This window comes from Corynebacterium rouxii (assembly GCF_902702935.1).
Lineage (GTDB): Bacteria > Actinomycetota > Actinomycetes > Mycobacteriales > Mycobacteriaceae > Corynebacterium > Corynebacterium rouxii.
Genome location: NZ_LR738855.1, coordinates 1,263,623 through 1,318,685, shown reverse-complemented (window position 1 = coordinate 1,318,685; position 55,063 = coordinate 1,263,623). Strand labels below are relative to the sequence as shown.

The 55,063-nt window shown below is 53.2% G+C and carries 66 protein-coding genes and 1 tRNA gene; 56 read left to right on the top strand and 11 right to left on the bottom strand.

The features are described 5' to 3' along the window. Positions 1-473: 473 nt before the first annotated feature. From CIP100161_RS06605 to CIP100161_RS06570, 8 genes are all read left to right on the top strand, one after another. Positions 474-1,199: a helix-turn-helix transcriptional regulator gene (locus CIP100161_RS06605; RefSeq protein ID WP_269472946.1), complete on the top strand. Its 726-nt coding sequence runs from the start codon at positions 474-476 to the stop codon at positions 1,197-1,199. Then, entirely contained in the window at positions 1,196-2,650 is a 1,455-nt protein-coding gene (gene sufB / locus CIP100161_RS06600) for a Fe-S cluster assembly protein SufB (RefSeq protein WP_155872962.1), read from the top strand. The genes CIP100161_RS06605 and sufB overlap by 4 nt, the downstream gene beginning before the upstream one ends. A gap of 2 nt (positions 2,651-2,652) precedes the next feature. After that, positions 2,653-3,828, top strand: a complete 1,176-nt coding sequence (gene sufD / locus CIP100161_RS06595) for a Fe-S cluster assembly protein SufD (RefSeq protein WP_155872960.1) — start codon at positions 2,653-2,655, stop codon at positions 3,826-3,828. 28 nt (positions 3,829-3,856) lie between these two features. After that, entirely contained in the window at positions 3,857-4,615 is a 759-nt protein-coding gene (gene sufC, locus CIP100161_RS06590; RefSeq protein WP_003851563.1) for a Fe-S cluster assembly ATPase SufC, read from the top strand. Continuing rightward, positions 4,615-5,895, top strand: coding sequence for a cysteine desulfurase (locus CIP100161_RS06585; RefSeq protein WP_155872958.1), 1,281 nt, complete (start codon positions 4,615-4,617; stop codon positions 5,893-5,895). Before sufC ends, CIP100161_RS06585 begins: the two co-directional genes overlap by 1 nt. A 3-nt stretch (positions 5,896-5,898) precedes the next feature. Next, positions 5,899-6,348 (top strand): Fe-S cluster assembly sulfur transfer protein SufU, encoded by a 450-nt coding sequence (gene sufU / locus CIP100161_RS06580; protein ID WP_155872956.1) that lies wholly within the window; start codon positions 5,899-5,901, stop codon positions 6,346-6,348. Then, positions 6,345-6,773, top strand: a complete 429-nt coding sequence (locus CIP100161_RS06575) for a metal-sulfur cluster assembly factor (RefSeq protein WP_155872954.1) — start codon at positions 6,345-6,347, stop codon at positions 6,771-6,773. Before sufU ends, CIP100161_RS06575 begins: the two co-directional genes overlap by 4 nt. A gap of 97 nt (positions 6,774-6,870) precedes the next feature. Further along, the gene (locus CIP100161_RS06570; protein ID WP_155872952.1) at positions 6,871-8,502 is read left to right on the top strand and encodes an ABC-F family ATP-binding cassette domain-containing protein; all 1,632 of its coding nucleotides are present in this window, start codon (positions 6,871-6,873) and stop codon (positions 8,500-8,502) included. Between the two features lie 20 nt (positions 8,503-8,522). On the opposite strand, the gene CIP100161_RS06565 is transcribed toward CIP100161_RS06570, so the two are convergent. The 8 genes from CIP100161_RS06565 to CIP100161_RS06530 all read right to left on the bottom strand — a co-directional run bounded on the left by CIP100161_RS06565 (position 8,523) and on the right by CIP100161_RS06530 (position 14,017). Then, entirely contained in the window at positions 8,523-9,716 is a 1,194-nt protein-coding gene (locus tag CIP100161_RS06565) for a tyrosine-type recombinase/integrase (protein WP_155872950.1), read from the bottom strand. Between the two features lie 147 nt (positions 9,717-9,863). Beyond that, a complete protein-coding gene (locus tag CIP100161_RS06560; RefSeq protein ID WP_155872948.1) occupies positions 9,864-10,121 on the bottom strand; it encodes a hypothetical protein in 258 nt (85 codons plus the stop codon). A gap of 2 nt (positions 10,122-10,123) precedes the next feature. Next, positions 10,124-10,270: a hypothetical protein gene (locus tag CIP100161_RS06555; protein WP_155872946.1), complete on the bottom strand. Its 147-nt coding sequence runs from the start codon at positions 10,268-10,270 to the stop codon at positions 10,124-10,126. A 259-nt stretch (positions 10,271-10,529) separates the two neighbouring features. After that, entirely contained in the window at positions 10,530-10,913 is a 384-nt protein-coding gene (locus CIP100161_RS06550) for an ImmA/IrrE family metallo-endopeptidase (protein WP_232053116.1), read from the bottom strand. After that, positions 10,894-11,913, bottom strand: coding sequence for a RhuM family protein (gene rhuM, locus CIP100161_RS06545; RefSeq protein ID WP_155872944.1), 1,020 nt, complete (start codon positions 11,911-11,913; stop codon positions 10,894-10,896). Before rhuM ends, CIP100161_RS06550 begins: the two co-directional genes overlap by 20 nt. A gap of 248 nt (positions 11,914-12,161) precedes the next feature. Beyond that, positions 12,162-13,262: a type I restriction endonuclease gene (locus tag CIP100161_RS06540; protein ID WP_155872942.1), complete on the bottom strand. Its 1,101-nt coding sequence runs from the start codon at positions 13,260-13,262 to the stop codon at positions 12,162-12,164. Next, the gene (locus CIP100161_RS06535) at positions 13,259-13,636 is read right to left on the bottom strand and encodes an ImmA/IrrE family metallo-endopeptidase (protein WP_155872940.1); all 378 of its coding nucleotides are present in this window, start codon (positions 13,634-13,636) and stop codon (positions 13,259-13,261) included. Before CIP100161_RS06535 ends, CIP100161_RS06540 begins: the two co-directional genes overlap by 4 nt. 12 nt (positions 13,637-13,648) lie before the next feature. Continuing rightward, positions 13,649-14,017, bottom strand: a complete 369-nt coding sequence (locus CIP100161_RS06530) for a hypothetical protein (protein WP_155872938.1) — start codon at positions 14,015-14,017, stop codon at positions 13,649-13,651. Positions 14,018-14,566: 549 nt separating this feature from the next. On the opposite strand from CIP100161_RS06530, the gene CIP100161_RS06525 reads away from it, so the two are divergent. The 3 genes from CIP100161_RS06525 (at position 14,567) to CIP100161_RS06515 (ending at position 15,826) form a co-directional block, all read left to right on the top strand. Next, positions 14,567-15,397: an antA/AntB antirepressor family protein gene (locus CIP100161_RS06525; protein ID WP_155872936.1), complete on the top strand. Its 831-nt coding sequence runs from the start codon at positions 14,567-14,569 to the stop codon at positions 15,395-15,397. 63 nt (positions 15,398-15,460) lie between these two features. Next, positions 15,461-15,625: a hypothetical protein gene (locus tag CIP100161_RS06520; RefSeq protein ID WP_155872934.1), complete on the top strand. Its 165-nt coding sequence runs from the start codon at positions 15,461-15,463 to the stop codon at positions 15,623-15,625. 24 nt (positions 15,626-15,649) lie between these two features. Then, a complete protein-coding gene (locus CIP100161_RS06515) occupies positions 15,650-15,826 on the top strand; it encodes a hypothetical protein (RefSeq protein ID WP_155872932.1) in 177 nt (58 codons plus the stop codon). Here the strand turns inward: CIP100161_RS06515 and CIP100161_RS06510 are convergent. Beyond that, positions 15,823-16,053 (bottom strand): hypothetical protein, encoded by a 231-nt coding sequence (locus tag CIP100161_RS06510; protein ID WP_155872930.1) that lies wholly within the window; start codon positions 16,051-16,053, stop codon positions 15,823-15,825. The genes CIP100161_RS06515 and CIP100161_RS06510 overlap by 4 nt on opposite strands. A 135-nt stretch (positions 16,054-16,188) precedes the next feature. Between CIP100161_RS06510 and CIP100161_RS06505 the strand changes: the two genes are divergently transcribed. The 4 genes from CIP100161_RS06505 (at position 16,189) to CIP100161_RS06490 (ending at position 17,473) form a co-directional block, all read left to right on the top strand. Next, positions 16,189-16,359 carry a hypothetical protein gene (locus CIP100161_RS06505; protein ID WP_155872928.1) on the top strand — a complete coding sequence of 57 codons (171 nt, stop codon included), beginning with the start codon at positions 16,189-16,191 and terminating at the stop codon, positions 16,357-16,359. Further along, on the top strand, positions 16,356-16,547 hold the full coding sequence (locus CIP100161_RS06500) for a helix-turn-helix domain-containing protein (protein WP_016830383.1): 192 nt from the start codon (positions 16,356-16,358) through the stop codon (positions 16,545-16,547). Before CIP100161_RS06505 ends, CIP100161_RS06500 begins: the two co-directional genes overlap by 4 nt. A 19-nt stretch (positions 16,548-16,566) precedes the next feature. After that, on the top strand, positions 16,567-16,854 hold the full coding sequence (locus tag CIP100161_RS06495; RefSeq protein ID WP_155872926.1) for a hypothetical protein: 288 nt from the start codon (positions 16,567-16,569) through the stop codon (positions 16,852-16,854). A gap of 448 nt (positions 16,855-17,302) precedes the next feature. Beyond that, the gene (locus CIP100161_RS06490; RefSeq protein ID WP_155872924.1) at positions 17,303-17,473 is read left to right on the top strand and encodes a hypothetical protein; all 171 of its coding nucleotides are present in this window, start codon (positions 17,303-17,305) and stop codon (positions 17,471-17,473) included. Positions 17,474-17,497: 24 nt separating this feature from the next. Here the strand turns inward: CIP100161_RS06490 and CIP100161_RS06485 are convergent, their stop codons facing one another. Then, entirely contained in the window at positions 17,498-18,127 is a 630-nt protein-coding gene (locus CIP100161_RS06485) for a hypothetical protein (protein WP_155872922.1), read from the bottom strand. 95 nt (positions 18,128-18,222) lie between these two features. On the opposite strand from CIP100161_RS06485, the gene CIP100161_RS06480 reads away from it, so the two are divergent. The 41 genes from CIP100161_RS06480 (at position 18,223) to CIP100161_RS06280 (ending at position 53,057) form a co-directional block, all read left to right on the top strand. Further along, positions 18,223-18,456: a hypothetical protein gene (locus CIP100161_RS06480; RefSeq protein WP_155872920.1), complete on the top strand. Its 234-nt coding sequence runs from the start codon at positions 18,223-18,225 to the stop codon at positions 18,454-18,456. A 441-nt stretch (positions 18,457-18,897) separates the two neighbouring features. Further along, positions 18,898-19,104: a hypothetical protein gene (locus CIP100161_RS06475; RefSeq protein ID WP_155872918.1), complete on the top strand. Its 207-nt coding sequence runs from the start codon at positions 18,898-18,900 to the stop codon at positions 19,102-19,104. Continuing rightward, positions 19,094-19,273, top strand: a complete 180-nt coding sequence (locus CIP100161_RS06470; protein ID WP_110217555.1) for a hypothetical protein — start codon at positions 19,094-19,096, stop codon at positions 19,271-19,273. The genes CIP100161_RS06475 and CIP100161_RS06470 overlap by 11 nt, the downstream gene beginning before the upstream one ends. Next, on the top strand, positions 19,270-19,479 hold the full coding sequence (locus tag CIP100161_RS06465; RefSeq protein WP_155872915.1) for a hypothetical protein: 210 nt from the start codon (positions 19,270-19,272) through the stop codon (positions 19,477-19,479). Before CIP100161_RS06470 ends, CIP100161_RS06465 begins: the two co-directional genes overlap by 4 nt. Then, positions 19,479-19,661 (top strand): hypothetical protein, encoded by a 183-nt coding sequence (locus CIP100161_RS06460; RefSeq protein ID WP_155872913.1) that lies wholly within the window; start codon positions 19,479-19,481, stop codon positions 19,659-19,661. The genes CIP100161_RS06465 and CIP100161_RS06460 overlap by 1 nt, the downstream gene beginning before the upstream one ends. Next, on the top strand, positions 19,658-20,038 hold the full coding sequence (locus CIP100161_RS06455; protein WP_088246191.1) for a hypothetical protein: 381 nt from the start codon (positions 19,658-19,660) through the stop codon (positions 20,036-20,038). Before CIP100161_RS06460 ends, CIP100161_RS06455 begins: the two co-directional genes overlap by 4 nt. Next, positions 20,038-21,585, top strand: a complete 1,548-nt coding sequence (locus CIP100161_RS06450) for a DUF2800 domain-containing protein (RefSeq protein WP_155872911.1) — start codon at positions 20,038-20,040, stop codon at positions 21,583-21,585. The genes CIP100161_RS06455 and CIP100161_RS06450 overlap by 1 nt, the downstream gene beginning before the upstream one ends. 130 nt (positions 21,586-21,715) lie before the next feature. Then, positions 21,716-22,333 carry a DUF2815 family protein gene (locus CIP100161_RS06445; protein ID WP_088246193.1) on the top strand — a complete coding sequence of 206 codons (618 nt, stop codon included), beginning with the start codon at positions 21,716-21,718 and terminating at the stop codon, positions 22,331-22,333. A gap of 90 nt (positions 22,334-22,423) precedes the next feature. Then, a complete protein-coding gene (locus CIP100161_RS06440; RefSeq protein WP_155872909.1) occupies positions 22,424-24,409 on the top strand; it encodes a DNA polymerase in 1,986 nt (661 codons plus the stop codon). Positions 24,410-24,427: 18 nt separating this feature from the next. Further along, positions 24,428-26,884, top strand: coding sequence for a VapE domain-containing protein (locus CIP100161_RS06435; protein WP_155872907.1), 2,457 nt, complete (start codon positions 24,428-24,430; stop codon positions 26,882-26,884). A 98-nt stretch (positions 26,885-26,982) separates the two neighbouring features. Further along, on the top strand, positions 26,983-27,165 hold the full coding sequence (locus CIP100161_RS06430; RefSeq protein WP_155872905.1) for a hypothetical protein: 183 nt from the start codon (positions 26,983-26,985) through the stop codon (positions 27,163-27,165). Positions 27,166-27,210: 45 nt separating this feature from the next. Then, positions 27,211-27,492, top strand: a complete 282-nt coding sequence (locus CIP100161_RS06425; RefSeq protein WP_088246196.1) for a VRR-NUC domain-containing protein — start codon at positions 27,211-27,213, stop codon at positions 27,490-27,492. Then, the gene (locus tag CIP100161_RS06420; RefSeq protein WP_155872903.1) at positions 27,473-28,828 is read left to right on the top strand and encodes an SNF2-related protein; all 1,356 of its coding nucleotides are present in this window, start codon (positions 27,473-27,475) and stop codon (positions 28,826-28,828) included. The genes CIP100161_RS06425 and CIP100161_RS06420 overlap by 20 nt, the downstream gene beginning before the upstream one ends. Then, a complete protein-coding gene (locus tag CIP100161_RS06415) occupies positions 28,825-29,457 on the top strand; it encodes a hypothetical protein (RefSeq protein ID WP_232053115.1) in 633 nt (210 codons plus the stop codon). The genes CIP100161_RS06420 and CIP100161_RS06415 overlap by 4 nt, the downstream gene beginning before the upstream one ends. 89 nt (positions 29,458-29,546) lie before the next feature. Beyond that, positions 29,547-29,619 (top strand) — tRNA-Trp (locus CIP100161_RS06410). Positions 29,620-29,642: 23 nt separating this feature from the next. After that, positions 29,643-30,371 (top strand): ATP-binding protein, encoded by a 729-nt coding sequence (locus tag CIP100161_RS06405; protein ID WP_155872901.1) that lies wholly within the window; start codon positions 29,643-29,645, stop codon positions 30,369-30,371. Between the two features lie 258 nt (positions 30,372-30,629). Continuing rightward, positions 30,630-30,932: a terminase gene (locus CIP100161_RS06400; RefSeq protein WP_155872899.1), complete on the top strand. Its 303-nt coding sequence runs from the start codon at positions 30,630-30,632 to the stop codon at positions 30,930-30,932. 18 nt (positions 30,933-30,950) lie between these two features. Continuing rightward, positions 30,951-32,489, top strand: a complete 1,539-nt coding sequence (locus CIP100161_RS06395; protein ID WP_232053114.1) for a hypothetical protein — start codon at positions 30,951-30,953, stop codon at positions 32,487-32,489. A gap of 12 nt (positions 32,490-32,501) precedes the next feature. After that, complete coding sequence (locus tag CIP100161_RS06390) at positions 32,502-33,872, top strand: phage portal protein family protein (protein ID WP_174775774.1); 1,371 nt, start codon at positions 32,502-32,504, stop codon at positions 33,870-33,872. Continuing rightward, entirely contained in the window at positions 33,865-35,253 is a 1,389-nt protein-coding gene (locus tag CIP100161_RS06385) for a head maturation protease, ClpP-related (protein ID WP_166443154.1), read from the top strand. The genes CIP100161_RS06390 and CIP100161_RS06385 overlap by 8 nt, the downstream gene beginning before the upstream one ends. Before the next feature lie 15 nt (positions 35,254-35,268). Further along, entirely contained in the window at positions 35,269-35,646 is a 378-nt protein-coding gene (locus CIP100161_RS06380; RefSeq protein WP_155872894.1) for a hypothetical protein, read from the top strand. A 30-nt stretch (positions 35,647-35,676) separates the two neighbouring features. Continuing rightward, entirely contained in the window at positions 35,677-36,606 is a 930-nt protein-coding gene (locus CIP100161_RS06375; RefSeq protein ID WP_155872892.1) for a phage major capsid protein, read from the top strand. Positions 36,607-36,621: 15 nt separating this feature from the next. Then, positions 36,622-36,945 carry a hypothetical protein gene (locus tag CIP100161_RS06370; RefSeq protein ID WP_155872890.1) on the top strand — a complete coding sequence of 108 codons (324 nt, stop codon included), beginning with the start codon at positions 36,622-36,624 and terminating at the stop codon, positions 36,943-36,945. Positions 36,946-36,956: 11 nt separating this feature from the next. Then, a complete protein-coding gene (locus tag CIP100161_RS06365; RefSeq protein WP_232053113.1) occupies positions 36,957-37,400 on the top strand; it encodes a Gp19/Gp15/Gp42 family protein in 444 nt (147 codons plus the stop codon). Beyond that, positions 37,388-37,714 carry a hypothetical protein gene (locus CIP100161_RS06360; RefSeq protein ID WP_232053111.1) on the top strand — a complete coding sequence of 109 codons (327 nt, stop codon included), beginning with the start codon at positions 37,388-37,390 and terminating at the stop codon, positions 37,712-37,714. The genes CIP100161_RS06365 and CIP100161_RS06360 overlap by 13 nt, the downstream gene beginning before the upstream one ends. Then, positions 37,711-37,989: a hypothetical protein gene (locus CIP100161_RS06355; RefSeq protein ID WP_155872888.1), complete on the top strand. Its 279-nt coding sequence runs from the start codon at positions 37,711-37,713 to the stop codon at positions 37,987-37,989. The genes CIP100161_RS06360 and CIP100161_RS06355 overlap by 4 nt, the downstream gene beginning before the upstream one ends. Next, positions 37,986-38,372: a hypothetical protein gene (locus CIP100161_RS06350; RefSeq protein WP_155872886.1), complete on the top strand. Its 387-nt coding sequence runs from the start codon at positions 37,986-37,988 to the stop codon at positions 38,370-38,372. The genes CIP100161_RS06355 and CIP100161_RS06350 overlap by 4 nt, the downstream gene beginning before the upstream one ends. Before the next feature lie 2 nt (positions 38,373-38,374). Then, complete coding sequence (locus CIP100161_RS06345) at positions 38,375-39,289, top strand: hypothetical protein (protein WP_155872884.1); 915 nt, start codon at positions 38,375-38,377, stop codon at positions 39,287-39,289. A gap of 93 nt (positions 39,290-39,382) precedes the next feature. Further along, complete coding sequence (locus CIP100161_RS06340; RefSeq protein ID WP_155872882.1) at positions 39,383-39,673, top strand: hypothetical protein; 291 nt, start codon at positions 39,383-39,385, stop codon at positions 39,671-39,673. An 11-nt stretch (positions 39,674-39,684) separates the two neighbouring features. Next, positions 39,685-40,038, top strand: coding sequence for a hypothetical protein (locus CIP100161_RS06335; RefSeq protein ID WP_232053110.1), 354 nt, complete (start codon positions 39,685-39,687; stop codon positions 40,036-40,038). A 19-nt stretch (positions 40,039-40,057) separates the two neighbouring features. Next, the gene (locus tag CIP100161_RS06330) at positions 40,058-45,637 is read left to right on the top strand and encodes a tape measure protein (protein ID WP_155872880.1); all 5,580 of its coding nucleotides are present in this window, start codon (positions 40,058-40,060) and stop codon (positions 45,635-45,637) included. A gap of 31 nt (positions 45,638-45,668) precedes the next feature. Continuing rightward, positions 45,669-46,457: a hypothetical protein gene (locus CIP100161_RS06325; protein WP_155872878.1), complete on the top strand. Its 789-nt coding sequence runs from the start codon at positions 45,669-45,671 to the stop codon at positions 46,455-46,457. A gap of 6 nt (positions 46,458-46,463) precedes the next feature. Continuing rightward, a complete protein-coding gene (locus CIP100161_RS06320) occupies positions 46,464-47,309 on the top strand; it encodes a hypothetical protein (RefSeq protein ID WP_155872876.1) in 846 nt (281 codons plus the stop codon). Further along, positions 47,306-48,466, top strand: a complete 1,161-nt coding sequence (locus CIP100161_RS06315) for a hypothetical protein (protein WP_155872874.1) — start codon at positions 47,306-47,308, stop codon at positions 48,464-48,466. Before CIP100161_RS06320 ends, CIP100161_RS06315 begins: the two co-directional genes overlap by 4 nt. A 3-nt stretch (positions 48,467-48,469) precedes the next feature. After that, on the top strand, positions 48,470-49,648 hold the full coding sequence (locus tag CIP100161_RS06310; protein WP_155872872.1) for a phage tail fiber repeat family protein: 1,179 nt from the start codon (positions 48,470-48,472) through the stop codon (positions 49,646-49,648). A 188-nt stretch (positions 49,649-49,836) separates the two neighbouring features. Next, positions 49,837-50,712, top strand: a complete 876-nt coding sequence (locus CIP100161_RS06305; RefSeq protein WP_155872870.1) for a hypothetical protein — start codon at positions 49,837-49,839, stop codon at positions 50,710-50,712. Between the two features lie 44 nt (positions 50,713-50,756). Continuing rightward, positions 50,757-51,170, top strand: a complete 414-nt coding sequence (locus tag CIP100161_RS06300; RefSeq protein WP_155872868.1) for a hypothetical protein — start codon at positions 50,757-50,759, stop codon at positions 51,168-51,170. A gap of 108 nt (positions 51,171-51,278) precedes the next feature. Further along, complete coding sequence (locus CIP100161_RS06295; protein WP_155872866.1) at positions 51,279-52,016, top strand: peptidoglycan recognition protein family protein; 738 nt, start codon at positions 51,279-51,281, stop codon at positions 52,014-52,016. Continuing rightward, complete coding sequence (locus CIP100161_RS06290) at positions 52,016-52,252, top strand: holin (RefSeq protein ID WP_155872864.1); 237 nt, start codon at positions 52,016-52,018, stop codon at positions 52,250-52,252. Before CIP100161_RS06295 ends, CIP100161_RS06290 begins: the two co-directional genes overlap by 1 nt. Positions 52,253-52,257: 5 nt before the next feature. After that, positions 52,258-52,722: a hypothetical protein gene (locus CIP100161_RS06285; RefSeq protein WP_155872862.1), complete on the top strand. Its 465-nt coding sequence runs from the start codon at positions 52,258-52,260 to the stop codon at positions 52,720-52,722. Next, positions 52,719-53,057 carry a hypothetical protein gene (locus CIP100161_RS06280; protein ID WP_155872860.1) on the top strand — a complete coding sequence of 113 codons (339 nt, stop codon included), beginning with the start codon at positions 52,719-52,721 and terminating at the stop codon, positions 53,055-53,057. The genes CIP100161_RS06285 and CIP100161_RS06280 overlap by 4 nt, the downstream gene beginning before the upstream one ends. Before the next feature lie 636 nt (positions 53,058-53,693). Here CIP100161_RS06280 and CIP100161_RS06275 read toward each other — a convergent pair. Next, positions 53,694-55,058: a PFL family protein gene (locus CIP100161_RS06275; protein WP_155872858.1), complete on the bottom strand. Its 1,365-nt coding sequence runs from the start codon at positions 55,056-55,058 to the stop codon at positions 53,694-53,696. Between the last annotated feature and the right edge of the window lie 5 nt (positions 55,059-55,063).

Below are 55,063 nucleotides of genomic sequence, written 5' to 3'. Positions count from 1 at the left end.
ATTTCCTAGAAATAGCAGGATTTCTAAGGGGCATTCAGAAGGAGGTTTTTACCCCCGTTCACATCTTGTTGCATGGGCGCAGGCTAGCGGTCGTTCGTATCTCATTAGGAGTCCGATGTTGTCGGTATTTTAGAAAAATTTGGATAAATGGACTCAATGAGTGTTGTGGTTTGGTAGTGAGAAAACTCCATTTTTGCTGGCCTTTGGAAAATTATCGAAATATATGGGGCTCAGTTAACAAATCAGACACCTTTCAATGCTATTGAAGAACTGTATCAATAGCATTGAAAGGTGTGGGAGAAGTGCTGGTTAGGGTGGGCTAACCTGCACTTTTGTGGGTTATGGCTATTGGCGGAATGAATAACGTCATATTAGTGTTGCTAAATGGTATCTAAGGTTTATTGCCCCTCAAGTCCCGTATCGATGGGACCGTTTGGGGATTGATTTTCAATAGAAACTATTCGGAATAGGAGGTGAACGACTTGGCTCCCGCTAAGAAGGTTGAAACGCGAAGCACTGATGGTGAAACGCGTCGACATATCATGCTGATTATGTTGAAAGAAGGTCCAGTTACTGCAACCCAACTGGGCCAACAACTCAACCTCTCTGCCACTGGAATTCGCCGTCACCTAGATATTTTGCTGGATGAGGGATTCGCTGAGATCTCTTCCGTGCGACGAGGGGCATGCGAGAAAAGTCGTGGACGACCTGCAAAAGCGTTTAAATTAACTGCATCGGGGCGTTCTCAATTTGGTCACGAATACGATTCGTTGGCCGCCGACGCTCTCGCAACCCTGAAAGAATCTGGGGGAGAAGCAGCAGTTCGTGCTTTTGCGCGAAAGCGTGTCGAAAAAATTCTCGCAGGTGTCCATGTTCCAGACAATATTGACGACAATCATCTGGCTGAGGTAGCAACTCAATTGGTTGAAGCCTTTAGCAATAACGGATATGCGGCGACCATTAATAATGCTGCGAACGGAGTTCAGATCTGTCAGCACCATTGCCCGATTTCGGGAGTTGCAGCAGATTTCCCCGAGCTTTGCGAAGCGGAACATGAAATGATCGCAAAAATTCTCGGACACCATGTTCAGCCCTTGGCCTCAATTGCGGATGGACATGACATCTGCACGACAAACATTCCGATAACCCCAATTCTGACTCCCCGAAAAAATACTCCCACTGAAAGGAGCGGTTCATGACCTCGGCATCGCCAAAGACAGATGTGAATACAGCGAAAGCACCATCAACTGACGAAGAGATCATTAAGTCAATGGGACCGTATAACTACGGTTGGCACGATTCCGATGAAGCTGGAAAGAAAGCTCGTCGTGGACTTGATGAAGACGTCGTTCGCTATATTTCTGCACAGAAAAACGAACCTGAATGGATGCTCGAGCAACGTCTTAAGGCATTAAACACTTTTGAAAAAAAACCGATGCCGACGTGGGGCCCTGATCTTTCTTACATCAACTTTGATGACTTTAAATACTACGTCCGTTCCACGGAAAAACAGGCAACTACCTGGGACGATCTTCCTGAAGATATCAAGAACACCTACGACAAGTTGGGTATCCCAGAAGCCGAAAAACAGCGACTTGTGGCCGGCGTAGCCGCGCAATACGAGTCCGAAGTGGTCTATCACCAAATTCGTGAAGACCTGGAGACCCAAGGCGTAATTTTCTTAGACACTGATACAGCGTTAAAAGAACATCCAGAGCTTTTCCAAGAATACTTTGGAACCGTCGTGCCTGCAGGTGACAATAAGTTCTCCGCTCTTAACTCGGCTGTATGGTCTGGTGGATCCTTCGTCTATGTTCCTAAAGGTGTGCATGTGGAAATTCCGCTGCAGGCTTATTTCCGAATCAACACTGAGAACATGGGACAGTTTGAACGTACGTTGATCATCGTTGACGAAGACGCATACGTCCACTACGTAGAAGGCTGTACCGCACCGATCTACCAGTCAGATTCTTTGCACTCTGCGGTCGTAGAAATCATCGTGAAAAAAAATGCACGGTGCCGATACACCACAATTCAGAACTGGTCGAATAACGTGTTGAATCTAGTGACACAACGATCCAAGGTCGAAGAAGGTGGCACCATGGAATGGGTCGATGGAAATATTGGCTCAAAGGTCACAATGAAGTACCCAGCAGTTTGGATGGTTGGGCCACATGCGAAAGGCGAAGTCCTGTCCGCTGCTTTCGCGGGTGAAGGACAAATTCAAGATACTGGAGCCAAAATGCAACACATGGCCCCTTATACATCGTCCAATATTGTGTCAAAGTCAGTGGCTAGGTCGGGTGGACGCGCAGCTTATCGTGGACTTGTGCGAGTAGCAGCGAATGCACACCACTCAGTGTCAAACGTTGAATGTGACGCATTGCTGGTCGACAATATATCCCGTTCGGATACGTACCCGTACAACGACATTCGAAACGACCACGTTTCTCTTGGCCATGAGGCGACTGTATCCCAGGTTTCAGAAGAGCAGTTGTTCTATTTACAGTCGCGAGGCATCGCGGAAGACGAAGCAATGGCCATGATCGTGCGTGGCTTTGTTGAGCCGATTGCAAAAGAACTCCCAATGGAGTACGCGCTCGAACTCAATCGCCTGATCGAATTGCAGATGGAAGGATCGGTGGGCTAAACATGTCAACAACTAAAGCCGCAACCGTACACAACAACAAGGGCGATCTTTTTAGCTCTTTTAACGTTGAAGATTTTGATACGCCCCATGGCAAAGACGAAGTATGGCGATTCATATCGCTTCGTCGTCTCAGAGGCCTGCATAATGGCCGTTTCGCGCAAGCTGTCCCTGCTGAAATTGCAATTGATGCACCTGAAAACGGAGTGAAAGTCGAACGCGTTGCAAAAACAGAGGCGAAAATAGGACGTGCCGGTGCACCAATTGATCGGGTATCTGCGCAGGCTTTCACTAGCAGTGAAGATGCTCATGTAGTGACTATTAATCGTGATGCCGTAGTCGCAGAGCCAATTAAAATTTCTGTTACCGGCCAGGGCAATGACGTCACTTCATTTGGACATATTGTCATTGACGTTGAAGCAAATGCCGAGGCACTTGTAGATCTGCGTTATACAGGTACTGGCACCCATGCCGATAACGTTGAATTCCTCATCGGTGACAACGCACGACTCACAGTAATTGTTGATGTATCTTGGGATAACACCGCGGTACACCTTTCGGGGCAGCAAGCGGTTTTGGGACGAGATGCAGTTCTTCGTCACAATGCGGCAGTTTTCGGTGGCGAAGTAGTTCGCCTCGTTCCCCGTGTGAAATTTACACAGCCAGGCGGAGACGCCGAGATGCTGGGTGTCTACTTTGCCGATGATGGGCAGTACTTTGAACAGCGTTTGTTGGTAGACCATGCTGTTCCACAATGCCGTTCGAACGTCCTTTACAAAGGCGCAATTCAAGGCGATAAAAACTCTTCGCTTCCTGACGCCCACGCTACTTGGGTCGGTGACGTACTGATTCGTTCTGGTGCTCAGGGTACAGATACATACGAGGCCAACCGCAACCTTGTCTTAACAGATGGGGCACGTGCTGATGCAATTCCAAACTTGGAAATTGAAACTGGTGATATTGCAGGTGCCGGACATGCTGCTACGGTGGGTCGTTTTGATGATGAACATGAATTCTACCTTCGATCTCGTGGTATCCCGCAAGATGAAGCTCGTCGCCTCATCATCCGTGGTTTCTTCTCAGAAGTAATCAACAGGATTCCAGTTGATTCAGTTCGAGAAGACTTAGAAAATCGTGTGTCAGAAGAACTCAAGACCTTCCAGAACAGTCGAAACGCCTAATATCTACAAACGGAAAGCACATCCCACTATGAGCACTCTTGAAATTAAAAACCTCCACGCCCAGGTCGTACCCGCTGATGAAAGCGCAGCGCCAAAGCCAATCCTTAAAGGCGTAAACCTTACTATTAAATCGGGTGAAACTCACGCCATCATGGGACCAAACGGTTCTGGTAAATCTACCTTGGCATACACATTGTCGGGTCATCCTCGCTATGAAGTTACTGACGGCGAAGTACTACTCGATGGCGAAAATATCCTCGATATGGACATCGATGAGCGTGCACGTGCCGGCCTTTTCTTGGCAATGCAGTACCCAACCGAAATTCCTGGTGTCTCGATGGCCAATTTCTTGCGTTCGGCAGCAACTGCCGTACGCGGTGAAGCTCCGAAACTGCGTGAATGGGTTAAAGAAGTAAAACAAGCCCAGCAGGATCTTAAGATTGATAAAGCCTTTAATGAGCGGTCAGTCAACGAGGGATTCTCTGGCGGAGAAAAGAAACGCCACGAAGTGCTACAACTTGATCTTTTGCAGCCTAAATTTGCTGTGATGGATGAAACAGACTCCGGTCTTGACGTGGACGCATTGCGCATTGTTTCTGAAGGAATCAACCGTTACCAAGAAAAATCTAACGGCGGTATTTTGATGATTACTCACTACAAGCGCATTTTGAATTATGTTCAGCCCGATTTTGTTCACGTGTTTGCCAATGGCCAGATCATTACCTCCGGCGGTCCAGAGCTAGCTGATGACCTAGAAGCAAACGGCTACGACCGGTTCTTGGCATAATGCACACACAATTCGTTACCGAGGCTGGGGAACTTAACTCTGAGGCTATCCGCGCGGAATTTCCAATTCTGGCGCGGACGGTACGTGGTGATAAGCCACTGATCTATTTGGATTCTGGCGCTACATCGCAGCGCCCGCTGCGCGTGTGGAAGGCCGAAGAACAATTCGTATTGCATACGAATGCTCCGGTTCATAGGGGCGCATATCAGCTGGCAGAAGAAGCAACAGATGCATACGAAGAAGCACGAGACGCAATCGCGAGCTTTGTTGGCGTTGATGGCTTCGAACTTGCTTTTACTAAAAATGCCACAGAAGCGCTTAACTTAGTGGCATATACTCTCGGTGATGATCGTGCTGGGCAGTACCAAGTAAAAGCCGGCGATACAGTTGTCGTTACTGAACTTGAGCACCATGCCAATCTTGTCCCGTGGCAAGAATTGTGTCGTCGCACTGGTGCGACACTTAAATGGTACAAAGTGACCCCTGATGGCCGTATCGATGTGGATTCATTAGAACTTGATGAAACGGTCAAGGTTGTTGCGTTTACTCATCAGTCCAATGTGACCGGAGCTGTCGCGCCGGTTGCTGAGTTAGTCAGGCGAGCACGAACAGTAGACGCACTTGTAGTTTTGGATGCTTGCCAGTCTGTTCCACATATGGCAGTCGATTTTCATGCTCTTGACGTAGATTTTGCCGCGTTTTCAGGGCATAAGATGTGTGGTCCCTCTGGTGTGGGAGCATTATATGGCAAAGCAGAAATCTTAGAAAAGCTACCACCGTTTTTAACGGGTGGATCTATGATTTCTGTGGTGACTATGGAAGAAACTACATTTGCCGATATTCCGCAGCGATTCGAAGCGGGTACTCAGATGACGAGTCAAGTAGTCGGCCTGGGCGAAGCCGTAAAGTTTCTTTCTGAAATTGGTATGGATAATATTTCGCGTCACGAACACGAAATCACGAAGTACGCCTTAGAGAAACTTTCGAAGATCAAGGGACTAGATATATATGGTCCTCGTACAGTTGAAAGCCGCGGGGCAACAGTTAGTTTTGCGGTAAAAGGAATACATCCTCACGATCTAGGCCAAGTGCTTGACGATCATGGCGTGTGTATTCGTGTAGGGCACCATTGTGCTTGGCCAGTACACCGTGAACTTAATGCGCAATCTACGGCGCGGGCTTCATTCTATCTTTACAACACTATCGACGAAGTTGATCGCTTAGTAGAGGCTATCGAAGCTGCAAAGAAGTTTTTCGGAGTGAGTGAGGAAGGAAAGTAGTTCATGAATCTGGAATCAATGTATCAAGAAGTAATTCTTGATCATTATAAGAATCCTCTTCATACTGGTCTGCGGGAATCTTATGATGCAGAAGTGCATCACGTGAATCCTTCCTGCGGTGATGAAATTACACTTCGTGTCCACTTATCGGAGGACGGATCAACTGTGCAAGACGTATCTTATGATGCAGAAGGTTGCTCTATTAGTCAGGCATCGACATCTGTTATGGCAGAAGAGATCGTTGGTCAGCCAGTTGACAAAGCGCTAGAAAAACTTGCCGAATTCGAAAAAATGATTACTTCACGTGGCAAAGAAGAAGGCGATGAGGACCTGATTGGTGACGGTATTGCGTTTGCAGGTGTTTCAAAGTATCCAGCGCGTGTCAAATGTGCGTTGCTAGGTTGGAAGGCTTTTCAAGCAGCAACGTCAGAAGCATTGGAAGGGAAAGCATGACCGAATCAAATGGTAACTCTGAAAGCACAACTACAGAGGGCAATACTGGTCCAGTAGTAGAAAACAGCTTGGACCCTTTAGCAGGACGACCGGAACAAAGTGAGGATGATATTGCTAAAGCCTCTGATGTTGAAGAATATCTTCGTGATGTTATCGACCCAGAGCTTGGCATTAATGTTGTCGATTTAGGTCTGGTTTATGACATTTGGATGGAAGATAGCACCCATGCGCATGTGAACATGACATTGACTTCTCCTGCGTGCCCGCTAACAGATGTTATTGAAGATCAAGCGGAATCTGCGGTGGTAGGAAACAAAGTTGCGGAAACATTAACTATCCATTGGGTCTGGATGCCGCCTTGGGGACCTCATATGATCACTGAAGATGGCCGTGAACAGTTGCGCGCTTTAGGATTTTCCGTATAACTATAGCCAAGACGAATTTTCCCTTCGCAGGTGTCTGTACTTTGACATGGACACCTGCTTTTCTTTTGTTTACCTAGCGTTGATAGGATAAACCGTTGTGATTGTGACCAATGATTTCGAAGTTCGCGTCGGTGCCCGCACTCTCTTGAATGCCCCAGGGCAACATTTGAGGGTACAGCCCGGTGACAGAATTGGTCTGGTTGGACGAAATGGTGCTGGGAAAACCACGACGATGCGAATTCTCGCAGGCGAAACTCAGCCGTATGGTGGCAGCGTCACCCGTTCCGGCGATATTGGGTACCTACCTCAAGATTCTCGTGAAGGAAACATAGATCAGACCGCGCGTGACAGAGTCCTATCAGCACGTGGTTTGGATCAGATTCAGTCATCCATGGAACGCCAACAAGAAATCATGGAAACGACAGAAGACGAGAAAAAGCGTGATGCTGCGATCCGTAAATACTCGCGGTTGGAAGAGCGCTATCATGCACTCGGCGGATATGAAGCTTCCTCAGAAGCCGCGAGGATTTGCGATAATCTTGGTTTGCCAGCACGAATTTTGGATCAGCCTCTGAAGACGCTGTCTGGTGGTCAGAGGCGTCGCGTGGAACTCGCGCAGATTCTTTTTGCCGCTTCAGCTGGCTCTGGAAAATCTAAGACCACGTTGCTACTTGACGAGCCTACTAACCATCTCGATGCAGATTCCATTACATGGTTGCGTGATTTTTTGAGTAAACACGAAGGCGGACTCATCATGATTTCCCATGATGTAGAACTCCTAGGCGCCGTGTGTAATAAGATTTGGTTTCTCGATGCTGTACGCGGGGAAGCAGACGTGTACAACATGGGTTTCGCCAAGTACAAAGATGCGCGAGCGACTGACGAAGCTCGTAGGCGTCGTGAACGTGCCAATGCTGAAAAGAAAGCTGCGGCGTTGAAGGACCAAGCAGCAAGACTTGGTGCGAAAGCAACGAAGGCTGCGGCCGCTAAACAAATGCTAGCGCGTGCAGAACGTATGGTGGGAAGCCTCGACGATGTACGTGTTGCGGATAGAGTGGCGCACATTTCTTTCCCAGAACCCGCGCCATGTGGAAAAACTCCGTTAAATGCAAAGGGCTTAACTAAAATGTACGGTTCTTTGGAAGTTTTCGCTGGTGTTGATTTAGCGATTGATAAGGGATCGCGAGTAGTAGTTCTTGGTTTCAATGGCGCAGGTAAAACTACGTTGCTCAAGCTTCTTGCTGGCGTGGAAAGAACTGATGGCGAAGGTGGAATCGTTACTGGGCATGGTTTGAAGATCGGCTATTTTGCCCAAGAACATGACACCATCGATCCTCAAAAGTCTGTGTGGCAAAATACTATCGATGCCTGCCCAGGTGCAGGCGAACAGGATCTTCGTGGGCTTCTCGGAGCTTTCATGTTTTCGGGTGATCAACTAGAACAACCAGCTGGAACATTATCTGGCGGTGAAAAAACTCGTTTAGCTCTTGCCGCATTGGTGTCTTCACGAGCTAATGTTTTGCTTCTCGACGAGCCCACCAACAACCTTGATCCTATTTCTCGTGAGCAAGTACTCGAAGCCTTGCGGACGTATACAGGTGCAGTAGTGCTCGTTACACACGATCCGGGTGCAGTAAAAGCGCTTGAACCTGAGCGCGTAATTGTATTACCTGATGGTGATGAAGATCTTTGGAGTGAAGACTACATGGAAATTGTCGAATTAGCCTAGACTGACCTGCAAAAACACAGCTAAAACGCCTCCCAAACACCACCCTTGCCCGCATTTTGCCCGCAAGCCGCAACCGCGCCCGCAATCGCCCCACGAGCAACCTCATCCGACGACGGCCAAAGATGCGTATACGTATCCAAGGTCACCGTCGCACTCGAATGACCCATCAACCTCTGCACCACATTCACAGGCACACCCGCAGCAATCAGCCGCGACGCATACAAATGCCGCAACGAGTGAAACGTCCACTCAACCCCCAAGTGACGAGCCGCATGCCGAACCAGCCCACCTAAAGACGAAGCACGGTAAGGTGTCCCACGTTTGGTCACAAACACCCAATCATCAGGACCCTTACCCTCGATGTATTTCCCCAACAGCTCCACCGCATCATCCGCTAGGGGCACCACACGCTCCGACGCTTTAGTCTTCAACGCCACACGCCGCCTACCATTGCGGTGAATCTGCGCAGTCACATGCAGCTCTTTTTCAGAGACATGGATATCCCCGACGATCAGCCCACACACCTCACTGATCCGAAGACCGCTTCCTACACCAAGGCGCATCATATCGGCTGCCATGGGGGAAGGCTGGGAAATGAATATGCCTGGTGTAGATTTCCCACCGCGCATTGAGTGCGCTGCGTACTGCGCGCCTCCTGCCTCCACTTGTTTGATAATTCGGTGCACATCATCGAGGGTGGGGATTTCGTTGGCTTTGACTGTCATAGTAGAGGTCGCGGGTGGCACCATGACGGGATTGCGGTAAAGCCAGCCTTCACGGATCGCAAAATTAAACGCGCTTGATAAACGCACCATGTGTTCTCTTGCGGTTGATCGGGCTAAGGGTTTGTTGTCCATCCATGGGCGGCCGTTGACGAGTTGTAGGTGCCATCTGTTGATGTCTGTGACTGTGGTGTGGATGGCTTGGGCTGCTCCGATTGAGTCTTGGAGCTCGCGTCTAGTTTGGGCGTAGGAGATGCGGGTGCCGTCTGAGAGATCGCGTGCTGTCCATGCCTCGTACATTTCGAGGATGGTGGTTTTTTCTTGTTGTGGGGCGATATGTGTGCCTTTGGTGACTTGGGTTTTTCGTTCGTCTTCCCATTGTTTGGCTTCGCGTCGTGTGGGGAAGGATTTGGTGTATTCTTTTTTGGTTTTGTCTCGGTAGCGTCCGATCCAGCGTGTTTTGCCGTTTTTGTCGGTTCGTTTTTGTGGCATGGGATATACTTCCCCTTAGGTCAGTGATTTTGATGATTGGTGGCCTTGCCTCTCTGCTCGATCGACGCCAATCAACCCGAGCAGTGAGGCCTTTTTATGCTGAGGTTTGTTGTGGTAGTTGTTGCTTGGTTTCGATGAGGGTGTCAATCATGGGTGTGTTGGGGGCTTGCTATGTGTGGTGGGGTGGTTTTTGACGGGGGAGCCTGGCCGGTTAGCGTGCCAGGTTTTGACTTCTTCGGCATCCCAGAGGGGTGAGGATTTTCCCCATGTGGTTACGGGGTTGGGTGTGCGGTTGTTGGCGTAGTAGTTTGCCCATGTGCGTGGGGTGATGTTGGTGTGGTGTGCGCATGCTGTGCTGTTCCAGAGTTCTCGGCCTGTGTCGGCGTCGATGATGATGGGGTTCATGATTACGCCTTGTCTGTGCGGATGTGGCGGGCGATGGCTGAGCAGGTGACGATAGCGCCGATAATGAGAGTCCAGGTCCAGCCTGTTGCAAGGTAGGCGAGTGCTGTGACGAGGATGTATATTGCGGCGTTATTGAGTGGGGTGTTCATTGTTTTCTCCGGTTTGTTAGTGTTAGGGGATAGCCCCCGGTTCCGGATAGTTGGGATATCTGGAACCGGTTGGGCTATTTCTTTTTGCGTTTCTCCTTCTTGATGATGATGTACCATTTTCGCGCTTCTGTGCTGAGTGCTATGGCGCTAGCTGTGATGGTTGCTATCAGTGCGATGGTGTTTTCCATGTTGTCACCTCCTTTCTGTTTATACAACCATTATAACGCACATATACGTTATGTTTCAAGTGGGCAAACCCTTAAACTCTTCCTTTTTCATACAAGCCCCGCCACACACCAAGAAGCTCCACCGTCACACCCAACTCCGCAGCAATCAGCTGCACCCGGGCATCAAAAATACGCTCCGCAAGCTCATACTCCACAGGCGACACCAACAACCTCGCCGCAAACCGGTCAGCCTGCAACTCCTGCCTACCGCTAGCTGGAGCCGGATGCCTCAACCACATATGCGCAAGCTCATGCGCCAAGGTGCAACGAGTAGTGACATCATCCATGCCGTGACGCACGCTGATCCTGTTACAGTGCGGCATCCACGCCCCTTTGGGCCCACCTTTATGCCACACGATGGTGACGCCAGCCGCTTCGGCTAGGTGGATGAGGTCGTTAGGCGATGGGGTTTTCACCTCGGCTTAATTCCTTCACTTCCTGCTCCAACTGCTTCATATCAAGCTCATTAACCCCTTGGTCAATAACGCCCTGATACTTATCCCACTCGCTTTTAGCCTTGTTCACAGCCTGCTTGTGCGACCGGTCCCCAAAACCTTGAAGTACATCTCGGTCATTAAAAACAAGCCAGGCATCAGTCTTTGCCATCCAATCCTTAAGAAGTAGGGTTTTCCTGCGTTCAGCCTGATCTTCTGCATAGTCAAGGAACATCGTCGTAAGGCGATTCATACGCCGCAGCTCGTCGTCGGTGAGGAAATTCTTAGCCACCATCATGTCTGACTTATGTGGGACTTCACCTGCCCATGTGGTCAGACCTGCATTGGCTTTTCTATGGTCGGCACGCTTGAAAATGATTTGTGCGGCAGTGTGGTGATGGGTCGCGTAGTGGAGCCGGTTCTGGATTCCAGCGAAGAAATTCCGGACTTCGGTGTAGGACTTTTTCTCTTCGTAGTCGTCGCTGGTTTTCGCGATAACATCGCAAATCTTGCGGAAGAATTGCCGTTCAGAGGCTCTGATTTCTCGAATCCGCTCGAGTAGTTCATCAAAGTGGGTATCCGTACCGTCATTTTTCAGGCGTTTGTCATCCATTGCGAAACCTTTGATGAGGTATTCGGTGAGTACTTCTGTTGCCCATTTGCGGAACTGGCTACCGCGGGGGCCGCGCACTCGGTACCCGACGGCGAGGATGGCTTCGAGATTGTAGTGTTCAATTCTGCGTCGAACGGTTCGCCCCTGTTCAAGGGCAACATTTTCCATTTTGGAAATAGTTGCTTCGCGGGATAGTTCGCCGTCGGTGTAGATCGTTTTGAGATGTTTGCTGATAGCGGAGACGCCGACGTCGAAGAGTTCGGCCATTTGTTTTTGTGTGAGCCAGGCGGTGCCTTGTTTGAGTTGCAGGCGGACGTGTGCGGCTCCGTCTTCTGTTGTGTAGATCGCGATTTGGCTTGGGTTAGTCAATTGGGTCTTCACCTCGTTTCAATCGTTCTTCATTTTCGTCCGGGCTGGAGTCTGCGGCATGGGGGATGTCGTAGTCGAATTCTTGTACTGTGCCGTCATCGTAGTCAGCGGGCGGGACGGCATGGAGGCCATTGGCTAGACTTCTCCTTAGGTCAGGGTGCGCGGCCTTGCATGTGGTGCGCTTTGGTCAGCGTCTCCCTCTCGTGCCCTTTCGCCAAGTTGAGCACGAGAGGGAGCTGTTTACTCTTTTATCGCAGAGAACGCGCACGCGCACGAAGTTCGTCCGCGTAGTCATAAATAGCTGCGATGTCTTCTAGATCATGATGCTTCTCAACCTTGTTCTCGTCGAAGATCCCGATGCGAGGGATCTTCCTGTCAAAGTACAGTCGCGCGATTGGTTTGCGGTTATTGTCTTGGTAGAGGACTGCACAGTAAGACTTTGCGTCTCGCATAACGATGTCTTTTGCTGGTACTTCGGAGCAGCAAATAGCGCGAATAATGCTGTAGCCTTCGATCTCCTCCTCTGTTGTCACGATGTCCCCTTGCGGTTCATCGCCATCGTCTAGTGCTGCCTGTGGAGCAGAAGCGGTATTTGGTCGCTCGACGTCGGTCGGCATTGCCCCAGCAGGGTCTTCTAGATCCTGCGCTGAACGGAGTCGTCGGTTAGCCTCATCACGGAGGAATTGGCTCGATGCAGTGGCTACGATGCTTGTAAATGTTTCGAGGTTCTGCGCTGTCATGCGCTTTGTTGTCACCTTGCTAGCCAGCCATTTAACCCATTCGTCGATTGGTTCCTTGAACAGCGCGGCGATCAGTTTCTTAATCTCAGCAATATATTTCAGTTCTTCTGCATTCGCCGCGATGGTATCGGAGTCGAATTGCGCTTTTGTGCACATTTCGAGGTATGGGAACACGCGAGGGTCGATGTTGCCAAGATCAATTGTCATGAACGGCTTTTCGTCCATGCGGTTCATCGCATCGAGTTGCGCGTAGAACTGGTAGACCTCGCCATTGGTGAGGATCGCGAACTCGGTGTCGGTGACGTTGAAGTACCTGACAAGCTGGTTTGCATGGTCGAGGTTTAGCGGTTCGCCTACTTTCTTGCACTCGATGAGGAACCGGAAGTCTTCGCCTGATTTGATGGCAAAGTCGACCTTTTCGCCCTTCTTGACCCCGATGTCTGCTGTGTATTCCGGGATTACCTCGCGCGGGTCTGTGACGTCGTATCCAAGGACGTTGCTGATGAATGGGATGATGAATGCGGTCTTTGTTGCTTCTTCGGTTTCGATGATGGGTTTGAGTTCTCGCACTCGACGCGCTAGGTCTTCAATTGCTTGGTTGATACTCATGGGACGGCGATCCTTTCGTACATGTTTTGCCACACTTCGACGAGGTGTGGTGTTACGCCTAGCTCGTATGCTATTCCGCTGGCGTGGGCTTCGTGGAGGTTTTCGGCAAGTCGATACTCGGTGGGGGTGATGAGGATTTGGGCGGCGAATTGGTCGGCTCGACGTTCGAGGCGTGGGTCGCCGTGGATGTCATCACCGTGCCACGCGTGCCCGAGCTCGTGGGCTAGGACTGAGTTGTAATTCCATCGGTCTAGCCCGTGGCGGATGAGGATGAGCCGGCTGTGGTGTATGTACATGCCGTCTGTCCCTTTTGGTAGGTCTTTGGTCTCAAGGATACGCACGCCTAGATGTTGGGATAGCTCGTCTAGGTTCATGCTGTTTTCTCCTTATGGGGTTTCTGGTTCTGTAAGTTCGGTCGTGGCTGGGTGCGCGGCTCCGCGGAGTTGGTGCGCTTCGCGGATCGCTGCGGCTGCTTCATCATCGCTGATGGCTCTGACACTCGGGGGAGGCGTGGGGGTGTTGCGTCTGAGTTCCGCCAGATCATCAACTGGTGTGTCCTCAATGAGGCGAAGTCTGCGAAGTAGCTCGTCCGTCAATTCCTCATCGGTCGCCCGTGATAGCGCGGTTCGCACCCCTGGTTCTTTTATCCATCTGGATGACATAAATCCTAGATCGACAAGGGCGATCACTGGGGATTCGCCGTACGCCTCGGAGATTCTGATTATGAGCTCGGGCTTAAAGGTCTCTTTTCTCATCTGATGCGAGAGTGTAGCGAGCGGAATATCTGACCTCTCGGATATTTGCCTGAGAGAGTCGCCGGCAGTCGTCCGGTCTAGCCATTCGAGATGTTTCATAGGGTAAATACTACATAAAAAACTCCGCTATGTCTAATTTTTGTACACATATCTAGCAGGCATTTTGTAAAAAATAGTCAAAAAACTTGCAAAAGTTAGACACATGAGCAATAATTAGCCATGTGAGCGAGAAATAGACACCAGTTAGGAGGTACCCACCTTGAAAGCTCGGCTAGACCCAACCGTCCTAGATCAAGCAAGGGAGCAGCTCGGATTGAGTAGTGACGAAAAATTAGGCGCAAAAATTGGGCGCACAGGGCACACAATCCGATGCTGGAGAAAAGGTAGTAGCGCTCCAAAAGTATCGGATCTAGTGAAACTCCAATTCCTAACAGGGCGCCCCTACGGAACCATGCTGCTGATTGACGCAATCGCGGCATAAAAAATGCCCCCTGCAAAAGCAGGGGGCGCGGAGATTAATCCGAAATCCACAAAGGAGATTATAACACAATGTCAGACCTAATCCCATTGGCCAATAAGGACGGCATTCAGGCTGTCATGGGACGCGACCTACACCAGTTCCTTGAGGTCAGGCGCGACTACACCAACTGGATGAAGCAAATGATTGGCTATGGCTTCACGGAAGGGCTCGACTTTGAGCTAATTAAAGAAAAAGTTGCAGGTCACGCCGGCTCGCCAAATTTGGCGAATACCCGACATAATCACATCATCAGCTTGGATATGGCGAAAGAAATCTCCATGATCCAACGCACCGATAAAGGCAAGCAGGCCCGCCAATACTTCATCGAATGCGAGAAAAAAGCCCGCGCCCCGAAGATCAACGGCGCGGAACTAACCCGCCTCGAACTGATCCAAATCGCGATGAACGCCGAAACCGAACGTCTCGCCCTGGAAGCCAAGAACGAAAAGCTCGAAGAATTCCAACGCAACATCCACGCAGGAAACGGCATCACACTCACCGATTTCTCCAAAAAATACTTCGGAGACGTCCCCGCCAGAAAATTCTTCGAACACCTCTACACAAACAAATACATCATCGACCAGCGAGGAAGCCACCCAACAAAATACGGTAGCCGCCGACGCGGCCCTGACCACGGTAAACCAACGGCCAAAGGCCGCCAATGGCTCTACTCGCACGACCACGGCGAATACGGAGGCAAACGCAGGCTACGCACCCGAGTCCGCCCCGAACGCGAAATCGACCTCCGTGACCAGCTAATGAAAGACGGCCTACCGATCAACGCCAACGCCCTCACATCAAGCGGACATTTCACACAGCACACCCTCGACGGCCGATTCCAAATAGACGACGCAGCATAAAGGAGACCCCAATCAGGTCGCCGCATAAGAAAAGCCCCTAGCTGGGACAAGAAAGGGATAGATATGAAAATCGCCAAATTGAACATCAACCCAACGAGCACCGGCATCAACCTGGACGTTGATGGGGCTCCGGAGGGGATACATATCGAATACGAAATTCTGCCAGATACCACTAAAGCCCTCATGGAATGTGCCTTGGGCAACCAAGCGGCCACCCAAGACGACTAGCAACTACCTCGACAAGGACACACAATGACTAACGGAATCCATGATCCATTCCAGGCCTCCATCAGAGGCTTAAAGATCTTAGCCGAGCGCGGACACGTAACAGTCCACCTCGACGGCAATACTCAACTCGATAATGACGATGTCCAGGCCGTCATAAAAGCCCTGGACACCGCCAACACCATAGCAGGCCTAGGGACTTAGCTCATGAACACGGCTCTTGGTTTCCCAACGTCCCCACGGAACTCGTCACCCTCAACCACAAAGGTTACGTACTCCGACAGATTTACTGCGATGGGTCCTCGAACCGAATCCACGGTGCATAGCCCTGGAAACTGCCCGGAATGGATTTGCTGAATCACGCCAATATTCCGATCGGTCTCGGAAAGGACATATTCCTTACCGGCAATAACCAACTTGTACTTCATCATTCTTCACCTCACTTTCCGGGGATGTGTCCCCTGAATAAGTGAAGCACACAAAGCCCCTCGGCAAGAGCTAAAGCGGCATAAAAAAGCCCCGCTGCAGCGGGGCTAAACAAAACAATCCATCAAGGAGCATACACGATGAACCCACAAAAACGAATCAGTGAAATCCTCAACCGCCTCGACGAACTAGAAATCCTCATCGCAAACACCTTCACATTCGACCGCGAACAGGCCAAAGCATTCCTATTAGAAGCAAACAACCTCGGCCTAGAACTCGACGACCTCTACGAACAAGAGGCACAAGCATGAACACGCCACCCCTGACCCCAGAATGGCTCACCATTGAACAGGCCTCGCAGTACACGCAGGTAGGGGAGCGCACGATCCGCGCCCTCGTCGATGAAAAGAAGCTCGAAGCCACGTTCTTCTCACCTAGGAATCTCCGTGTGAAGCGCTCGTCGATTGATGAGTACGCCAAGAAAAACACCGTCAAATAACAAGAAAGCACCACCGCAAATGTTTATCCCAGCAGCAACCATGGCCGCAATCTTCACTCTCCTCGTCGCCCTCTCCGCAGTCACCATCTGGCTCGTCACCATCGCAGGCCGACTCTCCGAACAAGTAATGACACTTTTCGCCTGCAACAACGTCATGGACGATGACCTCGCAGCCGTCGAATCCGACATCCAAGACATCTACGACGAAATGGGAATAAAACGCCCAACAGAAGAACTCCGCATCCTCTGCGACCCAGACGACGACGATGATCTTGAAGTACCTGACTTCCTACAGGAAGCCGCCTAAAAACTTGTAAAACGCCCTACCGGCAGGCGCCGTGGTTCGAGCCCACGGGAGGGCACTAGCTCCACCCCGTACTTGCACGTGGGGAAGCGCGTAAGCGTGAGGTGGAGTGCGATATTTGAAAACTCAACAGTGAAACGCGCCGGTGATACTTACACCCAAATAGCTGTCTTAAGCACCACGCAAAGCGGTAGCTGCGGTGGGTGGCGTAGGAACCAGCAATGGGGTAGCGCCCAATGCTGAGGTAACGGCCGGCGCATATACAAATCCTGTTCCACCCGCCCTGTAGGCGGTTTACGAGGTTCACGACCTCGGTGGAATACTCGGGGTGTGAAAACTGGTTTTTAACCGCCATTTTAACCAGCCAAAGGCCTGCCATGACCGGCCACCTCCCAGTGCCAGAGCTACGCCTGCACCCCACCCCGCTAACTACCTTGGAAAGGACACTGATATGGCACTAGTCCCAGAAAATGCCTCAATGGTCGAATATATGGTCACTAACGCAACGCTCCACAACATCAGGCAGGAAATTCTCAACGGTCGGCCAAGTGGCCTAGTGATTGATCAGGCCATTAACGAAGTCATAGAAAAGGGGATCGACGCGGGTGTGTCTAAGAAGTAATGGCGTTGATAACCCCGCCTGTAACTAGTGCTGCGCTCGGCAGGCTGCCGATGATGTAGGGGAACACGAAGTCATCAAGCACCTTTCCCACGTATCTTTTCGTTGACTTTGGATCGTAATGAGTGCCAGGTTGCCTAGCAGGTTATTGAGGCATTGTTCGAATTCGAAATCTCCGCGTACAGCATATTGGTCTATGACCGTTCGTATGTTTTGTATGAGCGCTCGGGTTGACGCTTTAACACTCGTGGCTAGTGAACTGTCATCGAGTAGTTCTTTTTCAATACGGTCGAGGTATTTTTTGAGGTCATCGAATTTTTCTTGATCGACTCGTTGGACGTAGTCGTCTGCGTAATCGATGAGTGTTTCGAGGACGTCTAAGGAGTGATTACTGATTCCGCCGTATTCAGAGCTTCCCCAGTGGTTGGGGTAGACAAAAACTGTCTTTACCCATTCTGGGTACATTCTGCGAAAGCTTCCTGTTCGTCTGCTCTCGTTTTCCATTGCTTTAAGGATTGAGTTGATTTCGGCGAGGTATTTAACTGCCAGCCTGTGGTTTGTTAATGAAGCATCGTCGTCGCGTTGGTGATACGGAGTTGAAGAAGGATTATCCCATTGTGAAAACAGGTTATAGAGGAGTTCTGCTGGGTTTGCCATAAACACCAATTTTACTACCTATTAAAAGCATTTAAGCCCCGTCGTCTGCTGATACCAGGCGGCGGGGGCATTTGATCTTTCGAAAGGAGATCACCATGAAGTCTAACCTACATCCCGCCATGGTGGGAGAACTGGCTAAGCCGCTGACCTACACCGAAGCAGAAACCGCGGCCCTGTGTGGTATTAAAAAATCCACGTTTCAGCAGCGTGCCCGAGAAGGGAGACTCCCGCCGGATATCCAGGCGGCGATGCTGAATTTTGAGAACCCGCGAGTGTATATCAGAAGCAAAATTGATGCGCTTCTCGGGGGTCCTCATACCCAAAAATAAAGTCACAGTGACAAAACAAGACCATGTAAATAAACAAAGGAGAATCCACCCATGAAATACCGCCCTAAGCACCGCCGCCGCTGGTGGCACAAACTCTTCTTCACCCGCCGCGTCAGCCCATACGAACTACTCAACGAAGCCAGCGGAGTGAACCGAGGTGCGCGATGACAAACCCCCTAGAGCAGCAGGAAATTGCCATGCGCGTAATCCGCCGCACTATCAATGACCTACAAAAAATCCGCAGCACAACACCACTCAGCGGCACCACCCACAAGCACCTAAAACAGTCGATCATGTGCCTACACCAGGCAGTCGAGGCGCATGCGCGCAATATGCCCCGCCCTGTGAAAGACCGTGCCGTCACCCCATCGCCGGACGCGAAGCTCCCACCCCGTGGCACTGATGCAAGCGAAATCATCCTTACAGCCTCATCCGAGGATTATGGGCGCAGGATCACCCCCAACCGAGCTTGCCGCCGCAATCACAACCCTGAAATCCGAGACCGACAAACCCCTGTGGGTTGTCACCCGCGAGGGCAAAGCCCGCGAAATCACCGGCGAAGTCTACGGGCACACAGTCCGCGCCACCAGTGGCGGACTCATCGCATTCCACCGAATCGAGGGAGTAGGAGTGCACCGTGACCACTGAAACCGCCTTCCTACAGGCAACACAGCTGCGCTTCCTCGAATGGATGCTCCACCGCATCGCCGAAGACCCCGCACTATCCAACCTAGCCGGTGTAGTGGACGCACTAAGAGACCAGGCGGACACGATACGGCGAGAAGCCAACAGCCTATACAAAGGAGACCACCAATGACATACCGCCCACTAATTCATGCACCGATCACAAAAAACCGGATCAAGGAGGCTGTGGAATCCCGAAAAGTCACCCACCTAGCAGACACCGACGGCCGCCTGTACCCACTCATGGGTTGGGTAAATGAGAAAACAGTTTCGGTGCAACGCGGCGCTGCGATTAAACACATCCGATTCGAAGACGTTGCGTCCCTTGGGTGGGTGTGATGACTTCGTGGAAAAGACGCCTCGCCGTCATCGCACTACTAGCGGATAACCATATTTCGCTGAGCCCCGTCCTCGTCGACGCAGTAGCGGGGCTGCTCAAATCCCTCGAAAAGACACCGTCACACCAACCCGATCTGATCAAAAATCGCACCATCCACAGCCTAGAAAGGGCACAAAAATGAGCCATCCCGACCACCTCAACGCCGCTCGACTCGCCTTCAAAAAAGTCCGCGAAGGGCTCATCGAGGCCGCCCACGCAGCCGGCATGCTCGAAGCCGACCTCGTGAATCTGATCAGCGACCAGCAATCTACCGCGCCGGAAGAGAAAACACCAGAACCAGCGCCAGAAGCTAGCCAAGTAGCCGTAAAAACTTACACCCACGACGACGCCAAATCCGAAGTAACCAAAATCGCCCGAAGCCTCACCACCATCGAGGAACAGCAGCGATTCTCCCAAACAGTGCAAAGCATCCTGCAGGAATTCGGGGCAGAAAAACTATCCCAACTCCCAGCAGAAAAAATCGCAGACTTCATCAACGCAGTGAAAGAACGCGCCTAATGGAAAACATCAACTACGACCCAAAAATCTATGCAAAAGACATAGACTTCGAACAGCCAGAAGAACTCAAGGCCCTCAAAGCCACCATCGCCGAATACGACATCACCCATGTCAAAGACCGGCAAGGGAGAGTTTGGGAAATAACTGGTGACCTAAACAAAAAGAGCGTCCCTCTAGCCGAAGCAGACGATGCCCCCTCCCGGATCAACTTCAGCTCCGTCCACTCATTCGGAGTCCGCTGGGACGGAACCCCCACCGAATACGCAAACGCTGTAGAAGCGGGTGACACGGAAGCAGCAGCCAAAGCTGCTGAAAAAGCCAGACAAGAGCAGAATAGCATTCTTGCCTCCGTGCACAGTGCACGCCGGGTAGAAGCAAAACCCGAGGAGGAGGAATCCCCTCAGGACGCTCCGGAGGAGCGCGCACACGCGGTGTTGTCCGCGTCAGGGGCTCACCGATGGCTCAATTGCCCGCCGAGCGCCACCCTAGAGGCGAACCTCGCGGAGTCAACCTCCACGGCAGCCGAAGAGGGAACCGCCGCGCATGCCCTCGGTGAGCACAAAATCCGAAAGGGCCTCAACCAGCGCTCACAGCGCCCCGTGTCTAAGTACAACGACGATGACATGGAGGACTACACCGACGCCTACGCGGACTATGTGCTGACTAGGTGGAGGCAAGCCCAAGAAGAAGACCCCTCGTCCCTGATCTTCCTAGAGCAACGTCTGGACTTCTCCGACACCGTCCCAGACGGTTTCGGCACGGGAGACTGCCTTATCGCCCACGGTGACACTCTTACCGTGATCGATTTCAAATACGGCGCCGGTGTTCTCGTCGATAGCTGGGACAACCCGCAGATGAAACTCTACGCGCTCGGGGCGCTGAAGGCCTTCGACTTCATTTTCGACTTCACCATCATCGAAATGGTCATTTACCAGCCGCGACGAGACAATACCAGCATGTTCTCCATGTCAGTCCCTGACCTTCTCGACTGGGCGGAAAACACCGTAGCACCCATTGCGAAGTTCGCCGCGGCCGGTGAGGGAGAGTTCAAAGCCGGCGAGTGGTGCCAGTTCTGCAAGATAAAAGCAACCTGCCGACGACGCGCCGAAGAGAACCTCGCCATCGCCAAATTCGAGTTCGCGGATGCCACCGAACTATCCGATGAAGACATCGTGGAGATTCTACGGTTGGCTCCGAAGGTGAAATCGTGGCTCGCGGATGTGGAGCGTTTTACCACTGATCAGGCGGTAGCGAAGGGGCGTGTATGGCCGGGTTTCAAGCTTGTCGCTGGCCGGTCGGTGCGTAAATTCACGGATCCCGACGCAGTCGCGAAGGCCGCTGTGACCGCCGGATACACAGATATCTATGACAAGAAGCTCATCAGCTTGACCAAGATGGAGAAACTGATGGGCAAAGACACCTTTGGTGAGGTTCTTGGAGATCTCACTCATAAAGCGGAAGGCAAGCCGACGCTGGTGCCGGTTGAGGATCACCGCCCTGAAATCGCTTCCCATAGCGCCGCCGATGATTTTGCGGACGTCGCCTAGCAAACGCCCGAGAAAGAATCCCTGACTTTATGCCCTGGTTCACGGTGGGGAAGCCTCCCTAATAGGTGCACTGGAAACCCCAAAAATAATTATTCATCACTGTATTTCCTAGAAAGGAAACCCTTTTATCATGTCCAACGCTAAATTGATGTCTGCCCGTCGCGTCCGCACCGGCGAGGTCCGCTTCTCCTACGTCCACGTTGACACCCCGCGAGTCAACAAAGATTCGGGGAAGGAATCCTACAGCATGTCCATCCTCATCCCGAAAACTGACACCGAGACCCTGAGTCTGATCGAGCAGGCGGTAGAGAATGCTCTCCAAGAGGGCATCGGAAAGTTCGGCGGGAAGATCCCTCCACGTGGCGCCTTGAAACTCCCGCTGCGGGATGGTGATACCGAGCGTGAAGACCCTGTATACGAGGGCCATTACTTCATCAACGCCAACGCCAACGTCGACCGACAGCCACAACTGCTCAAGCTTTCCGGAGGCAAGGCAGTACCAGCCCAGGAAGGCGATGTGTACTCCGGTGCCTACGGCCTCGTCACCATCGAGTTATTCGCTTACTCAACCAACGGAAACAAGGGGGTCGGTGCCGGCCTCGGCAACATCCTCAAGCTCCGTGACGGCGAAGCCCTATCGGGTGGCGCGACCGCCGAGGATGACTTCGGCGATATCGCTCCCACCGCAGCTTCCGAATTTGGTGCTGGCAGCACCGGAGGGTTCGGATCTTCATCCTTCCTTGACTAGCTAGCAGCGATAGGTTTCGGCGCCCCACCTATTTACCAAGAGGGCGCCACTCCCTCACAAACAACCCCAACCTAGGACCCAACGAAAATTATGAAAACGCTCTCCATCGACATCGAAACCTTCAGCTCCGCCAACATCGCTAAAGGAGGCGCCTACAAATACGCGGCAGCAGACGACTTCGAAGTCCTCCTCTTTGCCTACGCCATCGACGACAACCCCGTCACTGTGGTATCCACCGCCACCGGCGAAACCGTCCCAGACGACATCATCGCAGCACTAACAGACCCGAAAATCACCAAATATGCTTTCAACGCCCAATTTGAGCGCGTCTGCCTATCCCGATGGCTGCGGCAGCAAAACCGCCTCCCCGAAGGGGAATTTATCGACCCAGGAGGATGGAGATGCACCATGGTGTGGTGTGCTTCCATCGGGTTACCCATGTCCCTCGATCAAGCGGCAAAAGTCCTCAGCCTGAAAGCCCAAAAAATCTCCGAGGGTAAAAACCTCATCCAACACTTCTGCGTCCCGACGAGTCCAAGAGAAGCCACCGCCCCTGCCCTGTTCGACACCACAGGCATGACCCACCGAAACCGACCCCAGTCAGCACCAGAACGCTGGGCAGACTTCATCGAATACAACCGCCGCGACGTGGAAACCGAACAAGAAATGCGCACGAAGCTCGAACGGTTCCCCCTCCCAGACTGGGTATGGGACCAATACGCCACAGATCAACGCATCAACGACAACGGCATCCGCATCGACCTTGACCTAGCCGCTCACGCAATCACCGTCGATGACGTGTACCGCGAGCACTGCTTCGACGAGGCACGAGAACTCACCGGTCTCGAAAACCCAGGGTCGCCAACACAACTCCAAAACTGGTTGCACGCGAATGGATGCCCCATCGAATCGATGGCAAAAGAGCACGTCTCAACCGCCTTAGAAACCGCCACCGGAGCCACCCGGCGCGTCCTCGAGCTACGACAAGACATGTCGAGAAGCTCCGTGAAAAAGTACCAAGCGATGCAACAGTGCGCTATCCCCGAAAGCAGCAGAGCCCATGGGCTTCTCCAGTTCTATGGCGCGGGGCGGACCGGACGGTGGGCGGGAAGGCTAGTGCAGGTTCAAAACCTTCCCAGAAACTATATCCAAGATCTGCCTGGGGCACGTGATCTCATACGCGGCGAGCACCACAACCTACTCGAGCTTTTATTCGACTCGGTTCCAGATACCCTCAGCCAGCTGATCCGTACCGCGTTCATCCCCGACGAGGGGAAAAAGTTCATCGTCGCCGATTACTCCGCCATCGAAGCCCGCGTCCTGGCATGGCTAGCCGGACAAAACAACACCATCCAAGCGTTCATCGACGGAAAAGACCTCTACTGCGCGACAGCATCCCAAATGTTCGGAGTACCCGTGGAAAAACACGGGGAAAACGCAGAACTTCGACAAAAAGGAAAAGTCGCTGTCCTCGCCTGCGGATACCAAGGCGGAGTTAACGCCATCGAAGCGATGGGCGGAAAACGCATGGGGCTTAGCGAAGACGAAATGCGCATCATCGTCAACAAATGGCGAGACGCAAACCAGAACATCGTCGACTACTGGTACGCCATCGACGACGCGGCAAAATACACGATCACCACAGGTGAAACAACAAAAGTTCGCAATATCACCATGCGCATCGAAGCAGGCATGCTACTCGTAACCCTCCCCTCAGGAAGATCACTGGTCTACCCGAAAGCAGGGATCGGAACCAACAGGTTCGGCAACGAGACAATCACGTTCTACGGGGTGGGCATGAACCGGAAATTCACCCAACTGGAAACCTACGGCGGGAAACTCGTCGAGAACATCACTCAAGCCGTAGCCCGTGACCTCCTCGCGCACTCCCTAACAATCTTGGAAAAAGCAGGACACACCATCGTCATGCATATCCACGACGAAGCCGTCATCGAAGCCGACATAGACACACCAGTTGACACAGTGTGCCGGCTGATGGAACAAGCACCCGAATGGGCCGACGGAATACCGCTGACAGCGGACGGCTACGAATGCCCCTTCTACCAAAAAGACTAACGAAAGGAGGACACCGCCATGAACAGAGAACTGAAAATCTCCACAGCAGGATCACGACTCGCCATGCTCTGGGACAACCAGCTCACAGACTGGCCAACACTCCAGCAACGCCTAGCTAACAGCCGACCAGGAACCAAAACAGCAGCCGAATACCAGGCGCTGCCGAAAACAAAACGCGACGACGAAAAAGACTTCGGAGGGTTCGTCGGAGGCCACCTAGCCAACGGCAGACGCCGCAAAAACAACATCCTCACACGCAGCCTGATCGCCCTCGACGCGGACACACCAACACATCAAACACTCACCGACCTACCGACCACACTGCCCTACGAGTGGGTCTGCTACTCCACCCACTCACACACAGCAGACCGGCCGCGCTTCCGCATCATCGCACCGCTGACACGCGACGTCACAGCAGACGAATACGCAGCTGTGTGCAGAAGACTCGCAGCAGACATCGGAATCGACGCGTTCGACGACACAACCTATGAAGCACACCGGCTCATGTACTGGCCAACACACCCAGTCGATGTCGAGCCGCTGCACAAAACCAACACAGGGCCGTGGATCAACCCAGACGAGGTTCTCGCACGTTACGACGACTGGCGCGACATGTCCACATGGCCAACTTCGTCACGCCAAACAGAGCACCTGAAAGCACGCGCTGACAAACAAGCCGACCCGCTTACAAAACCAGGTCTCGTCGGAGCGTTCTGCAGAACATACCCGATCAGCAAAGCAATCGAAGTTTTCCTCCACGACACCTACACACCAACAAACACCCAAGGACGCTACACATACGCACCCGGTGAATCCACATCCGGCGTCGTGATCTACGGTGCTGACAGTTTCTCATACTCGCACCACGGAACAGACCCCGCAGGTGGTCAACTCGTCAACGCCTTCGACCTCGTGAGACTCCACAAGTTCGGAACATGGGACGACGAAGCGAAACAAGGAACCCCAACCCACAAACTCCCCTCATACAAAGCAATGCTCGGCCTCGCACGCGAAGACCACGAGGTCAAAGCACTACTAGACAGGGAAGCCGATCAGAAAGCCGCCGAAGACTTCGGCGACCTACTAGGCCAAGGAAACAAGAATGATACCCAGGAACCTGAGACGCAGAAGCCGAAGGAAAGCTGGCGCACCACAGCAAACCTCACAAGAAAAAACTCCGGAGAATACGACGACACTCTTGAAAATCTCACCAAAATACTCACCCATGACCCGCTGCTGCAACCCATCAAATACAACCTGCTATCCGAGACAATCTGCGTAGACAACGACGCGAAGCTACCGTGGACGCAAACAAAAACAGGATGGTCAGACGCTGACGTAGCCCAGCTAAAGCTGTACCTCGAGAAAGCCTTCGGCCTGTACTCAGGGACAAAAACAGCTGAAGCGCTACAGATCGCAGCAGCATCACGCTGCTACCACCCGATCAGGAACTACCTCAACGATCTGCCAGCATGGGACGGCGAGCAACGGTTAGACACCCTGCTTATCGACTACCTCGGCGCAGAAAACACCGAATACATCAAGGCGGTTACACGAAAAACGTTCACCGCAGCAGTCGCTAGGGTGTTTCACCCAGGCACGAAATTCGACACTGTTCTGATCCTCAACGGGCCACAAGGCACAGGCAAGTCCACCTTGTTCGCGAAACTAGCAGGAGCATGGTTCTCCGACGCGCTGTCATTGACAGACATGCGCGACAAAACCGGCGCGGAAAAGCTTCAAGGCTACTGGATCCTCGAACTCGGAGAGCTCGCCGGAATGCGGAAGATGGACGTCGAAACCGTTAAAGGATTCCTATCAAGGACAGATGACAAATTCCGCGCCGCCTACGCCCGAACCGTGGAGTCACACCCACGGCAGTGCATCATCGTAGGATCCACAAACGCAGAAAACGGCTTCCTACGAGACAACACCGGAGGCCGCCGATTCTGGCCCGCGAAGATCACCGGCGTATCAGCAAAGAAATCATGGGAGCTAGACCAACAAACAGTGGACCAGATTTGGGCCGAGGCCCTGTTCAGGTTCAAGTCCGGTGAGCAACTGCATTTAACAGGTGCTGTTGCTGAGGAGGCCCGCCAAGAACAGGACGCCGCTATCGAGTCGGATGAGCGCGCCGGGCTGGTGGAGGAGTACTTGGACACTCCACTGCCGGATGGGTGGGCGTCGATGAGCGTGAGGGAGCGTCGCGCGTATCTGTCCGGAGCAGATGGTGACTTCGCTGAGTTTGCTTCTCATTCCGGCGGGGCGAAACGCAAATTTGTGTCGAATGCTGAGATTTGGGCTGAGTGCTTTGGTCGTGATCCAGCAGATATGAAACCGGCGGATTCATACGCAATTGCGTCGATTATGCAGAAGATGCCGATGTGGACAAAGACACGCATTGTCCGCAAAGTACCGCCATACGGGAAGCAGCGACTGTATGAGTTCGATGTCGGTGAGCAGCCTTCGTTTTAGCGGCAACAACTACTGGCAACAACCTCCGGAATAACGGGCGGCCACTAATTGCTAATGACGCAAGTCACAAAATCAGCGAATAAAGGTTGTTGCCGTTGTTGCCAGTTGTTGCCACCACTTGTTGCCAAGAAAACCCCAGTAAAAACCGCCTTTTAACAACTAAAGGCAACAAGGCAACAACTAATCAACAAGAAAAGAAAAATAAAGGGTTTAAGGGCAACAACAACCATACAGCCCTTAAAAGCCTTAAATCAGACCATCTAATAGAACTTGCACATTAGTTGTTGCCTTGTTGCCAAAACACACCCACAAGAAAGACACCACCAATGGACGAAAAACACATCGAACAACAACTCACACAACACGTCAAAAACCTCGGAGGAATAGCACTAAAACTCACAACACCAGGAACCGCAGGAATACCAGACCGACTCATCCTCCTACCGAAAGGCCACATAGGATTCATCGAGCTCAAAGCACCCAACAAAAAACCACGCCCCCTACAACAACACCGAATCAACCAACTCCAACAACTCGGCTTCCACGCAACCTACATCAACCACCCAAACCAAATCCGAAACGCCATCCATGAAATACAAACCACATAACTACCAACAATTCGCCACCAACTTCATCGAAACCCACACACAAGCAGCAATCTTTCTTGGCATGGGCATGGGAAAAACCATCATCACCCTCACAGCCCTCAACAACCTCATCACCGACCGATACGCAACCACAAAAGCACTCATCATCGCCCCACTACGAGTAGCCAGAGACACATGGTCCAACGAACAACAAAAATGGGACCACCTCAAAAACCTCCGAATCAGCATCATCGTCGGCAACACCACCACCAGACGAAACGCACTCAACACAGACGCAGACATCTACATCATCAACAGAGAAAACATCCCCTGGCTCGTCAACGAACTCGGCAACACATGGCCATTCGACACAGTCGTCATCGACGAACTATCCAGCTTCAAAAACCACAAATCAAAACGCTTCAAAGCACTCAAAACAAAACTCCCACAAATCCACCGCATCATCGGCCTCACCGGAACCCCCGCCCCCAACAGCCTCGAAGACATCTGGGCCCCATTCCGCCTCATCGACGAAGGCAAACGACTCGGAAAATACCTCACCCACTACCGCAACCGGTACTTCCTCCCAGACAAACGAAACGGAGCACAAATCTACTCCTACAAAATCCGCCCCGGAGCAGAAGAACAAATCTACAACCTCATCAAAGACATCACCGTCTCCATGCGAACACAGGACTACCTTGAACTACCACCACTCACGATCACCACCGAACACGTCCACCTCAACCAAAAAGAACAAAAAATATACAACCAACTCCGCGACGACATGATCACCACCATCGAAAAAGACATCATCGACGCGGGCACAGCAGGAACACTATCCAACAAACTCCAACAGCTATCTTCCGGAGCGATATACACCGAAAACGGTGTTAATACCGTCCACGAACAAAAACTCGACGCACTAGCCGACATCATCGAACAAGCCGCAGGAAACACCGTGCTCGTCGCTTACTGGTTCAAACACGAACTAGACCGGCTAAAAGAACGATTCCCAACCGGAAGAGAACTATCCAGCAGCAAGGACATGTCAGACTGGTGCGCCGGCAACATCCCCATAGGGTTCATCCACCCAGCAAGCGCCGGGCATGGCCTCAACCTCCAAACAGGAGGACACATCATGGTCTGGCTAACAACACCATGGTCACTCGAACTCTACGAGCAAACCAACGCCCGCCTCTTCCGCCAAGGGCAAACCGAACCTGTCAGCATCATCCACATCAACACAGTAAACACCATCGACGACGACGTCATGGCAGCACTGGAGCGGAAAGACACCACACAATCCGCACTCATCAACGCAGTCAAAGCGCAACTAGGAAAGGACACACAATGAGCCGACCGATTAATCCAGGCGCACCAACATCAAAGAAGGCAGACTTGACCGACGAATTCCAATTCAGACAAACAGCCACTGACCTCTTCTACAGATACGCCAGACTCGATCAAGCGAAAACCACAGCAACGCCCTCACCGGAAATAAAAAACAGTGGGGGCGCCTTTGGCCCCAAACCGCCCGGAAACACCGCAGCCGTTGACCTCGACCACGACCTCTGCACCGAGCTATACGAGATGGTGTGCAACGCCATCGAAGAAATCCAACCCACAGTCATTATGCACAAGCACGGCCCGCGCATGGCTGCGTGGCTGCGCTGGCACGCCGACGAGTGCACAAGACTCGACTGGGCAGACGACCTCCACGACCTCATGCGTGTTCACATTCGGCGCATTGACCGGCTCATTAACCCAGTCGAGCTCAGCGAGATCATCGGTCGCGACGAGCCTTGGCAGCTTGGGACCGTGATTATTGACCAGTTGAACCAACTAGGCCACAGGTATGTGGTGGAGGATCTGTACACGTGGGCTTACCGTGGGCATATCAGGACGAGGAAGCGGGCAGCGAGGGCAACATATCTGTTGTCCGAGGTTGTTAACTATCTGGAGACTAGACAGCTGACAGAATAAGACGTATAATCGACGCGACGACGCTGCTATGCGCTCGAAAAATACGAACCCCCACACCACACAAGGTGATGGGGGTTTACTCATATTCAGTGTCCTTAGGTCAACTGGTAGAGCAACGGTCTCCAAAGCCGTAAGATGCACGTTCGAATCGTGCATGGTACGCAAAGACGGGGGAGGTGAGCCAAATGGGATTGCATATTGTCACTGGCCCGCCAGCTGCAGGTAAAACAACATTCGTTGATGCTCACCGTACCGATGGGGATATTGTCATTGACTTCGATGCGATAGCCAACACCATTGCGGGCAAGCCGGCTAGTAATCATGAGCACACGCGGCAAGTGGTCGCAGCAACGAAACTCATGAGGCAAGCCGCCATAGATCACGCCCTCACTAACCCTGAGGCAACGATCTGGATCATCCACACCAAACCAAGCAAGACAGTGCTTAGCACCTACCGTCAACGCGGGGCGGAAATCCACGTGATCGACCCAGGTAAACAAACAGTGATGCAACGCTGCAAACAACAACGCCCACCATATGTTCTGAAGATCGCAGCAGACTGGTATGAAGCAACCGAAAAAGCGAACACCACCAGACGTGGCTATGGGGCAACGCACCAAAAAAACCGGCGCAGGCTCCTAGCCCAACACATCGACGGAACACCATGCGAACACTGCGGCAAACCAATGTACAAAGACCCTCAAAGAAACTTCGATCACGCACCACTAGAAGCCGACCACCCCGAAGGTAAAGAACAAGCCCGCATGGGGACGCAAGCACAGAAGCGCACCAACCATGCCACACGCCTATTGCACAGGCGCTGCAACCGTCAGCTAGGGGTAAAGGTACGCAATGAGCTCAACGGACACACACAAGGCAGCACAGCGCCGGACACAGGCTTCCAGTGGGCATAGGCACCCCCACCCCCCCCCGAAAATCTTAGAGGGTACCCCCATTTGACTCACCCTGCTTGGTCCTTGAGTCATTCCTTCTCTCTCCCCTTATTGAACAATTGTTGCAAATGGGAGGGCTTTTTGGGTGCGTTCCAGCTTGTAAAATGTGGTTTGACCTGCTATTATCGATGGAAAGGCCACTGCGAAAGTTGTAGCTTTATTTCCCCTCCCACGGTGTTGTGGTGAGGGGCTTTTTCATGCCCACGTGGAGGTGGTGTTGTGTCTCGGATTGATGATGAGTTTGAGCGCTTGTGTGGTGGGCGTGATTTGAATGCGTTTGATCGTGAGGCTGTCATGGCTGTGGCGGGTTTGACGGTGAAGGTGCGTGATGCCCGTGACGCGGTTGAGCGTGAGGGGCTGTTCATTGATGACGGCAGGGGGTTTCCTGTTGAGCATCCGGCGTTGGTGATTGAGAAGCGGTGTTCTGCTGAGATTCGCGGCTGGGTTAAGGATCGCCCTGATTTGTTTGGTGAGCGGAAGCAGAAGCGGGAACGTAAACGGCCTGAGTTTAAGGTTGTGTGATTGGTGAGGGGGTTGGTCATGGATCGTCTGATTGGTTGCCAAACCCCACGTCTCGCTTCACCTGTTGAAGGTGATACTGCTCGCGGTGATAAGGCTGTGGAGTTTGCTCGCTGGTGTGGAATGACGTTGTTCCCATGGCAGGAGGATCTGCTGCGGGATATGTGCCGAACCCGTGAGGATGGGCTGTGGTCTTATCGTGAGTCCGTGGTGATCGTTCCTCGTCAGAATGGTAAGGGTGAGGTGCTTGTGGCTCGTGAGCTTGCTGGTGTGTTCCTTTTCGGTGAAAAAAGCATTCTTCACACGGCTCACTTCCTTGATACCGCTGTTGATGCCCGTGACCGACTGTGGGACTTCATCGAAAATAATGATGATCTCATGTTTTGGTGGGAGGGCGAGCACGATGGCACCCCGTGGATCGTGAAAACCAACGGGAAAGAGGGGATCAAATTTCCGAACGGTGCGGAGATTAAGTTTCGTACCCGCACGGAGAAAACCGGTCGTGGCTTGTCGATCGATCTGCTTGTGTTCGATGAGTGTTTTAATCTTCCGGATCAGATCAGTTCGGCGATTTCAAAAACTACTCGCGCTAAGGAGAATGCGCACACGGTTTATATTTCGTCTCCTGTGGATCAGGAGGCGCATTTTCATGGGCGTGTGTTTTCTGCCCGCCGGTGGGCTGGCATTGATCATGCTGAGGGTGTGCTTTTTCGTGAGTGGTCTGCTGATCCTGATGAGGTTGATCCTTTTAGTGATGAAGCGATGATTATGTCGAACCCTTCGCTGGTGACGGGTGGGTTTGGTGCGTCGTTGTTGGATTTGCAGGCTGATGCTCGGGCTGCGAAGAACTCAGAGGTGCTGTTCAAGTCGTATGTGGTCGAGTCCTTGGGTTTTGGTAATTGGGTGCCGCGTGATGGTACGGCTGTTGATGAGTTCGTGCCGATCATTGACTATGAGGAGTGGCGGAAACTTCAATCCCCACTGCCCTCATATTCGGAAACGTGCTTGTCGGTTGATGTGACCCCTGATGGTGCAGCGGCATCAATGGTGATGGGTTTGCAATGCGACGGCTTCACATATTTGGCGTTGTCCCCTGGGCAGGATTTTGACCGTGATGTTATTGCGGATAGCACGTTGCGTAATGCTGAGGCGCATGATCCTGTGGCGATCCCTCTTGATCCGTCTGGGCCGTGTTCGACGTTGGTTGATGTACTGCGAAAACGTGGCATGGAGCCTGAGGTTGTGACCGGTGGGAAAGTCTCCCAAGCCTATGAGCTGTTCTTAACCATGATTCGCGAGAAGAAGATTCGTCATGATGGGGATGATCGGTGGGTTGAGGCGTTGCGGGTTGCGGGGGAGCGGTCGAAGAACGGCAGGTTTAGGAGCCTTGACCGTTATTCCGGTGACGTGACGTGCCTTGTTGCTGCGTCGCTTGCGGTGTGGGGTTTGGTTGAGTTCGCTACCCCTGTCGCGGTGGCTGATGAGGTGAAGATCGTGAAGAAGAACGTGGCTAAGGCTCGTGCGATTCGGGCTGTCAAGGCCCCTGAGATGATGTTTTAGGAGGTGTGCTAAATGAGTGAGCTTCGTGAGGTTGGGCATGCCCGTGCTGTGGGGAACAGGGCGTTGAATGAGGATAATCCGGATTTGCGTTTTCCGAATTCGGCGCGTGTGTATGCCAAAATGGGTCGTGAGGACGCGCAGGTTCAGTCTCTGATTAAGGCTGTGATGCTTCCTATTCGTCGTGCGAATTGGTGGGTCGATCCTAACGGTGCCGATGAAATAGTGACTGCGCATGTTGCTGGTGATCTTCGTATGCGGGTACTTGGTGAGGATCTGCATGCCCCTATGGGGGCTGCTGGTGGGCGTGTGTCGTGGGATATTCACCTCGCGCAGGTTCTGCGGTCGTTGCAGTTTGGGCACATGTTCTTTGAGCAGGTGTATCGACCAGGTAATGATGGGCGTGAGCATTTGCATAAGCTTGCCCCACGCTGGCCTGGGACAATTAACCAGATCAAGGTCGCTGACGATGGCGGGCTGGAGTCCATCACCCAATTAGCTGGCGGGAAACGCGTTGAGATTCCAGTTAGCCAGCTTGTCGCCTACGCCTATGATGATTTCGGCGGCCAGTGGTTGGGTAATTCGATTCTGCGCCCCGCATATAAGCACTGGGTTTTGCGTGACAGACTTATTAAGAATGAAGTTAACGCGCTTGACCGCAACGGCATGGGCATCCCTGTTTATACCGGCTCCGATGTTGCAGAGAACCAAGAAGAGGACTTGGCCAGTGGCCAGTTGATCGCTGAGCAGTTGCGGGTGGGTGAGCGTGCTGGTGCGTCGATTCCCGCTGGCGCGAAGCTCACCCTTTTGGGCATGTCTGGGCAGATCATGTCACCACGTGAGGCGATCACCTATCACGATGCAATGATCGTGAAAGCATCGTTGGCGCACTTCCTGAACCTTGAGGGCAAGAGCGGCTCGTATGCGCTTGCTGACACTCAGAGCGATTTTTTCATCCAGAATTTGCAGACCACCGCTGAGTGGATCGCCGATGTAGCAACGCAACACATCGTCGAGGATCTGGTGAAGTTCGCATTCCCTGACCATGAGGGGCCTATGCCTCGGATTGTGGTTGATCCGATTTCTGCGAAGAAGGAATTGTCTGCGACTGATTGGAATGATGCGGTCCGGTCTAAGACGATCATCATGGATGGCCCTACCGAGAATCATTTCCGGCGCACGTTCAACGTGCCAGCTAAGCAGGATCTGGAAGAGGCATTGCTCGGGAAGAAGAAACGACAGGAGTTGGAGCAGGAGCTTGGGGTGTCGTTGACGTCTTCCCCTGAGTCTCAGATGCCGGTGGGGTCGCCTGAGGCTGTGACTGCTGCGAATGCGTTTTTGAGTGCGTGGAATGCGCGGAAAGCTGGGAGGGATATTCGTGAATGAGATTTTAATTTATGGCGACATTGGCTATGAGGTTGTAGCTAAGAATGTTGTCGCTAGTTTGGAGCAGTGCGACGGCGGGCCGGTGACGGTGCGCGTCAGCTCCAACGGCGGTGATGTTTATGAGGGCATCGCAATCATGAACGCCCTGCGCTCATATGCGGGTGAGGTGCTGGTGGTGATTGATTCGATTGCTGCGTCGGCTGCATCGTTCATCGCTATCGGCGGTGGCGATCGTGTTGTGATCCGCCCGAATGCGGAGCTGATGATCCACAAGGCGTGGACGATGCAGGTCGGTAATGCGGATGAGTTGCGTGCGGGTCTGCCTGATTTGGATCGGCAGGATGCGAAGATCGCCGCGATTTATGCCGAAAAAGCTGGAGGGGATCCGGATCAGTGGCTGGAGATTATGTCTGCTGAGACGTGGTATTCGGCTGATGAGGCTTTGGCTGCTGGTTTGGTTGATGCGGTTGAGGATGCGCGTGTGTCCGCGTCGGTGCGCGCCCCCGTGCTTGCGAAGTCTCGGGTGCGTAACCGGTATTCGGGGCGTGCGGTTGCCCCACCCCCGATGGTGGTTAATAACGATATCCCCGATGGGGGAGGAAAGGAGGGGACTGTGAGCGCCCTTGAAGAGCTTGCGAACACGTTTGGTGTTGAGGTGGATGACTTTAAGAACAGGTTGTCCGCCTTTTTTAATTCTGAGGTTGAGGTCACTGCCCCGATGGTGTTGACCTATCCAGATGAGGTGACTGTGATCCCAACCGGCAACGTTGAGATTGCGCCGGAGTCTGATCTGCCTGATGGTGTGACCGTGGAGGCCACTGTGGGCGAGGGGTTCACCTCTGAGGTGAGCGCCGAGGGGAAGGTCACCGTTCGCGCTGGTGATGGGGTGAAGGTTGGTGATTCCACTGATGTGGTGCTGACGTTCCCTGATGGTGCGGAGACCACGGTGAAGGTCACGGTTGTGGCTGCTGACGATGGTGAAGATACTGCGCCTACACCTGCGGCTGACCCTGGTGTTCCTGTTGATCCTGTGGCTGAGGCTGAGGGTATGAAGATAGTGCCGTTGGCGTTCTATGAGGAGCTGATGGCCGCTTATGAGAATCAGGCTGCTGTGATCGCTAAGAACGCTGCTCGTGATCGTGATGATGAGATCACGGGTTGGATCAATGAGGGGCGCTTTGCTGCTGCTAAGCGTGCTAAGGTCGCCGCAGATTATGACCGTGATGTGGTCATGTGCCGCGAGACGTGGGGTTCTTTGCCGAAGGGTTCTATCCCACGTAATGAGCTTGGTAGTGGTGTTGATCCGTCGTTGGTGGAGACGGGTGTTCCGTCTTCTGCTGATCTTTTGGAGCTGGCGGAAATCCGCCGAAACAACAAATAAGTAAGGGGACTTTTTATGTCTAATCCAACTTTTCGTTCTGGCCCGATCACTTTTGAAGCTGGTCAGAAGCTTGAGCCTTCCACCCTAGTGAAGATCGACGGCGGTAAGGCTGTGCCCGCTAGTGCGACTGGCGCGGTTTTCGGTGCTGTCACCGAAAAGGCTGATCCTGTGAACACTGCGAAGCCTAATGCGATTGCGATTCATTATGGCCCTGCTGCCGTGAAGCTGACCGCTACCGGCAAAGCTGAGGACATTAAGGCCGGGGATGCTGTGTATGCCGCTGTTGGCGGAAAGGTCGCTAAGACTGGCACCGTCAAGGTTGGTGTTGCTGCCGCTGACGGTGCCGGTGGCAAGGTCCTGACCATTCTGAATCTGCTTCCAGTGAGCGCCTAGCTCACTCCCTCTTGATAGGAGAATAAAATTATGGCTGAGCTTGTAACCTCTGCTTTTGATAAGCTTTCCGGCCTGACCGTTGACGAAATGCTGGCTAACCCGCATTTCCTCCCCGATCAGCTGCTGGAGTCCACTAACGGCGATGAGTTCTATCGCTTGTTTTTCCGCGATGTAAACTCCCCATCTAATCTGGTGGGGTACCGCGAGCTTGCACCTGATTATCTTGAGGATGATGTGCAGCGTGTCGCCGAATTTGGCGAGATTCCCGTTTCTGATCCTCACGTGAGTGATGAGAAGGTTCTGCGCCTTGATAAGTTCGGTATCGCACTGCGTGTGTCGTGGGAGCAGAAGAACGACAACGACACTGATGCAGTTGTGCGTGAGTTGACTGCGCGTCGTAACACGGTGCTGCGCGCTAAGGCCCGTGGTGCTCTGGCTGCTTTTGATGCTGCTAACTTGCAGACCTATAAGGCGAAGGAAAAGTGGGATGCACCTGGTTCTGATCCGTCTGCAGATTTCTTCAACGCTGAGGCGATGATTCTCGGCGCTGAGGACGGCAACGGTCACTACTACGACTACGCGCCGAACGTCCTGCTGATCCACCCAATGACCCTGAATCTTCTCAAGCGTAACGAGAAGGTCCAGTCCAAGTATGTTGGTGACATGGCGCATGCGAACCCATTGTTTAGTGGTGTTGCGAACGAAAACCTGCTGTTCGGTGGCGTGCAGGTTGCTGCGTCTCACTTCGTGCCGAAGAATACCGCGTATCTCGGTGTGCAGGGTCGTGCTGGTTTCATGGCTCAGCGTGAAGCTGAGTGGATGTCCGACTTCTACGAGGAGCGCGGTAATTCTTCCCGTGGTGGCGCGAACATGTCTTGGCGCTCCGATTATGTCCACCGCCGTGGCTTCGCTGTTGATGCACCGAAGTCTGTTGTGAAGATCACTGGTCTCACTAGCTAAAAAGGGTGGCGGATTATGCAGGTCGTTTTGAAATGCGCTTTCGATATTCCCAGCATGGGTTTGCGGCTTGCGGGGACTGTCGTCGATGTTGCGGGTGAGGATCTTGAGGTTATGCGCCGGCGTGATGTGATCGCCGGTGAATCCTCTGAGGTTGAGCCTGAACCGGTGGTGGTTCCTGAGCCTGATCCTGTGGAAGAACCCGTGTCTGAGACTCCGGTGAAGAAGCCGTTAAAGTCCGCTGGTATCGACGCTTGGCGTGTATTTGCGACGGGGCTGGGTATCGATGTTAAGGGTTTGAAGAAGCCTGAGATTATCGCAGCTGTTAACGCTGTGAGTTAGGAGTGTGAGGCGTGAGCATTATCAATGTTGAGCCTTTGGATGTGATGAAGCGCCTCGCAATCGAACCTGATCACAATGGGCAAAAACGCTTAGGTGTGCTCATTGAGGATGCTGAGGCGTTGATCGTTGAAGCGTTCGGTAGGCGTGGGCGCAGCTTCTCGCAAGAGTATGCCACGTTTGAGTGGCTGCAATCAGCTGCTAGGCGTGTGGTTCTTGAGATGGTGTCCGCTGCGGTCATCATTGGCGGGAACGTCGGGCAGCGCTCCGCAACGTCTACTACTGGCCCGCAATCGGATTCTGTGACGTGGGCTGACGTTAATTCAGTGTCGTGGGCTGGCGTGAAGCTCACCCCTGAGCATTTAGCGGCGCTGGGATTGTCTGGTGGATTGCCACGTGGGCGTTTCCCTGAGCCTTTGGGCTGGCCTGAAAGGACGGTGCATGAATGGAAAAGGTGATTCGACGCCCTGACCCTGTGTTCGTGAACGGGTTTCCCGTGGGTACGGTGGAGGAGACTTTCTTCGCTGATGTTTCTCCGATGGGGGCGACAGCATTCGATGATCAAGGCGACGGCATCAACGGTGGCAACACGCGGCAAGTTCAGGTGCTTGCGGCTGCTGGCACCCCGATCAATGAGGGTGATGAGCTTGTGATCCGTGGCCTTTCCTACCGCGTAATCCACATTCCGTGGGATTGGTCGACGGGGCGAACCCCTGTGCTTGCGTCTCATCGCCCACGCATGCAGATCATCGCGGAACGGGGTGAAGCATGAGCATGGAGATCAAGTTTGATGATGCTGCGATCATGGAGGCTGTGCGCCGCGCTCATGCTTCGACGATCGCTGAGGTGACCGCGAAGGTGGCCGGCGAGATCCACGAAGATGTTGAAGTGCTCACCGAAACGGGTGTTAACGATAATGGTCGCCCGTATGGGCTTGTCACCATTGCTGAACCCCACGGCCTGCTGCTGCAAGCAAAACACGGGTATTTGACGAAAGCCGCGTCTGCCGCTGGGTTGACGGTGCGTCCCTATGGTGGTGATGAATGATGTGGATGAAAAGAGACGCTGCTGAGCTCGTCCTTAGTCGTCTGCGTCGCGCATTCGACCCCGTGGACATTATCTCCGACACTCTTCCGCCTAAGTGGACTCCCCGCGACGGCCCACGTGTGGTTGTGGTCTCCGATGGTGTTCCTTATTCCTCACGTGGATGGACGCGTGAGGTTGTGAGGATCACAGTGCATTGCGGTGACCTGCGGACCGCTAACCGGATGCTCAACATGATTGACGGGCATCTCACTAAGCCCACCTCAACGGGGTGGGCTTTTTCTATTAAGCCTGCGACTAATCGTATTGTTCGCCCCGATTCCCGTATTGGTGGGTTTGTCGCGTCGGCTGCGTTTAATGTCGCAACGAATCGAAAGGTGGCCTAACAATGGCTGAAAAAAAAGGCGCATCTCAGCGCTCCCCTGAGAATGTCTCCCCCCTGATTGATGGTCAGGTTCTGGTGTCTTTCCACGAGAATCCTCTGATTGGGTTTGATGGGTCTTTCAATGAGCAGTGGGAAACCGTCGGTATTCTGGACGATGGTGCCAAGATTGATATTCAGAAGACAGTGGAGAAGTCCAAGAAGAAGGGCTGGGGCTACGGCGTGGTCTCCACAACGGTTAAGCCTGGTGAGCTGACCGCTAAGGCCTCCGCGGTTGAGCGTAATGCCACGGTGGATCGTATTGCGTGGCCTGATCGTGAAGATAAAACTACTGAGGTCAAGAAGAAGTTCGAGGGGGTTAAGAGCGCTGAGATTCTTTTCGGCGGCGCTGCCGTAGCCCTGCCTTATGTGGCGATGGTTGTCACCGATCAGAAGGGTGATCTTGAAATTATCGCGTCTCGTTATCCTGCGATCGCCACCATGCAGAATATTGGCTATGGCGAGGACCCTGAGGGCAAGGAAATTGAGTTCGATTTCAAGATTGGTCAGATGAAGGACGCTTTCGACCGCATTAAGGTTAGCGGTTCTGCTAAGGCTCAGCGCAAGGTTGATCTGCTGCGCTTCTCCGAAAAAGCTAATAATGAGGAGGTTCCGGCTGCTGCGGTGAAGACTTTTACGGTTAAGGCTGATAAGTCCGCTTCTTCCGGCACTTTCACCCTGACGGTGAACAGCAAGAAGACTGAGGAGATTCCGCATGGTGCTGAGGCTTCTACTGTCCAGACTGCTGTGCAGAAGGTCGCCCCTAGTGTGACCGTTACCGGCTCCCTGACCGCTGGTCTCAAGGTTAAGGGCGCTGAGTCCGTTACCGCTGATGGCGCGAAGCTCGTTGGCGCGACACTCTCTGTCCAACCTGAGGATTAATCCTCATGGCCCCACGCTCATGGCAGACCGGCGTGGGGCCATACCGCAAGGTCTGCACAAACTTTTGCACACATCTAAATAGAAAGGTCTGCCATGACTAACTCTAAGAAAACCCCAGCACAAGCCGAAGCAACCGGCGACAACATCACCTTCGAGGTTGAGGTCAAGGACAAGAAAATCACCCTCACCGCACCCGCATCCCTAGACGATGCACCAGTGGCGACCGCGATCGCATGGGAAGAGGAAAAGTTCGTGAAGGCATTCTCCCTAATCCTCGGCCCGCAGCAGATGCAGAAGCTCACGAACGCCGGTGCGACGGTGCGTGACTTCACGGAGGTCATCATGCCCGCATACACCGAGGCGACTGGGCTGGGGGAAGACTAGGGCTTTTTCGCATGATCCGTGCCCGTGAGGATCTAGTGGAGTTGGATTTTGCGGATAGAGGCTGGGATTATCGGGACTTTTTTCTTCCCGGTGGTGGCCCCTCGCGTCTGACTTTGCGGCGGCTGTTGTTGTTGGTTGATGGGTTGGATCGTGATTCGTCGCGGTTCTGGGCTGACGTGAACGACACTGATCGGTTCACGAAGCTTGAGCTGATCACAATGACAGTCTTCAACCTGTTTTCTGAGAAACCTCACCCGTTGTTAACGGCGCGTGAGGATGCGAAGAAGCGGGCGGATTTCGAGGCGAGAAAGCAACAAATTTTGGCCGCTGAGCGTGCAAGGAAAAAGACGCTCGGCATGAAGTAACAATAAGAGGGGATTCGTCGTGGCTGCTGTCGGTTATGCATCTTTGCCAATTTCGGTTGATCTGCGAGGCATTCAGAAGAACATTCGGTCTCAGGTGCAGGCCCCGATGGAGGCCGCGACGAAAAAAGCGGGGCAGGGGATCGCACAGGGTTTTAAAACCGGTGTTGATGCTGCTGGCGCTGAGGTTAAGCGTCTTGAGGCTTTGGAGAAAAAGGCTGCTGAGACGGTTGTTTCCCAGCAGAAAAAGGTTTCTGATGCTAAGGCTGATGTTGTTGCGAAGGTGAAGCAGGTTGAGGCTGCCGAGAAGTCTTTGGAAGCTGCCCGCGCTGGCGGTGATGCTAAGGTTCGCGCTGCTGAGGAAGCGTTGGCGAAGCTGCGCGCATCGGGCAAGGCTTCTGTTGAGGAGCTGGAGCAAGCTGAGCTGAAGTTGAAGCAGGTGCGGGCTAGTGCTGAGGCTTCTGTGGCTTCTAAGGAAGCTGCGGTTGAGCGCGCCCGCCTTGGTGCGTCTAAGGCCACGGATAAGCTCGCTGATTCCGAGAAAAAGCTCGGCGATAATCAGAAGTTCGCCGCAGGTGTTAGTGCTGATCTTTTGTCTGCGACGAAGCGTCTTGATGCTGAGCAGGACAAGCTGACGAAAAGCGTCACTGAGCAGGATAATGCGTGGGGTCGTTTGTCGCGCGCAATCCGTAGCTGGGGGCGTGACGCTGGCCGCGCGGCTGGTGATGTTGATGGGATTAGTCGTAAATTCGGTGGACTGAAGGTCCGTATGGCGCGTGAGGGTGATGAGGCTGGTAAGGCTTTCGGTCGTGCAATGTCGGACGGGTTGGAGAAGTCCACTCACTCGCTGCGCAATAGCGTTTCTTTTGGGGCTGTCGCCGGTGGGGTTGCTGCTCTCACCTCGTCTGCTATCGGGTCAATTAAGGGTCTTGCTCGTGAAGCGTTGTCTGCATCTGATGCGACGGATAAATTCAAGTCCACGCTGACATTCGCTGGGCTGGACACCGGCAAGATTGATGAGCTGACAAAATCAGCACGCGACTATGCAGACAAGACTGTGTATGAGCTTGCGGACATCCAGAATGTTACTGCGCAGCTCGCTGCTAACGGCGTGAACAACTACGACAAGCTGGCTGAGGCCGGCGGAAACCTAAATGCCATCGCCGGTGGCAACGCTGAGACATTCAAGTCTGTGGGACTTGTCCTGTCGCAGGTTAACGGTGCTGGCAAGCTTGTCACGCAGGACTGGAATCAGATCGCTAATGCGATTCCTGGTGCTTCCGGCAAGATCCAAGAGGCCCTTTTGCAGGCCGGCGCGTATACCGGCAATTTTCGCGATGCAATGTCCAAGGGTGAGATCACCGCCGAGGAATTCAACGATGCGATCCTCAAGATTGGTTCTGAGCCGGTTGCGGTGGAAGCCGCTAAGTCCACGGCGACATTTGAGGGCATGATCGGTAATCTTGAGGCGAATATTCGCGGTGGGCTTGCTGATGCGTTGAATGAGCTGAAACCTGAGATCGGCGCCGTTTTCAAAGGCATTAGTGATTTCGCAGCTGTTGCTATGCCGAAGCTCGTCGATGGTATCCAATCGGGTGCTAAGACGCTGAAGAAATTTAATGATTTCCTGCAAGATAATCAGACATGGATTAAACCACTGTCGGTGTCTGTAGGGATCCTCGCTGGCGCGTTTGCAGGGCTTGCGTTGCAGCATAAGATCATGCTCGCTGGTGGCGTCATCAAGTGGTTTAAGACGCTGACGTGGGTGACGAAGCTGCAGACTGCTGCCCAGTTCGCGTTGAATGTTGTCACTGGTGCTAACCCGTGGGTGAAGCTGGCTGTTGTCATCGCCACTGTTGCTGGAGGGCTTTACACTTTTTTTACGAAGACCGAGACGGGTCAGCGACTGTGGAAGAAGTTCGTTGACGGGATCAAGGCTGGTTGGGAAGCGATCAAGGAAGGCTTCACGGCTGGTGTTGATTGGATTCAGGACAAGTGGAAATCTTTCACCGACGGTATCCAGAAGGTCAAGGATGGCTTTAATGGCCTGAAGGATCTTTTTCTCAAGGGTGACTTCAGCGGTGGGCTGCGTGATGCTTTCGGCGTTGAGGAAGATTCCCCAATCGTCGAGAAGTTCCTGACGATTCGTGATGCGTTCGTTAATGCTTTCAACGGCATTAAGGAATTTGCGTCGCTGTGGTGGGAGCAGGTTAAGGCGAGTTTTCAGTCCGGCGTCGACACTGTGAAAACGGTTTTTGAAACCGGTTGGAATGTCATCAAGGACATCTTCGCTACGGCGTGGCTCGTCATCGTCGATTTTTTCACGGGCAACTGGTCGCGGATCCCTGAGACGATTGCTGCCGGTTGGGCTGCAATCAAGGGTCATTTCTCCGATGGTGTGGAGAAAGTTAAGCAGGTCATCTCTGATTGGTCCGAGGGCACTCGTGAGCGCGTCGGTCGCATGTGGGACGCGCTTAAGGAAGCGTTCAGCGCTGCTTTTGAGGCGATCAAGGGTAAGGCGATTGAGTGGGCTGTCCGCGTCGGTGCGACATTCGCTGATTTGAAAGCTCAGGCCAGTGAGAAAGTGCGTTCTTTGGTCGAGTCGGTGAAGCAAAAATTTGTGGAGATGAAAGACAACGTCATCACCACGGTTAAGGAGCTTCCCGATAGGATCAAGGGCTTTTTTGCGAAGTCCGGTGAATGGCTCGTTGATGCGGGCAGGAACATCATGACCGGCCTGCTGGATGGTCTCAAGCGTAAGTTTGAGGAAATTAAGAGCTGGCTTGGTGATGTGAAGAACCACATCACAGGTGCTTTCAGTGGTGCGACAAGTTCCGCTGAACGCCAGATCAGGGTGCATCATCGTCATGCTGGGGGCGAGATTCCACGCTTCGCGGCTGGTGGGGTCCTGCCTGACATTCCGGGCATTTCTCGCTCGGTGCGTGACCCGATTGTGGGTGTGACGCGTCGTGGCGTGCCGATCGCTCGTGTGGAGCCGGGCGAGTTCATTGTGAATCGTGAGGCCACCGCTAAGCACTTGCCGTTGTTGGCTGCTATTAACGGTGGCCGACTCAACGGAAAGCAGGGTGACCTCGGGCTTCCTCGCTACGCCGATGGTGGACTGGTGACGGCTGATGAGCTGCTTCGCTTCTTTAAGGGGGAGCGGGTTAATGGCCAGCAGGCCTCCCGTTCACTTGAGGGGGCCACATACACCTATGCTGGCTCTAACTGGGGTGACTGCTCGTCTACGCAGGGGCAGGGCGCACTGTTTGCGGTGGGTAAGCCGGCGACGAATGGTCGTTATATGGCGACGATGGACGCTGAGCAGAAGCTGTCCGCGATCGGTTTTAAGCCCGGTCTAGGTAGTGGCCCGCGTTACGCTATCGGGTGGTTTAATGGTGGCCCGTGGAATGGGCACACGTCAGGCACGATCGATTTCGGTAACGGAAAAACCATCAACATCGAGATGGGCGGTGGCCGTGGCAATGGTCAGATTGGTGGGGGCGCAGCACCTGCTAGTCACTCCCAGTACACTGACCACAAGCACCTGCCACTAAGTGGCCCAACTGCTATTACCCCGGAGGCTATTAAGTCCACCAGTGTTGACGGTGTCACCTACCGTGACTCTAACGGCACCACCCGGACTGACCCACAGTTCGGTGCTGCCCAGTCCCTGTGGGAGGCCTCCAAGCGCTCCCTAGGCCTGTACGATAACGGCGGATGGCTACCTCACGGTGGTGTCGCCGTGAACTTGTCGGGCAGGCCTGAGCGTGTGCTTGCAGCCCCTGAGCTGGCTGGTCTGAATAAGATCGGTGACGCGCTCGGTAAACTCGTGAAGCCGTGGGAACACGTCGCTGCAACGACGCTGAAGAATGCTGCGCAGAACTTCGGCGGCGGACTGCTCGGCAACACACAGATTGTCGCTGACGCTGAGAAGGGGCTAGCTGAGGTTCGCGCCCAGATCGCCTCCGAGCTGGAGGGGATTGGCAAGGCTGAGGCTGATCTTGCTGCGGCTCGGAAGTCTGGTGATCCTGAGAAGGTTAAAACTGCTGAGAAAGCACTGGCTGACGCCCGCGAAAAAGGCGGGAATGCTGCGAAGAAGATCGAGGCTGCTGAGCGCACTGTGGCTGCTGCGAGATTGCAGGCTGCGGGAGAGGTCGCCCAAAAGTTCTTCGAGGGCATCCAGCAGGCTTTCCAACAGGTGGCCGGTTTCCTTGGTCAGGTTGCCCAGTTCGCTGAGGCCGCTGAGAAGACTCGTGAGGAGATCAGTAAGCTGCACCAGCAGCAGGTGATGCTCCGGATTGAGGGCATCAAGTCCACTAATGATTTGCGGGTCGCTGAGTGGGATGTTGCAAAAGTCCGTATGAAGGGGCTTATCGCTGTCGCTAAGGCTGAGGATGAGTTGGCGAAGGCTCGTAAGGGGCATTTGCAGCTTGGCCGGTCTGGTGTTGATGGGCTTTCTCGGGCTGTTGATCGATTCCGGATCACTGGTGCGCAGTCGATGGAGGCGCTTGGGGCGACGTTTGTTGCTAATGCTGCTGAGGTTGAGGCTGCCGAGTGGGGTTTGCAGGCTGTTCGGGCGCAGGCGAATCTGGATAATCTTGATGCTGAGTATGCGGCTAATGCTGCTCGTATCAAGGTTGCTGAGGCGACTATGGCGCAGTCTCAAGCCGCTGAAATGCTTCAGCTGCAGGTGTTGAAGCTGCAAGACCAGACGAAGCGTCTGTATGGTATGACATCGTCGCAAGCTCAAGGTGCTCAGGGGTTTGCTAGTGGCATTGGTGGCATTTTTGGTGGTATCGCGAAGCTCATTGGTGGTCTATTTGCTGGTGGTGCTGCGTTAGCTACGGGTAACATTCTCGGCGCGGTGACCGCTGGCGCTGGTGCGCTTGGTGGTATCCAGTCGATCGTTGGCGGGATTGGTCAAGTCCGCGCTAACAAGGATGATTTCAAGCAGGCGTGGTCTAGTGCGACTCCTGGCGCGAAGCTCGGCATGGGGCTGGGGGTCGCTGGTGGTGTCCTTGGTGGTGCTGTCGGTGTTGGCGGCACGTTGGCGACTGGTAACGCTGAGTGGTCTAATGCTGGGACCCAGCTTGGGAATGCGTTCACTGGTGCGACGATGGGCGCGATGATGGATTATCAGAAGGCGTTTGCTGATGCTGATGCTCGTCACGCTGCTGATCGTGAAAAGCAACTGATGTTGAAGCAGGCGACTGAGAATGCGCAGTTGGCTTCTGCTCGTGCTGCTTTGGACGCGAAATATGCGATTCGTAAACAGGCGTTGGCTTCTGAGCTTGATGTAGCTGAGCTGAATAAAGCGTTGGTGGGTGCTGAGGAGGGGACTCGTCAGCGTGAGGCGTTGGTGGAGGCTGCGAAGACTGCTGCTGCGCGTCGTGATTCGCTGGTGGCTGAGGCTAAGCGGGCTAATGATTTGCTCGGTGGGTCGAAGCAGGTAGTGAATGTGACGTTGGATTCTTCGGATCCGGCGCAAGCTTCGACGTTGAAGCTGATTAATGAGCTGCGTGAGCGTGTTGAGGCTGTCGAGTTCAATGTCACCGATAAGGCTATGAGTGCTCGTGAGTATGTTGATTCCCGCCGTTAGTGGCGGGGTTTCATTTGGAGGGTGATGTTTGATGTTGAAGTTGTCGCGTGGAAAACCACAGATGTATAAGGTCAGTCTTATATCACCCTCTGGTGATGCTGTTGATCTGACTGCTGCTGATTCCGTGATGCGTCTTGACGATGGCGGGATTCAGGGGCTTGTCGGGGTCGTGCAGCAGAAAACCGTGACTGGTGTTGGGCTGCCGGGGCAATTGTCCACGGGGTTGAATGTTGAGCCTATGGTCGGGTCGCTCGCGATGATCGTTAAGGATTATACGGTGCTGTCTCGGCTGCGTGGGATGATGTCAACGCGATTTGATTCGACTCTGGCGGTTGAGTCCCCGAAGTTTGGCCGGTTCACTGCGTTGGTACGGTTGACGGCGCCTATTGAGTCGCCTGCGGCTGATCCTGTGGGCGATGAGTGGATTCCGGTGACACTTGACCTGATCGTCAATGATGGGCTGTGGTGGTCAGCGACGATAGTGTCTCCCACTGGAGAGAAAAATGTCACAGTGACAAATAGTGGTGATGTTCCAGCACACCCTAAAATCAGATGGGGTGGGGCCGGTGGGCAAGTAACCTTGCCGTCTGGGGCGACATTCACCCTCCCTCAGGTGACAGCCCCACGGTCGATAAGCTTCGACCCGCTGGAGATGCTCGCTGTCCGCGACGATAAAGGCGTGCTTGATCGTGAGGCGTGGTTAAAGCTGCGGGGCAAGACCCTGCCTGAATCCGTGCCTGCAGGCGAGTCACGAAAGTTTATGATCCCCAGCGGTGCATCGATTTCGTGGCATGTCGGGGTCTTTGACCCGTGGAGGTGATGACCAATGGTCTTTGACTGGGAATCTCATAGAAAACACCGCGAGCAAGTTCAAAAAGACCACGGTGTGTGGGTTGGTTTGCTTGATGAAAATGGTGTCCCGATTTGCGATTTCCCTCCAATGGAGAAGTTGACCGCCCCAGCCACGAGGATGAATCCAGAATCTTGCGAGGGGGTTTTCCTCACTTCCGCACATGGTGTTGTGCATCAGGTGGTCGACGAACTTGTTGCTGATGGGTTGGGAGTAACGGACAAAGAGGGGCGTCTTGTACCGTCGAATGGGGCGACGCGGTTCATGGCCGTGGAGTGCCCAGGTATCCGCAGGCGGGTTTATCAGGTGCGTTTTGTGAAAGCGTCCGGTGGGGAGGATTCCCCATCCCGTCTCGCGGTCCACGGAACGGACATGCTCACGAGTTTGATGTTTTTGCCATGTTGGTCGATCCCCGGGCAAGTCAGTGCCGAGTTCACTCGTGCTGTGGGTGACTTTGGTAAGCAGTTTTCTAGGCCTCGCTATTTAGCGAAGCTGAAAATGGCTGCAGTCGCTGACGGGTTCACTGTGGATGGCCCAGCAGAATCGACGATCAGGGATCTTATTAAAGATTCTTTGGCCGCGACATATAAGGCTTTTGGTATTAGCGATTGGCCGGTTCAGGTGTCCACGCGCTCGTCTGGGAAGCCTTCGCCGCGTGTCTTGATCCGCCCGACGGATCAGTCTATTTGGGATGAGATCAGTGGCCCCGCAGCGATGTCAGGTTGTGTGGTCGTTGCATTCATGTGGCTGCCAGGCGACAAAATGCCGCAGGGGTTGAGTTTGTCTCAGCCGACCATCGTCGTGGAGGTGATCCAGCAGTGAGTGATGTTATTTTGCGCGCCGATGGAGGCGAAATGACCGTCGGTAGGAGGGTCGCTAATTTCGTCTGGGGTAGGTGGGATGTGAATTTGCCTGCCGAGGTCCAGCTGAAAGAAAAAATTGATAAGCGCATGGCCGAGGGATTCTTGTATAGGCCTGAGGGGATGCCGGCTGGGCGCTTTGATATCGCTGGAGTGCGGGCTGATTCTTCGCAGACGATGGCTGTGAAGAAAAACGGCGACATTGACTATGTGCTGGGCACGTCGAATACTGAGCAGGTTCTTGATGCGGCGGAAAAGCGCATCGATGGAGATGTGTTTTTTGAGAAAGATATCACGACGGTTGGCCTTGGGCCTTATGTTCCTGGTGTTGATTTTCAGGAAGATGATCTGGTCGATGTGCTGATTTGGGGCAAGCGGCTTGAGGGGCCTGTGACTGCGATTAATGTGGTGCGTGAGCGGGGGTCTGCGGATTCTTGGCTTGTGCATTTTGGTGGGCAGCCGATTGCTGATGCAGAAAAGCTTGGCTCTGCTAATGATCAGATTTGGGCTGTGATTGCGGCTGAGCGTCGTGAGGCTGATCAGAAGCTGAATGCGGTGTCGTCGGTAGCGTCTGCAGCTTCGGTTGCAGCAAAGGTTGCTGACCGGAAGGCCGAGGACGCTGATTCGAAAGCTGATGATGCTTTGGAGAAGTGGCGGCGGCAAAAGGACGAGCTGGATGCGTTTCAGTCGCAGCAGATTGAGAAGAACCGCGAGCTGGCGTCGGAGACGTCGCGCCTTGCGAAAGCTATCGACCGCAGGGCGACGGGAATGATCTTCCTCGAGCGTGACAAGACCGTATATTCGACGACGCACGGCATGGGAATGTACATGCCTAGAACGAATCGATGGGCGTTGGTCGTGGCCACGCCACCTTTTACAGGCACCGCCGTGGTCGACTACTACTACAGTGGCGGATCCGTGGTGCCTTTTTCGATGGGGAAAGCTGATTTTGAGCTGGTCGAAGATTGGAAAAGCTGGTCCTACCGCGACAGCTATTACGGGGCACGTTTTGATCCGCTGATGGATGCACAGGGGCGAATGCTGATCAAGTGGATCAAGGTCGAAATTGGTGATGTGCGTGCTGCGAAGCTGACGGTGGATAAGATTGATTGGAGTTAAGGAATGCCTAAAATTACAGGAAAATTGAAGACTATTACTGATTCGCCGTCGTCGGTGAGGGAGGTGTGGCTACGCCCCCCCGCAACTCGTCCTAGCGGTACGGGGCTTATTGTTGACGAGCCGGTGCGCGTCATCGTCGATGAGTCAGGCGAATTCACGGCGAATATCGCGCCGGGCGCGGGTGTTCTGCTGCTGATTGGGCCTGCGGGTATGACCCGTGAGGCTATCCCCCTTTTGGTGCATGAGGGTACGGCGACGGTTCGCCAGGCGGTGGAAGACGCTAAGGATTTTGCCCCTGATGTGCATGATCGGTTAGCGGAGTTGGCTAATGTGGTGGCACGTGGTGTGGAGTCGGTGGGGGGTGGTGCGGCGGCTGTGCTTGCTGATCGGGAGCGGGTTGAGGCGGCGGTTAAGGCTACGAAGGTGTCGCAGGCGGCGGCGGAGTCGTCGGAGAAACAAGCGGTATCGGCGTGGGAGCAGCTGAAAGCCCGCCTTCTGGAATGGGAGCCTCGGGCACAGCAGCTGGAGAAATGGCAGCCCCATTATGAGTGGCTGAAAGAAAACTCGGAGAAGTCTTTCGCAGTGGTGCAGGAGAAGATCACGCAGGCTACTGATGCGCTCATGGCGCAGGTACGTGGTGACGCGGAGTCTGCGAAGCGCGACGCTGCTACTGCTGGGCAACACTCACTCAAGGCACAGGCCGCGTCAAAAACCGCGGAGTCGGCGGCGCAAAGCGCTGTGGATACTGCGGTGAAAAAACTCCTCGATGGTGCTCCTCAAGCCTACGACACGCTGAAGGAAGTTGCAGATGAGTTGGCTTCCCAGAAGAGCGCGGCGGCGGCGTTGATGAGGCAGATTTCTGAGAAAGCCCAAGCTTCTGATCTTGCGGCGCTACGCCTACGGGTGGAATCACTAGCGATCTCGGGGGTGTCTGGGTTATCGCAGGCGCTCGCGGGGAAAGCGAACCTGTCCCACCAGCATAGGGTGCGTGACATCACCGATTTGGATTCTGTGATGAGCAGCAAGGCTGATAAAAAACATACGCATTCGGCTAGGGATGTGGTGGATTTTACTGCTGCCGCTGGCCGTGTCGTGGCGTCGGCTATCGGTGATCGGATGGGCAGCCTGCGGATCAAAACGGGTACTGGTAGTGACCCTAATACGATTTATTTTGAGGTGTAGGAATGCCAAGAATCAGTGATATTAAAAAGGTGTGGGTGGGGGATAAGCGGGTGAAGCGGATCTGTTATGAGGGGAAAATAATCTGGCCGACGTATTCTGAGCTGATTAGGGGGTTTGAGGGCCCCGTGTGTGAACTTAAGAAGAACCTTTCTAGTGGGAGTGTTTTAGTCCCCGCTAGCCCCTATGGGGTGGGGGCGCCTTATAATATTACGGAGGCGTGGTGGAACGATGCTGGTATTTGGGCGATTTTAGAGGTTGGTGGGGACGTCACTTTGAAGCAGGGGGCACGGGAGGTTTTTAAAATTTCGCGTGATTCCACCGGCTATGAGGTCACCTCAGTATCGGAGAAGGGCGTGTTTTTGCTGGCTCGTGTGGACTCCACAAAAACGGGTATGGTCTACGCCACAATATCGAAAGACTGGTACGGGTATAAAATCTGGATCGAAATTATCCACCCCGGTAATAAAAAAATGGGACCCGCGCAGCAGTCCAACGGCGGCGGGTTCACAAAAGGTGAGACCGCTTTTACCCAAGGTGCTGTCAATGTCGAGTATCGTGGATGCCATTTCTACGCATTTCGTGTGGGCAATTGGGGATGGCCAGGGGATTTATCGCAGGATTATTGCTTTGAGAATAATGCGTCTGTGAGTACGGTGCAGGTAACAGGGCATTGGCGTGCGGAGCCGGAGTACCCTACTGCCAATATGGATGTTTATATCATCAGTGGGGGGCAGGGTGGTGCGGGAGGTACCAGCGAGAATAGCGGCAGCTCGGGTAGTGATGGTGCTTTCCTTAAGCTCCCAAGCGGGGTGAGCAGTGGTTATCTCACGGTGGGGTCCGGCGGTGCTGGTGGCGACTGGAGTACTCATTGGAACCTTCGCAAAGGTAAGACGGGGGAGCCTACGACCCTTGACGGGTATTCATCCCCGATTGAGGGGAGTACACGGTTACCCTATCGCGGCGATATTGGCGTGGGGGGCGGCGCTGGAGACGTAAGGGAACGCGGCTACCAGGGGAAACCGGGTGGGCTCGTCGTCATATTTTCTTGGGAGATACCAAAGTAAATATTGTGCCCCTTTAGTGGGGGCTTTTTTGAAAGGTTTTTTTTATGCGGAAGATTGTTTTTGATTTTGAAAACGTCGGTGGCGAAGAGAAACTCCAGCGGGTGCGGCTACGTGCCCCACAGTGGCGTGTATCTGACACTAACGGTGTGGCCATTACTGATGATTGGATGACCCCATTGGAGGCGGTGGGCAACGCCGCGGAAGCACTGGTCCACGAGGGGGACCTAGAGATTAAGATTGGGGATCGTGTGTGGAATGCGCATATTCCCGCTGGTGACGACCCGATTCTTTTTAGTGACCTGATGGTGGTAGGGGAGGCTGGTAGAGGCCCGTCGGCTGTGGAGCGGATCATGACTGGTATCGGCCAGAATGAGCAACGTCTAGCGGATGTCATAGGTAACGATGGCAGGGGCATTGGTACGCCTAAGGACGCAGAGTGGGTTTTCCAAAGGGTTTGAGAGCTTTTGAAATAACCAGCTTGCTAATTTTCACCCCGCTCAAGGCGGGATTTTTTTATGCCTCACGCATCTAGCGTGGGCTTTGCTAATAGATAAGGAGACTATCCCGTGAAAAATTGGGACACCCTGGAACCAGATAAATATAACCTCCTCACCAAAAATTTCAGCCTTGGACGAGGTGGTGAATCAATCCAATTCATCACTCTTCATCACATGGCGATGGTGGGCGGTGTGGATGAGTGCGTGCGCGTGTGGGGAGACCGTCCGGCGTCGGCTCATTATTGTGTGGGGCCAGACGGAGAAATCGGGCAGGCCGTCAACGACTGGGATACAGCGTGGGCAAACGCAAACCTATTATCTAACCGCCGTTCCATCGCGATTGAGCATTCTAATTCTGCCGGTGCGTCACAGGACTGGCCAATAGGGGAGAAAACCCTTGAAGAGGGAGCGCACCTTGTAGCCGCACTGTGTCGCTACTACGGGTTGGGCCGGCCAGAATCTGGCCGGAATATCCGATTCCACTGTACTGAATCCGGTGGGGCGACCTCGTGCCCGTATCACCTACGACCAGGGCACAAGTATCACGATTCGTACCTACGCCGAGCACAGTGGTGGTACGACAACCCTGCAGGCGGAAAAGCACAAAACACAATGGTTTCAAAGGAGAAGAAAAACATGAATGAGGCATACTCGCGTGACATCAAAGCACAGCTGACAGGAAGCGAAGACCTAGGACAGTACCCCGGCTGGGGTCAGCTGGGAGGTCGTACCATCGTTGATGCGTTGGGTGCGATTGGTGAAAAACTGGGAATGGATGGCTTTTACGATACAAAGGCAGGCAAATAATGACAGTTGATTTTTGGAAAGATTTAGCTGAGCGTGCGATCAAGACATTTGCGCAGGCACTGCTTGCTGTGCTGGCTGTCGGGGTGCCGATATGGGAGCTGGACTGGTCAGGTGCTTTTGGCATTGCTGCTACGGCCACGGTGATCAGCGTGCTGACATCGGTGGCGTCAATTGGGGCGGGGGTGCAGGGGACCGCGAGTGTCGTGGGGTCACCTGCGCGCCACCGTAAGGAGTAGTGCTGATGCCTATTGAGCGTCTTCCGATGAAAGTGCAGCCTGCCGCGTATCGTGTGCGGGCTTTTTTGATGACTGATTCCACTGCTTTGTTGCTCCTGTTCATCGTGCAAATAGCCGTGGGCTTTTATTATCTGCCTAATGTTTTGGGTGATCCTTTGCAGTGGCATCGCCCCGTTGAGTCGATCATGCCCATCACAGCGTGGGCCTGGGTGCATATAGCCGTTGGGCTGTTGTGCCTGGTTGCTGCTTTCACGGATCGGGGGCATATTGATGTTGTGGCACTGGCTGCAGCAACCGGCCTTAACCTCTCCTGGACTTTTAGTCTTTTAGCAGCGGCAGTAGAACATGATCAAGCAGTCTTGTGGCTGGTTGGTGTGCTCATCCTGGCCATGACGGTTTCGCTGATGTGGGCTGTATGGCGTGGCAAACGCGGGGATATCCCGTTGGCTGAAGATCGGGGGCGAGTATGAGCGTTATTGCAGCAGTGCTTGCCGCGTTTGGGGGTCTTGTGACTGCCGTGGGGTCTGTGTGGATGGGGTATATGAAAGCCCGGTCTGATACACAGGCTGCTAAGGGAAGTCGGATCGACATCATGGAGGCGAGGCTTGACAAGCTTCAAGTTGATTTGGATGCGGAGCGGTCTCGCCGTTCTGATGCAGAAACTTTGGCGCATCGTTTGCGGCTGGGGTTGATTACGGCGATGAATCATTTGGACGCTTTGATCCGGTGGGCCGATGGTGGCTCGCCGCCCCCGCCGCCTACGGCTCCTGACCTGAAAGCGATTAAGAGTTTGATCGAAGATTGATTGTGTAGCGTGGATGGAATGGTTGCCCTCTTGCTGGCTGGTGCTGGTAAGAGGGCAATTTTTCCATGCGGGCCCCTGACTATGAGAAGTGATCGGTTTTTATGGTGATCATGCGTTTTCATCCTTTCTCTTGGCACCAATTTTTGCCCGCATTTTGCCCGCAAGAACTCTAATTCTTCGGCAATTTGGGCATTTTCGGCATTTGATACAGCCAAACCTCAACGCCACTACCTGCAGAAATAGAAAACCCCAAGACACAAAAACAAAAATAAAAATCCATGGAAATTGTCGAACTAGCTTAGATTTAACTGCGTAGAATAAAGGTATGAAAATCTTCGGCGGTTTAATCTCTCGTCTTAGGTCAGAGAGTGAATTATCGGATGCTAATCGGCGCATCATACTAAGTTTCGTTGCCACTGATGTCTTACTTAAATCTATCGCGTGGCACTTTCTTTATCATTTGCCAAAGTCTCGTATTAATGGTCCTAAATACCTTTGGGGCATTCTGACTAGTGCAGTAGGCACTATTGGACCTGTGGTATTTCTGTGTGCGGGAATCAAACACAAAAATTAAAAAAGGTTGGTCTGTTCCTCATCAATCTTAGGAACAGACCAACCTTTTTTAAACGCAGAATTCTAGTTACGGAATCCGTGGACAGGAGCCGGAATAAAGCCGCCGCGATGGATAAACGCGGAGTTATCAACAGTCGAGACGGGGATAACTGGGGCGTAGCCTAGAAGCCCACCAAAGTTGACTTCTTCTCCTGGTTTCGTTCCTGGAACTGGGATAACACGGACCGCAGTGGTCTTATGATTCATTACACCGATCGCAGCTTCGTCCGCGATCATGCCTGAAATAAGCTCTGCACTGGTGTCTCCTGGGATAGCGATCATATCGAGGCCCACTGAGCAGATTGCTGTCATGGCTTCAAGTTTGTCAACTGAAATATTGCCGGCACGGACGGCATCGATCATTCCCTTATCTTCAGAAACTGGAATAAACGAGCCCGAAAGTCCGCCTACTCGAGAACAGGCCATCATGCCGCCCTTTTTCACCGCGTCGTTAAGCAGAGCAAGTGCTGCAGTAGTGCCGTGGGTTCCTACTTGGTCTAGACCCATGTGTTCTATGATGTGTGCAACGGAATCGCCAAGTTCTGCGGTTGGAGCGAGAGACAGATCGACGATACCGAAAGGTACACCAAGGCGTTCAGAAGCAAGGTTGCCAACTAGTTGGCCAGCACGCGTGATCTTGAACGCTGCTTTCTTAATTGCCTCAGCAACTTGGTCTAGGGTAGCCCCGTCTAGATCGCCGAGTGCTCGGTCAACGACACCTGGTCCGGATACGCCGACACTGACGACGCAATCGGGTTCTTCTACACCGTGGAACGCGCCGGCCATGAAGGGGTTATCACCGACAGCATTTGCGAAGACGACGAGTTTCGCACATGCGATAGCGCTGCGATCTTTAGTAAGTTCAGCTGCCTTTTTGACTACGATGCCCATTTCGCGGACGGCGTCCATGTTGATACCAGATCGGGATGATCCGATGTTCACTGATGAGCAGACAAGATCGGTTTCGGTAAGCGCTTGTGGGATCGAGTCGATAAGTTTTTTATCGCCAGCTGTCATACCTTTTTCCACTAAGGCCGAATAGCCGCCGATAAAGTTTACGCCTACTGTTTTAGCTGCTTTGTCTAGCGCATGGGCGATCTCAACTGGACTTCCTTCTACTGCGGAAGCAATGAGCGAAATTGGAGTAACTGAAATTCGTTTGTTAACAATCGGAATTCCCAGTTCTCGTTCAATTCCTTCGCAGACTGAGACATGATCTTTTGCGAGGGTAGTTATTTTGGTATATACCGCGTCGCAGGTTTCCTGCATGGTTCCGCGCACGCAATCAAGGAGGCTAATGCCCATAGTGACGGTACGAATGTCCAAGCGGTATTTCTCGATCATCTCGATGGTTTCGAGAATGCTGGAATATGAGTGTTGAGTCGTCATTAACC

Excerpts from the sequence above, each read along its gene's own strand:
- CIP100161_RS06465 (WP_155872915.1), top strand. The coding sequence starts at position 19,270 with ATGACATACCGCCCACTAATTCATGCACCGATCACAAAAAACCGGATC.
- CIP100161_RS06300 (WP_155872868.1), top strand. The coding sequence starts at position 50,757 with ATGCGGAAGATTGTTTTTGATTTTGAAAACGTCGGTGGCGAAGAGAAA.
- CIP100161_RS06500 (WP_016830383.1), top strand. The coding sequence starts at position 16,356 with ATGAACACGCCACCCCTGACCCCAGAATGGCTCACCATTGAACAGGCC.
- CIP100161_RS06425 (WP_088246196.1), top strand. The coding sequence starts at position 27,211 with ATGGACGAAAAACACATCGAACAACAACTCACACAACACGTCAAAAAC.
- CIP100161_RS06555 (WP_155872946.1), bottom strand. The coding sequence starts at position 10,270 with ATGAACACCCCACTCAATAACGCCGCAATATACATCCTCGTCACAGCA.
- CIP100161_RS06390 (WP_174775774.1), top strand. The coding sequence starts at position 32,502 with ATGAGTGAGCTTCGTGAGGTTGGGCATGCCCGTGCTGTGGGGAACAGG.
- CIP100161_RS06520 (WP_155872934.1), top strand. The coding sequence starts at position 15,461 with ATGAAAATCGCCAAATTGAACATCAACCCAACGAGCACCGGCATCAAC.
- CIP100161_RS06435 (WP_155872907.1), top strand. The coding sequence starts at position 24,428 with ATGAACAGAGAACTGAAAATCTCCACAGCAGGATCACGACTCGCCATG.
- CIP100161_RS06505 (WP_155872928.1), top strand. The coding sequence starts at position 16,189 with ATGAACCCACAAAAACGAATCAGTGAAATCCTCAACCGCCTCGACGAA.
- sufB (WP_155872962.1), top strand. The coding sequence starts at position 1,196 with ATGACCTCGGCATCGCCAAAGACAGATGTGAATACAGCGAAAGCACCA.
- CIP100161_RS06490 (WP_155872924.1), top strand. The coding sequence starts at position 17,303 with ATGGCACTAGTCCCAGAAAATGCCTCAATGGTCGAATATATGGTCACT.
- CIP100161_RS06325 (WP_155872878.1), top strand. The coding sequence starts at position 45,669 with ATGTTGAAGTTGTCGCGTGGAAAACCACAGATGTATAAGGTCAGTCTT.
- CIP100161_RS06345 (WP_155872884.1), top strand. The coding sequence starts at position 38,375 with ATGGCTGAAAAAAAAGGCGCATCTCAGCGCTCCCCTGAGAATGTCTCC.
- CIP100161_RS06450 (WP_155872911.1), top strand. The coding sequence starts at position 20,038 with ATGGAAAACATCAACTACGACCCAAAAATCTATGCAAAAGACATAGAC.
- CIP100161_RS06510 (WP_155872930.1), bottom strand. The coding sequence starts at position 16,053 with ATGATGAAGTACAAGTTGGTTATTGCCGGTAAGGAATATGTCCTTTCC.
- CIP100161_RS06360 (WP_232053111.1), top strand. The coding sequence starts at position 37,388 with ATGGAAAAGGTGATTCGACGCCCTGACCCTGTGTTCGTGAACGGGTTT.
- CIP100161_RS06485 (WP_155872922.1), bottom strand. The coding sequence starts at position 18,127 with ATGGCAAACCCAGCAGAACTCCTCTATAACCTGTTTTCACAATGGGAT.
- CIP100161_RS06515 (WP_155872932.1), top strand. The coding sequence starts at position 15,650 with ATGACTAACGGAATCCATGATCCATTCCAGGCCTCCATCAGAGGCTTA.
- CIP100161_RS06445 (WP_088246193.1), top strand. The coding sequence starts at position 21,716 with ATGTCCAACGCTAAATTGATGTCTGCCCGTCGCGTCCGCACCGGCGAG.
- CIP100161_RS06310 (WP_155872872.1), top strand. The coding sequence starts at position 48,470 with ATGCCTAAAATTACAGGAAAATTGAAGACTATTACTGATTCGCCGTCG.
- CIP100161_RS06275 (WP_155872858.1), bottom strand. The coding sequence starts at position 55,058 with ATGACGACTCAACACTCATATTCCAGCATTCTCGAAACCATCGAGATG.
- CIP100161_RS06525 (WP_155872936.1), top strand. The coding sequence starts at position 14,567 with ATGTCAGACCTAATCCCATTGGCCAATAAGGACGGCATTCAGGCTGTC.
- sufD (WP_155872960.1), top strand. The coding sequence starts at position 2,653 with ATGTCAACAACTAAAGCCGCAACCGTACACAACAACAAGGGCGATCTT.
- CIP100161_RS06395 (WP_232053114.1), top strand. The coding sequence starts at position 30,951 with ATGGATCGTCTGATTGGTTGCCAAACCCCACGTCTCGCTTCACCTGTT.
- CIP100161_RS06370 (WP_155872890.1), top strand. The coding sequence starts at position 36,622 with ATGCAGGTCGTTTTGAAATGCGCTTTCGATATTCCCAGCATGGGTTTG.
- CIP100161_RS06335 (WP_232053110.1), top strand. The coding sequence starts at position 39,685 with ATGATCCGTGCCCGTGAGGATCTAGTGGAGTTGGATTTTGCGGATAGA.
- CIP100161_RS06350 (WP_155872886.1), top strand. The coding sequence starts at position 37,986 with ATGATGTGGATGAAAAGAGACGCTGCTGAGCTCGTCCTTAGTCGTCTG.
- CIP100161_RS06280 (WP_155872860.1), top strand. The coding sequence starts at position 52,719 with ATGAGCGTTATTGCAGCAGTGCTTGCCGCGTTTGGGGGTCTTGTGACT.
- CIP100161_RS06540 (WP_155872942.1), bottom strand. The coding sequence starts at position 13,262 with ATGAGTATCAACCAAGCAATTGAAGACCTAGCGCGTCGAGTGCGAGAA.
- CIP100161_RS06535 (WP_155872940.1), bottom strand. The coding sequence starts at position 13,636 with ATGAACCTAGACGAGCTATCCCAACATCTAGGCGTGCGTATCCTTGAG.
- CIP100161_RS06285 (WP_155872862.1), top strand. The coding sequence starts at position 52,258 with ATGCCTATTGAGCGTCTTCCGATGAAAGTGCAGCCTGCCGCGTATCGT.
- CIP100161_RS06480 (WP_155872920.1), top strand. The coding sequence starts at position 18,223 with ATGAAGTCTAACCTACATCCCGCCATGGTGGGAGAACTGGCTAAGCCG.
- CIP100161_RS06420 (WP_155872903.1), top strand. The coding sequence starts at position 27,473 with ATGAAATACAAACCACATAACTACCAACAATTCGCCACCAACTTCATC.
- CIP100161_RS06380 (WP_155872894.1), top strand. The coding sequence starts at position 35,269 with ATGTCTAATCCAACTTTTCGTTCTGGCCCGATCACTTTTGAAGCTGGT.
- CIP100161_RS06320 (WP_155872876.1), top strand. The coding sequence starts at position 46,464 with ATGGTCTTTGACTGGGAATCTCATAGAAAACACCGCGAGCAAGTTCAA.
- CIP100161_RS06355 (WP_155872888.1), top strand. The coding sequence starts at position 37,711 with ATGAGCATGGAGATCAAGTTTGATGATGCTGCGATCATGGAGGCTGTG.
- CIP100161_RS06455 (WP_088246191.1), top strand. The coding sequence starts at position 19,658 with ATGAGCCATCCCGACCACCTCAACGCCGCTCGACTCGCCTTCAAAAAA.
- sufC (WP_003851563.1), top strand. The coding sequence starts at position 3,857 with ATGAGCACTCTTGAAATTAAAAACCTCCACGCCCAGGTCGTACCCGCT.
- CIP100161_RS06530 (WP_155872938.1), bottom strand. The coding sequence starts at position 14,017 with ATGAGAAAAGAGACCTTTAAGCCCGAGCTCATAATCAGAATCTCCGAG.
- CIP100161_RS06405 (WP_155872901.1), top strand. The coding sequence starts at position 29,643 with ATGGGATTGCATATTGTCACTGGCCCGCCAGCTGCAGGTAAAACAACA.
- CIP100161_RS06375 (WP_155872892.1), top strand. The coding sequence starts at position 35,677 with ATGGCTGAGCTTGTAACCTCTGCTTTTGATAAGCTTTCCGGCCTGACC.
- CIP100161_RS06460 (WP_155872913.1), top strand. The coding sequence starts at position 19,479 with ATGACTTCGTGGAAAAGACGCCTCGCCGTCATCGCACTACTAGCGGAT.
- CIP100161_RS06565 (WP_155872950.1), bottom strand. The coding sequence starts at position 9,716 with ATGCCACAAAAACGAACCGACAAAAACGGCAAAACACGCTGGATCGGA.
- CIP100161_RS06575 (WP_155872954.1), top strand. The coding sequence starts at position 6,345 with ATGACCGAATCAAATGGTAACTCTGAAAGCACAACTACAGAGGGCAAT.
- CIP100161_RS06340 (WP_155872882.1), top strand. The coding sequence starts at position 39,383 with ATGACTAACTCTAAGAAAACCCCAGCACAAGCCGAAGCAACCGGCGAC.
- CIP100161_RS06560 (WP_155872948.1), bottom strand. The coding sequence starts at position 10,121 with ATGAACCCCATCATCATCGACGCCGACACAGGCCGAGAACTCTGGAAC.
- CIP100161_RS06495 (WP_155872926.1), top strand. The coding sequence starts at position 16,567 with ATGTTTATCCCAGCAGCAACCATGGCCGCAATCTTCACTCTCCTCGTC.
- CIP100161_RS06440 (WP_155872909.1), top strand. The coding sequence starts at position 22,424 with ATGAAAACGCTCTCCATCGACATCGAAACCTTCAGCTCCGCCAACATC.
- CIP100161_RS06475 (WP_155872918.1), top strand. The coding sequence starts at position 18,898 with ATGGGCGCAGGATCACCCCCAACCGAGCTTGCCGCCGCAATCACAACC.
- CIP100161_RS06290 (WP_155872864.1), top strand. The coding sequence starts at position 52,016 with ATGACAGTTGATTTTTGGAAAGATTTAGCTGAGCGTGCGATCAAGACA.
- CIP100161_RS06585 (WP_155872958.1), top strand. The coding sequence starts at position 4,615 with ATGCACACACAATTCGTTACCGAGGCTGGGGAACTTAACTCTGAGGCT.
- sufU (WP_155872956.1), top strand. The coding sequence starts at position 5,899 with ATGAATCTGGAATCAATGTATCAAGAAGTAATTCTTGATCATTATAAG.
- CIP100161_RS06415 (WP_232053115.1), top strand. The coding sequence starts at position 28,825 with ATGAGCCGACCGATTAATCCAGGCGCACCAACATCAAAGAAGGCAGAC.